Genomic DNA, 56,036 nt, shown 5'->3' with positions numbered 1-56,036 from the left:
TGAGTCTTGCGTCCCACGCGCATGCAGCTCTCATCGAAATGCACCACGGGTTGCTCACGCAGCGCCTGGCTGATCTGTTTGACCGCCGGCGCCAGCAACTGGGCGGCCTGGTCAATGCTGTGCTGCACCGTACCCGTACTCACACGCAGACCGAACAGGTCTTCCAGCGCCTGGGCCGTACGCCCCACGGGCAACTGCTGGTATTGCGTCAGATAGACCGCAGCGGCGCGCACCTGGGGACCATACTGCACCGCCTGGCTCACGTTCCCGGGAAACACCCCCGAATGGTGCTTGCCGCAGCGGCACTGTGCGATCTGCACGCGATGCTCGGTCACCTCAAAGCGCGTGGGCGGCAGATCGATTACCTGACGTCCCTCGGGTAAGACGGCGATGCGGGCGGATTCGATGAGTTCGCCGCATGCATCGCACACCGGCGCTACCGGGTGAATCTCGATGTGATCGGGTTGGGCCACGCGTTTGAGCGTCTTGCCCTTGTGCCCCGGTTGCGCGCCAGGCTTTGCCCCGCTCGTGCCACGCAATGACTTCGGCTTGCGCTGCGGACCATCGCTTGACGGCGGCTTGCTGGAGTTATGACTGTCCTTCTCAAGCTTTGCCTCAAGCTCGTTCAGACGCCTCACCAGATCAACGATGAGTGCGTCCTTCTGCTCCGGTGTCAGGTCCTTGATGTCAGGCATCTTCGTCATGTCCTTCACTATGCACAGCCTGGTAGCAGTTTACAAGCGCTGAATAGTTACGCGGCATGCAAAGAAAAGTAGGTGCCTGCCCCGCACAGGGGCGACGCTAATAAACCAATAAGAATTCAAGGAAAGGCCAACGCCGTAGGCGCACAGCCACAAGCACCGCACAGTCAACAAAAAACGCCCGACCTGACCAGCAAGCCGAGCGTTTTCACAACCCGCATCCTCTTGCCGCTACGCGGCCAACCTTACTTCCCCAATCCCGTCGCGGCGATCTGCTGCTGAACGAACTGCGCGAACAAGGCATGCATGTGCGTGCTCGGGTGCACCAAGTCCGCGAACATATAGGTCTGGTCAGCACCAGCCACCGTGTAAGTCTGCGGCGAGCAGAACAACGACGAGCCGAACTGCGAGCCGTACTGCGCCGGGGTCAGCCCGTTCGTCGCGCTCGGATTAGCGGTAGCGTACGCAGTTGCATTGGCCACCATCGACGTCAGATTACACGCCGTGCCAGTGTTGGACACCGTGAATCCCAGCGCCTGGTAGTTCGGCAACTGCTGATCCAGCCACGTGAACGCATCGGCCACGATGACCTTACCCGTACCCAGCAGGCCGAGGGACGTCAAGCTCTGGACCAGCATACCGTTATACGCCGCCGTAATCCCCGTCAGCAGTGCCGCCGTGCCAGGCGCGGCTGCGTTGGCCTGGACGCCTTGCGGCGTATTGCCGATGTCCGGCACCGTCGACACCACCACATGGGTCGCACCCGAGTTGACCATGGTCTGGACTTGCGCGGCGAGCTCGGCGGCGGCCTGTGCGATCTGAGGAGTGGGCAGTTTCTGCAAGTAGCCGGCGATGAACTCTACCTGGCCTGCCGGCGTGTTCGGGAGCAAGCCTTGTTGCACGAGCACCGGGTATTGCGTCTGTAGCGCGGTACCAAGCGCCGTCAGATTGGCAGCAGTCGCGAACTGGAAGATGTCGTTCGCGCCGCCGTTCACCAGCACGAGCTGGTTCCCATTGAAGCTGGTATGCGCGCTCAGGTAGTTTGCCACCTGGGTCACCACCGGCACTGTCGTAGCCGCCATGCTGTTCGGGGCCCAACCTTCGCCTTGGGGGTTGACGACGTCCGAGCCGCCTTGCGCGTAGCCATACCCGCCCGTTGCGACCAGCGGTTGACCGAAGCCGCCCACATACGCGGCGGTCAACGTGCCGCCGTAGTACTCCGCGACCTTCTGCGTCCACACCTCACCCGGATTGGTCGTGAAGCGGCCACCGCCGAAGCTCGCCTGAATCACCGGTGCGTACGTGCCGACATCCGACAAGCTGTCGCCGAACGACACGACCTGCAATTTCACGCCGCCCGCCGGCGTGCTGCTGCTCGAGCTGTTGTTATCGCTGCCGCCGCCGCAAGCCGCGAGCAGTGCAAACGCGGCACTGGCGATGGCGATCTGTGTGACGCGTACGAAACTGCGCTTCTTCGATGTTATGTGATTCATATTGACTACATCTCCTCGTATGGGTGGCCCTGATGCCATGTGTTGCAGGCAGCGCCCACCGCGTCGGCGGCGTGACGACAGCTTACAGAATCTTCTACGGCCTGCGCGGTGTTTGAAACGTGGCCGTATGGTTTTCTTCAATGCTTGTATCGCCGCCGGATGGCGCGGCACGAGTACTCGCGCCGGCGGCGCGGCGCGCATGGTAATCCGCGGCCCATGCAGGCGGGGCGAACAGCGCGCGCAACTTGTTGCGCCAGCCTCGCACGCTCACGAAATCGGCGGCCATCGACGCCCATTCGTGAAACGTCGCCTTCAGCGGGTTGTAGGTGTGAAGCGGTTCGACGATGCCGTACACCGGCGCGTCGTGCGGATCTTCCTCGACATAGCTGCCGAACAGACGATCCCAGATCACCAGCACGCCGGCATAGTTACGGTCGATATAGCGGTCGTTGCGCGCGTGATGCACGCGATGAATCGACGGCGTGTTGAACACGTATTCGAGCCAGCCGAGCTTGCCGATCGCCTGGGTATGCACGAAGAACTGGAAGCCGAGGTTGATCAGCACGATGGCGACGATCTGCTTCGGCGGAAAGCCGAGCACAGCAAGCGGAATCCAGAACAGCCACATGCCGGCAATCGGATACATCAGGCTTTGGCGGAACGCGGTCGAAAAATTCATCCGCTCCGACGAGTGATGCACGACATGCGCGGCCCACAGCCAGCGCACGCGATGGCTGCAGCGGTGAAACCAGTAATAGAGCAGATCCTGAGCGACGAACAGCACGACGAACGACACCCAGGTCGCCGGCCATGTGGTGACGCGATAGTGATCGTAGAAGAACGCATAGACGGGAATGATCGCGAGCCACGCGAGCTTGTCGGCGGCTTGCTGCATCAGCGCGAGCGCAGCGTTGCAGAACGTGTCGCGCCAGCTATAGAGCTGCGCGCCGGGGCGCGTGCGCCGCAGGTGCCACGCCTCCCAGCCAATGCATGCGAGAAAGACTGGCGCCATGGCGAGCAGCAGCAATTCAGCATCGAATTGCATGGTGTCTTCCTCCGTGGTCCCTGGCCGCTGCGCTTGCCGCAGCGGACGTTGTCGTTATCGTTTGATTGGGCCACGCGACCGTAACGGGTGCGCGGCTCGTGCGCTACGCGTTGTGTTCCACGCGCGCCTCAAACACTGCCCGACAGCGTACACGCTTGGGCGCGTTGCGGCGCGTGGGTTCTATAGAAGGAATCCTCAATGGGCGCCGCGCTTGTGCGGGTTTTTCCTGGGCTTGCTGCTGCGCGGTTCGGCGACGCGTTCGGAGACCTTCGTGAAACCCTGGGACGGTCCCTGATACACCCATTCGAGCAGGGCGTCGTGTGCGGCGCGCGCGGCTTCCGAATGCGGGTCGTTGATCAGGCTCACCACCACGTAGCTGTTGCCATCCGCCGAGGCGACATAACCGGCGATCGCACGCACATCGCGCAAGGTACCGGTCTTGATGTGCGCATTGCCGCCCGCGCCCTGGTTGGTCAAGCGGTTGCGCATCGTGCCGTCGACGCCGGCGATCGGCAGCGATTCCACGAACACTTGGGCGACCGGGCTTGCGTTGGCCCGCTGCAGCAGATCGGCGAGCGAGAGCGCGGTAATGTGCTCGTCGCGCGACAGACCCGAGCCGTTGTCGAGCGCCAGGTATTGCATGTCGACGCTGTCGCGGCGCAGAAACGCCTCGATGGCGCGTGCCGATTTCTCGGGCGTGGCGGGCGGCCTTTCTTCCGTCGCGCCGATTGTCAGGAACAGGTTGCGCGCCATCGTGTTGTTACTGAACTTGTTGATGTCGCGAACAATGTCGGATAGCACCGGCCCCTGGTGCGTGGCGACGAGGCGTGCGCCGACCGGCACCGGGTCTTCGCGGGTTGCGCCGCTGAAGGTGCCGCCGGTCTGCTGCCACAGCGCGAGGAAGCCGCCCGCGAAGAACGCGGTGTGATCGAGCACCGCGACGTTGAGCGTGCGCGGGCCGCAGCGCACCGAGTAGTCGCCGTCGAACGACGCCACCACCGTGCCATTGGGCTGCGGCGTGACGGTGGGCGAGACGAAGGCGGCGTCGCCGCGGCACGGACCATTGACGGCGTGCATCTGATTGTCGATCTGCAACTGCGAGAGCGCGGGCAGCACGTCGATTGCGACGCTGCCATCCGGGGAAGGCGTGAGCGTGAACGACAGCGATTTGAATGCATACAGCAGCGGATCGGGGCCGACGTTGTACGGCGCGGTGGCGTCGTCGTCGAACGGCGGCAGATCGCGCGTGGAGGTGTCGAAGTAGCGCTTGTCGAGCACCAGCGCGCCGTCGATGCCGGTGATGCCCGATTTGTGGATCTTCTGCACGAGGTCGATCAGTTCTTCGGGCACGAGTTTCGGATCGCCCGTGCCCTGAATGTACAGATTGCCGTGCAGCACGCCGTTGGCGTCGACCGTGCCGTCCGCGTAGGCACTCGTGCGCCAGCGATAGTCCGGGCCGAGGATCGACAGGCCGGAGTAAGTGGTGACGAGCTTCATGGTCGAGGCGGGCATCATCGGCTTGCCGGCGTTCAGTGCGACGATCGGCGTGCGGTCGCCGACTTTTTCGACCACTACACTGATCGACGACAAGGGCACGTGCGCGCGCTGCAGGCCGATCATCACCGGCTGCGGCAACACCGTGGTGACGTTGACACTCGGGTGCGCGGCCTTGACGCGCGCCTGCGCCGTGAGCGGCAGCGCTGCGCTGCCGCTGCCGAGTACGGCGCAGGCAAGCAGTAACGCCGCCGAGCGCGGCGCGAACCGGCGAGGCTGGGAATCCGCAGCAGAAGAAGAGCGCGGATGCAGCGCCACACGGCGTGCGATGCAAGATAAAACAGCAGGGAAAAAAGCGTGCGTCATGGACAGGCAAAGAAGCAAGATTTCGGGGCGCGGTGGCGCGCGGCAATCCAGGGTGTGTTGACGCGTCGCGTGACGCGCGGAAAACCGCCGCGCGACGCAAAGCGCTCATTGTAGAGACATGCCGTGAGACTGCGGTGAAAAAGCGTCGCGTGGCGCGCACGTCGGGGCCGGGCGCTAGAATGCGGCATCATCAAATGTTTCAGGACTGGTCCAACCATGCGCATACTGCTAGTCGAAGACGACCGGATGATCGCCGAAGGCGTGCGCAAGGCGCTACGCGGCGAAGGCTTCGCGGTCGATTGGGTGGAAGACGGCGACTCGGCGCTCAGCGCGGCGACCGCCCAACCTTACGATCTGGTGCTGCTCGATCTCGGCCTGCCCAAACGCGACGGCCTCGACGTGTTGCGCACGCTGCGTGCCAAAGGCCACGCGATTCCCGTGCTGATCGTGACCGCGCGCGATGCGGTCGCCGATCGGGTCAAGGGTCTCGACGCCGGCGCCGACGATTACCTTGTCAAACCTTTCGATCTCGATGAACTCGGCGCCCGCATGCGCGCGCTGATTCGCCGCCAGTCGGGCCGCAGCGATTCGACGATTCGCCACGGCAACCTGACGCTCGATCCCGCGTCGCATCAGGTCACGCTCGACGGTTCGCCGGTCGCGTTGTCGGCGCGTGAATTCGCTCTGCTCGAAGCGTTGATTGCACGGCCCGGCGCGGTGCTCTCGAAGAGCCAGCTCGAAGAAAAAATGTACGGCTGGGGCGAGGAAATCGGCAGCAATACCGTCGAGGTCTACATTCACGCCCTGCGCAAGAAGCTCGGCGCGGACCTGATCCGCAACGTTCGCGGTCTTGGCTACATGATCGCCAAGGACGCCTGAGCCGATGCGTTCGATTCGCCGTCAATTGCTGTTCTGGCTGCTGGCGCTGGTGTTGCTCGGCGTCGGCATTGCGGGTTGGCTGATCTACCGGCAAGCACTGGCCGAAGCCAACGAACTGTTCGATTACCAGTTGGAGCAGATCGCCGCGGCGCTGCCGGCGGAACCGTTTTCGCAGGTGCTCGGTTCGCGCGACACCGGCGACGAAGGCATCGTGCTGCAAATCTGGAATCGCAACGGCGTGTTGATGTACTACTCGCGACCGCGTGCGCCGCTCGCGCCGCGCGCCGAACTCGGGTTTTCGACCGAGCATACGGATCGCGGCGATTGGCGCGTGTACGGCGCGATCGTCGGGGATAACGTTGTGCAGCTGGCGCAGCCGGTTTCGGTCCGTAACCGGCTCGCGGCGAATGTCGCGTTGCGAACCCTGTGGCCGTTGATTGTTCTGCTGCCGCTATTGGGCCTGGCGGTGTGGGTGGTCGTCGGGCGCGGACTGCGGCCGTTGCGGCGCGTGACCAGCGCGCTCGACGCACGTCACCCCGAGGCGCTCGATCCCTTGCCCGATCAGCGTTTGCCGCTCGAAGTGCAGCCGCTCGTGCGCGCGTTGAACGCCCTGCTCGAACGGCTCGCCACCGCGCTGGATATTCAAAAAGCATTTGTCGCCGATGCCGCGCACGAATTGCGCACGCCGCTCGCCGCCGTGCAGATCCAATCGCAACTGGTAGCCCGCGCGAAAGACGACGCCGCGCGCAGCGAAGCGCTGGCCGATCTGCAAGCGGGCGTCACGCGTGCCACGCGTCTTGCCGAGCAATTGCTGGCACTCGCACGTTCGGAACCGGACGGTCACACCGCTACAAACGCGATCGATCTGCGTGCGCTGCTGCAGGACTGCGTGGTGGCATACGCGCCGCTTGCGCAGAATCGCGGCGTCGATCTCGGTATCGACGCGAGCGAACCCGCCACAGTGACCGGCGACGCCGATGCGCTGCGTGTCATGTTCAACAACCTGGTTGATAACGCAACCAAATACACGCCGCAAGGCGGCCGCGTCGACGTCAGTCTGCATATCGACGAGGGGCATCCGGTGGTGCGGATTGCCGACAGCGGGCCGGGCATCGAGCCGGCTGAACGCGGCCGCGTGTTCGATCGCTTCTACCGGGCCGGCGCCGGCGCGAACCGCGCGCGCACCGATGTTGCAGGTACCGGTCTTGGCCTCGCGATCGTGCGCCGCATTGCGACGCAGCACCATGCGGCGGTGAGGCTCGACGAATCGCTTGCAGGTGGTTTGCTGGTCGAAGTGCGCTTCTGAATGTGAAGCTTTCTGTTCGTAAAGTGGCTCGAACGCGGCTTAAACACAGCTTAAACGAGGCTTAAAAACAGGCTTGAAGCGATCTGGCGCTGCTTAAGACTCTTTTAAGCGATGCCACGTACGCTTCATCTCATTCCAAAGCCTCTTTCTCCCAGTCAGGAGTACACGATGAACGCGAAAACCTTGTCCCGTAGCGCTGTTGCAGTGGCTGTCGCCGTGGCGCTCTCCGCCGGCTATGTGGCGGGTCATCGCGACGTGCCCGCGCCGCAGGTGATCGCGCCAGCGCAGGCCGCGATGATGCCTGCTGAAGCCGCCGCGAAAACCGGTATCCCTGATTTCTCGGGTCTGGTCGAAACCTACGGCCCGGCTGTCGTCAACATCAGCGCGAAGCATGTGGTCAAGCAGACTGCGTTGCGCGGCAACGGTGGCAATAGCGCCAACGGCGGCAACCAGTTGCCGATCGATCCGAGCGATCCCTTCTATCAGTTCTACAAGCACTTCTTCGGCGGCATGCCGGGCATGCAAGGCGGCGACGGCGGCGATGCGCCCGATCAGCCGAGCGCGAGCCTCGGCTCGGGATTCATCGTCAGCAGTGACGGCTACATCCTGACCAATGCTCACGTGGTGGACGGCGCGAACGTTGTCACCGTGAAGCTCACCGACAAGCGCGAATTCAAGGCAAAAGTGGTTGGCGCCGACAAGCAGTCCGACGTCGCCGTGCTGAAGATCGATGCGAGCAATCTGCCGACTGTGAAGATCGGCGATCCGCGTCAGAGCAAGGTCGGCCAGTGGGTGGTCGCGATCGGCTCGCCTTACGGTTTCGACAACACGGTGACCTCGGGCATCATCAGCGCGAAGTCGCGCTCGCTGCCGAACGAAAACTACACGCCGTTCATCCAGACCGACGTGCCGGTGAACCCGGGTAACTCGGGCGGCCCGTTGTTCAATCTGCAGGGCGAAGTGATCGGCATCAATTCGATGATCTATTCGCAGACGGGCGGCTTCCAGGGCCTTTCGTTCGCGATCCCGATCAATGAGGCGATCAAGGTCAAGGACGACCTCGTCAAGACCGGCCATGTGAGCCGCGGACGTCTCGGCGTCGCGGTGCAGGGCATGAACCAGACGCTGGCCGATTCGTTCGGCATGCAGAAGCCGCAAGGCGCGCTCGTCAGCTCGGTCGATCCGGGCGGCCCGGCCGCCAAGGGCGGTCTGCAACCGGGCGACGTGATTCTGTCGGTGAACGGTGAGCCGGTCGGCGACTCGTCGGATCTGCCGTCGCAAGTCGCCGGTCTGGCGCCGGGCAGCAAGGCCACCGTGCAGGTGTGGCGCGACAAGGCCACCAAGGACCTGACGGTAACGATCGGTGCGTTGTCGGATGCGAAGGTCGCCTCGGACAAGGCCGATCAGCCGACCCAGTTGCAAGGCCGTCTCGGTGTGGCGGTGCGGCCGCTGACGCCGGAAGAGAAGAGCAGCGCGTCGGTGTCGCACGGCCTGCTGGTGCAGCAATCGGGCGGCGCGGCTGAAAACGCCGGCATCGAACCGGGCGACGTGATTCTGGCGGTCAACGGCCGGCCGGTCTCGAGCGTCGATCAGTTGAAGCAGATGATCGCCGGCGCGGGCAACAGCATCGCGTTGCTAATCCAGCGCGATAACGCGCAGATTTTCGTGCCGGTCGATCTCGGCTAAGCGGAAATTGAATGCATTGAAGTAACGCATGCCGGTCCTTGCACTTACTGCCGACGGACCGGCATTTTTTTCACCCGTTTCAAAGCCGTGAGGCAGGGCGCTCTGCGCCGCGTGGCGTGGCGCAGCAGCGGTTTCCAGACGACGCAAACTGGGCTTGGCATGCAGGTTGCGTCTACCTTGATCCGGACCCACTGAGGGATGCCGGACGATAAGGGCCTTAAGAAGGAGCGAACCGATGAAAACCCAACGCAATCAGCGAAGGATCGTAGCCGCTGCGGTATGCGCAGCGCTCACGCTCGGTCTGGCGGGCGGCGCGTATGCGCAGCAGGCGGGCCAGGCGACGGGCGGCACGACCACGGACAGCAGCAGCGCGGGCAATGCCAATGGCGGTGGTATGCCGCAAATCCAGCATAGGGGCGACGTCTCGTTCGTGTCCGGCGGCGTCGGTCTTGACGAATCCACGGCGCTGCGGCAAGCGGAAAGCCAGTGGCCGCTGTCGATGCGCTTCACCGGCCCCGGTTCCGATTTTCTCGCCGACGTCCACGTGCGGATCGTCGACGCGCATGATGGCGATGTGCTGACCGCCACCTCGCGCGGTCCGTATATGCTGGTCAAGCTGCGCCCGGGCCGCTACACGGTGCACGCGCAATACCAGGATCACGACCAGACCAAGTCGGTGACGGTCCCAGCCAAGGGCACGGCCAAGGCGGCGTTCTACTGGAATACGCAATAAGCGTCCCACCTTCTTGAGTAGCGCCGGACGAGACGCCCCGGCGCTATTCAGGAAGGCCGCGCAATCGGCAGAAGTTTGGCCGATAATGAAGCCACGGGCACCCCCCGTGGCTTTACTATTTACACGACCGCACAGCGAGCGACACCCCACCCCGGAGCCGAGACATGAGTGATGCCCCGACACCCCACGTACACCCCGACGCAGGCACGGGCGGGCACACCATCGCGATCAGCGGCAACCACCACCGGGTGCGGGTGATTCATGGCGGCGTGACCATGGCCGACACCCAGGCGGGACTCACCCTCACCGAAACCGGTCTGGCGGACGTGTTCTATTTCCCGCGTGGCGACGTCAACATGGCGCGCCTCGAACGCTCAACACATACTACGCACTGCCCGTTCAAGGGCGAGGCTTCGTACTTTCATCTGCGCACCGAAGACGGCCTGGTCGAAAACGCCGTATGGAGCTATGAGACGCCGCTCGAACCGGTCGTAAGAATAAAAGGGTATCTCGCGTTTTACGCATCGCGCGTCGACCGCATCGATCAGACGTCCTGACCGGCTGTCGCGCGTTCATCGGGGAGGCTGCCATGGAAGTGAACGACGCGTTACGGATTCCGCTTGCGCCGTCCGACGTTTGGGACGCGTTGCAGGACCTCGCCTTGTTGCGTGCCAGCCTCGACAATTGTGAGTCGTTTACGCGGCTTAGCCACGGAGAATATGCGCTCGCCATGACGGTGCCGCTCGGGCCGTTGCGCGCGCGTTACGAAGCGCGCGCCCATGTCGCCGGGCAGGATTCCGGACCGGCGGACGCGCAGCGCCGCACCATCAACTTCAAGGCGCGAGCCGAGGGCATCGGCGCGTTGCGCGGACAGATCGAAGTGAGATTGCGCGCCGACGATGGCTCGCATGGGATCGGCAGGGAGCGGGGCACGCGGATCGATTACACGATCTGGGCGACCTCGTCCGGGCCGCTCGCCGAACTGCCAACGCGCCAGCTCGAAAACGCGCTGCATCAACTGGCCGACGATTTTTTCGACGAGTTCGGCGCGGTCGTTCGCGCCAAGCATGGGCAAGGGCCGAACCGTGTACGCGGTTCGGCGGCGCGGCGGCAGCACGTGTTTCTGCGACCGATCACACTCGGCGGCATGGCCCGACGGATCCGGTCGGATCATGGCAATGCGCTGACCGGGCGGGCGGCAAACGCGTCGCATGGGGTATCCCACGGTGTGTCACATGGGGTCTCGCATCACGAGTCCGGTCCGCATGTGGTTCCGAACTGGGCGTGGGCGGCGATGATTTTTCTCGTGGCGCTGCTGTTGTATGTGGCGCGCTGGATTAGCGAACACTGACGGCCTGGCCTCGCGCACCGCTGTCGTGCCGGCGCGACTACGAAATCCTGGTGGGTGACTACGAAACGCCGTTGGCCACACGGCGGCTTTATCCGCTTTTGCCGGTCTAAGCCGCGCTCAAACGCCGCGAAATTCCCGCCGCCATGCGGACGGCGAGGTGCGGAACGCCTCCGCGAAATGTTGCCGTAGCGAGGCGGTCGAGCCGAAACCCGCAATCCCCGCAATCGCTTCCACCGACTCATCCGAGCTTTCCAGCAGTTGCTGCGCGCGGGTGAGCCGCTGCGTCAGCAGCCATGCGCCGACGGTCGTGCCGGTGGCGAGCCGGAAGCGCCGCGTAAAGGTGCGGCGGCTCATCAATGCGCGCTCGGCGAGCGTATCGAGCGTATGCGGTGCATCCAGATTGCCACTCACCCACTCGAGCAGACAAGACAGGCGGTCGCCGCGGACGTTCGGCGCCACCGGTTGTTGAATGTATTGCGCCTGGCCACCCTGCCGATGCGGCGGGACCACCAGTCGGCGCGCGACATAGTTCGCCGCCTGCGCGCCGCACATCTTGCGCAGCACATGCAGGCAGCAGTCGAGGCCGGCGGCGGTGCCGGCCGAGGTCAGCACGTTGCCGTCGTCGACATAGAGCACGTCGGGATCGAGCCGCACGCGCGGATAGCGGCGCGCGAAGTCGTCCGCCCACGCCCAGTGGGTCGACGCCGGCCGGTTGTCGAGAATGCCGGTGGCAGCCAGCACGAACGCGCCGAGGCACAGCCCGACCAGTTGGGCGCCGCGTGCATGGGCGGCGCACAGTGCGTCGAGCAGGGCGGCGGGTGGCATCTCGTTCGGATCGCGCCAGCTCGGCACGATGATCGTGTTCGCATCGGCGAGTGCTTCGAGTCCATGCGTGACGGCGATCGAGAAGCCGGCGGTGGTGGTCAGAACGCCGCTCTCGGCCGCGCAGACGCGAAAGTCGAAATCGGGCAAGCCGCCGTCGCTGCGGTCCTCGCCGAACACCACGCACGGTACCGAAAGATGGAACGGGTTGATGCGGTCGAACGCGACTACCGCGACGATGTGGCGGGGCGCGTCGCCGCGCGCCGCAGTGGAGGAGCTGGGGGTAGCCATCAGTCGCAGTCGCCCTATGAAATTCAACGAAGATCCAACGATGGCCCGATTCTAGCGAATATTGTCATTCGGGTCGCTATCGGCAAAACGGCGGTGGGCGAACAATGCAGTCATCGCCGCTGCCTATGCAGCGCCCACCCCGGGCCACGCAGCGCGACCCTTATCTGACAGGAGTCTTGCCATGACTACACCGCGCCGTGCGCTGATCGTTATCGACGTGCAGAACGAATACGTGACGGGCGATCTGCCGATCGAATATCCGAATGTGCAAACCTCGCTGGCGAACATCGGCCACGCGATGGACGCGGCGCGCGCCGCCGGCGTGCCGGTGGTGGTGGTGCAACATTTCTCGTCGGCTAGCTCGCCGGTGTTCGCGCGCGGCAGTGAAGGCGCCGAGCTGCATCCGGTGGTGAGCGCGCGGGCACGCGATCACTATATTGAGAAGTCGATGGCGAGCGTCTTTACTGGCACTGATCTCGCCGATTGGCTGGCCGCGCAGCAGATCGACACGCTGACGATCGTCGGCTACATGACGCACAACTGCGACGCGTCGACGATCAACCACGCATGGCATGCGGGGTTTGCCGTCGAATTTCTGCACGACGCAACCGGCTCGCTGCCCTATGAGAACAGCGCGGGCTTTGCAAGCGCTCAGGAGATTCACCGGGTTTTCAGCGTGGTCTTACAGTCGAACTTCGCGGCGGTGGCGAGTACGGAGCAGTGGATAGCGGCGGTGCAGGGTGAGGTAACGCTCGAGCTCGGCGATATCTACTCGTCGAATCAGAAGGCGCGGGCACGCCGGGTTGCCGCGTAAGTATCAAGTTAGTCTGACCGGGTAACCAGGCGGCCGGCGCCGCCCGGTTACCCGGTGCGCAACGCCGGACTCAGCCGCAGCGCATCGAACATCCCTACGACCATCTGCTCCGCATGCTTGCCGAAATCGGTCGCCTCCGGCAGAAACAGCATGTCGCGCAGCGAGCCGCTGACGAACGCATGCACCATTGCCGCCGCGATCCGGGTGTCGAGACCGGTCGGCAGTTGCCCTTTGGCGATCGCATTGCGCAGACCGCCTTCGATCTTCTTGAGCCCTTCACGCATATTAGTCTGATAGCGGACCATCACCGGCCCCATCTCTTCGACCAACTCGCACTTCAGAAAGAGGATGTCGAACACCCGCCGGCGGCGCGGGTCGTTGGCGGTGTCGCGCAGGCAGACCATGCAGACTTCCATCAGGCGCCCGAGTGGGTCGGGCTCATTGGGGTTTTGCGAGGCGGCCTTGAGTTCGTCCAGCGGCAGCAGCACGCGGTCGAACATTTCGGTAAACAGATCGCTTTTGTGCGCGAAATGCCAATAGATTGCGCCGCGCGTGACGCCGGCGGCCTGCGCGATGTCTGCGAGCGACGTGCGCGATACGCCTTTCTCGAAGAAAACCCGCTCGGCCGCGTCGAGAATGCTGTTGCGCGTCTCCTGCGCCTCTTCTTTGGTTCTTCTGACCATATGGGTGTGACCTGCCCTGATTGTGGGGTTTTCCCGGGCGCTTTTAAGTACGCTCGATGACAATCTGTCTGCGGTTAAGCAAATTTTGAACCAATCTTGCAGGCCCCCTGCCTACAAAGAACTAAACGCACTTTTACATGCATTCATGGATGTATATATAATAGCATCCCACGATCGGATAGCCCAAGCTGTGACGACCGGTTAATATCCGTCACTGTTGCCTTTCAAAACGCTCTTGCGCCGTGCCCAGATGGGCGGCGCCGTGCGGCATTTCCCCGGTATGGCGCATTTCGCTCAGGATGCCCCTGCAGGTGCGGTTTGCATCCACGGGCTTCCGGTCAGGCGTCGCAAGACGCATGTGTGCGCTGTCGTCCCCGGGGTAGGGATGCGCGCACTTTTTCATTCTCAGTCTTTGACAGAGGTCGCTCCATGCGCGTCGAACGGGTTCCATTCCGCTTAATCAGTGCCGCGACGGCTGCCGTATTGCTGGCAGCGTGCGGACCAAAACAATCTGCCCCGCCGCAACAAACGCCCGAAGTTGGCGTCGTCACCGTCCAGCCGACGACTGTGCCCGTCGTCACCGAATTGCCGGGCCGCACCAATGCTTTCCTCGTCGCGCAAGTGCGTGCACGGGTCGACGGCATCGTGCTGCGCCGCGAATTCACCGAAGGTGACCAGGTCAAGGCCGGCCAGCGTCTGTACAAGATCGATCCGGCACCCTACATCGCCGCGCTGAACAGCGCGAAGGCCACGCTGGCGAAGGCGCAGGCCAACCTCGCGACGACCACTGCGCAAGCCAACCGCTACAAGGTGCTGGTTGCCGCGAACGCGGTCAGCAAGCAGGACTACGACAACGCGGTGGCCGCTGAAGGCCAGGCCGCGGCTGACGTCGCCGCCGGCAAGGCAGCGGTCGATACGGCGCAGATCAACCTCGGCTACACCGACGTAACCTCGCCGGTGACCGGCCAGATTGGCATCTCGCAAGTCACGCCGGGCGCTTATGTGCAGGCGAGCGCCGCCACGCTGATGTCCACGGTCCAGCAACTCGATCCGGTCTACGTGGACCTGACGCAATCGAGCCTCGACGGTCTGAAACTGCGCCGCGAAGTGCAGGAAGGGCGCCTGAAAACGACCGGCCCGGATGCCGCCAAGGTCTCGCTGATCCTCGAAGACGGCCGCACCTATTCGGAAAAGGGCAAGCTGCAGTTCACCGACGTGACGGTCGACCAGGGCACCGGCTCCGTGACGGTTCGCGCGATCTTCAAGAACGCGGACAAGGTGCTGCTGCCGGGTATGTTCGTGCGTGCCAGGATCGAGGAAGGCGTCAACGACAGTGCGCTCGTCGTGCCGCAAGTCGGCATCACGCATGACCAGAAGGGTCAGCCGACCGCGCTGGTGGTTGGCCAGGACAACAAGGTCGTGTTGCGTCAGCTGGTCACCTCGGGCACCTACGGTTCGAACTGGGTGGTCGAAAGCGGCCTGAACCCAGGTGACCGCGTGATCGTCCAGGGCACCGACAAGGTCCGCCCGGGCGCGCAGGTCAAGGCAGTCGCCGCGCAACTTCCCGCCACACCCGCCTCCGACGCATCCGCTCAGGGTGCGCCGGCCGCCAGCGGTGCTACGCAGATGGCGCAACCCGCTTCTGCTGCATCGGGCGCGTAATAACAGGGAGCCCGCCTCATGGCAAAGTTCTTTATCGATCGCCCGATTTTTGCATGGGTGATCGCCATTATTCTGATGCTCGCGGGTATCGCGTCGGTCTTTACGTTGCCGATCGCGCAATACCCGACCATCGCGCCACCGGCCGTGCAGATCAGCGCAACGTACCCGGGCGCATCGGCGAAGACGGTGGAAAACACCGTCACGCAGGTGATCGAGCAGCAGATGAGTGGTCTCGACCACTTGCTGTATCTGTCGTCCACCTCGGACGACTCGGGTACGGCAACCATCACGCTGACGTTTGCGGCCGGCACCAATCCTGACATTGCGCAGGTGCAGGTGCAGAACAAGCTGCAGCTCGCCACGCCGCTGTTGCCGCAAGCCGTGCAGCAGTTGGGCACCAAGGTCACGAAGTCGAGCAGCAGCTTCTTGCTGGTGATGGCGTTCGTGTCCGAAGACGGCAGCATGAACAAGTACGACCTGGCGAACTACGTCGCGTCGAACGTCGAGGACCCGGTCAGCCGGATCGACGGTGTGGGTACGGTGACGCTGTTCGGCTCGCAGTACGCGATGCGGATCTGGCTCGACGCCAACAAGCTGACCAACTTCGGCCTCACGCCGGTGGATGTGCAGACCGCGTTGACGGCGCAGAACGTGCAGGTCGCGGGCGGCTCGCTCGGCGGCACGCCGTCGGTGCCGGGTCAGGTGTTGCAGGCGACCATCACGGAAGCCACGCTGCTCAATACGCCTGAACAGTTCGGCAACGTGCTGCTCAAGGTGAACCCCGATGGTTCGCAAGTCCGCATCAAGGACGTGGGCCGTATCGAGCTCGGTGGCGAAAACTACAACTTCGACACCAAGTACAACGGCGCGCCGACGGCAGGTTTCGGTATTCAGCTCGCGACCGGCGCCAACGCGCTGGCCACCGCCAAGGCAGTGCGCGCGAAGATCGACGAACTGTCGAAGTACTTCCCGCACGGCCTCGTCGTGAAGTACCCGTACGACACCACGCCGTTCGTGCGCCTGTCGATCGAAGAAGTGGTCAAGACGCTGCTCGAAGGTATCGTGCTGGTGTTCCTGGTCATGTACCTGTTCCTGCAGAACCTGCGCGCCACGCTGATCCCGACGATCGCCGTGCCGGTGGTGCTGCTGGGCACGTTCGCGATCATGGGTGTGGTGGGCTTCTCGATCAACACGCTGTCCATGTTCGGGCTCGTGCTGGCGATCGGCTTGCTGGTGGACGATGCGATTGTGGTGGTGGAAAACGTCGAGCGGGTGATGGCGGAGGAGGGCTTATCGCCTCGAGATGCCACCCGCAAGGCGATGGACCAGATTACCGGCGCGCTGGTCGGCGTGGCGCTCGTGCTGTCGGCGGTGTTCGTGCCGGTGGCGTTCTCGGGCGGTTCGGTCGGCGCTATTTACCGGCAGTTCTCGCTCACGATCGTGGCGGCCATGGTGCTGTCCGTGCTGGTCGCGTTGATTCTGACGCCGGCGCTGTGCGCGACGATCCTCAAGCCGATTCCGAAGGGCCATCACGAAGTCAAGAAGGGCTTCTTCGGCTGGTTCAACCGCACCTTCGAAACGAGCCGCGACAAGTATCACTCGGGCGTTCACCACGTGATCAAGCGCTCAGGCCGCTGGCTGATCATCTATATGGTGGTGATCTTCGCGGTCGGCCTGCTGTTCGTGAAGCTGCCGAAGTCGTTCCTGCCTGACGAAGACCAGGGCACGATGTTCGTGCTGGTGCAAACGCCGTCGGGCTCGACGCAGGAAACCACGGCGCACGCGCTGAAGGACGTCTCCGACTACCTGCTCAACACCGAGAAGAACATCGTCGAATCGACCTTCACGGTGAACGGTTTCAGCTTCGCCGGCCGTGGTCAGAACGCGGGTCTCGTGTTCGTGCGGATGAAGGACTACTCGGTGCGTCAGCACTCGGATCAGAAGGTTCAGGCGCTGGTTGGCCGACTCTTCATGCACTTCTCGAGCTACAAGAACGCGCTGGTGTATCCGGTGAATCCGCCGTCGATTCCTGAACTCGGCACGGCCGCGGGCTTCGACTTCGAACTGCAGGATCGCGCGGGTGTCGGCCACGCAGCGCTGATGGCAGCACGCAATCAGTTGCTGGGCATGGCGGCGAAAGATCCGACGCTGGCTCAGGTGCGTCCGAACGGCCTGAACGATACGCCGCAGTTCACGGTGAACATCGATCACGAGAAGGCTTCCGCGCTTGGCGTTTCACTGGCGGCGATCGACCAGACGTTCTCGATCGCATGGGCGTCGCAGTACGTGAACAACTTCCTCGATACCGATGGCCGGATCAAGAAGGTGTATCTGCAAGGCGACGCACCGTTCCGCATGAACCCGGAAGACCTGAACGCCTGGTACGTGCGCAATACGGCCGGCGGCATGGTGCCGTTCTCGTCGTTCGCCAGCGGTACGTGGTCCTACGGTTCGCCGAAGCTCGAGCGCTACAACGGTATCTCGGCGGTGGAAATCCAGGGCGCGGCTGCACCGGGCAAGTCGACCGGTCAGGCCATGACGGCGATGGAAGCACTCGTGGCGAAGCTGCCGGCGGGTATCGGCTACGAATGGACGGGCTTGTCGTTGCAGGAACGCCAGTCCGGTTCGCAGGCGCCGATTCTGTACGGCATCTCGATCCTCGTCGTGTTCCTCTGTCTCGCGGCGTTGTATGAAAGCTGGTCGATCCCGTTCTCGGTGATCATGGTGGTGCCGCTCGGCGTGATCGGCGCACTGCTGGCCGCGACGTTGCGCGGGCTCGAGAACGACGTGTTCTTCCAGGTGGGTCTGTTGACCACGGTGGGGCTGTCGGCGAAGAACGCGATTCTGATCGTGGAATTCGCCCGCGAGCTGCAGCAGGGTCAGGGGATGGGGCCGGTCGAGGCCGCGCTGGAAGCTGCGCGTCTGCGGTTGCGTCCGATTCTGATGACCTCGCTCGCGTTCATTCTCGGTGTGATGCCGCTCGCGATCAGTAACGGCGCGGGTTCAGCCAGCCAGCACGCAATCGGTACCGGCGTGATCGGCGGGATGTTGACGGCGACCTTCCTCGCGATTTTCATGATCCCGATGTTCTTCGTCGTGATCCGCGCGAAGTTCGGCGGCGAGAAGGAAGACCCGGATGAGGCGCTCGCACACTACAACCAGCACCATCCGCATGATCCGCAAGGTGGCGGGTCGACCGATGAAGGCTCGGGCAAGGACGGACATTGAGATGCAAAAACACTCTTTGATAGCAGTGGCGGTTGCGCTGTTCGCCGCGGGTTGCACGATGGCGCCGAAGTACCACCGCCCGGCAGAACCCGTGACGGCGACCTTCCCGGCCGGCGGCGTGTACGACACGCAACCGGGCGCGGCGGGTACCGCGCGTACGGCGAACGGTCAGGCGGCCGCCGATATCGGCTGGCGTGATTTCTTCGCCGACGCGCGTTTGCAGCGGCTGATCGAAATCGCGCTGAAGAACAACCGCGATCTGCGCGTGTCGGTGCTGAATATTCAGGCATCGCAGGCGCAGTACCGGATCGTTCGCGCGGCGCTGTTCCCGACGCTGAATGCCGCGGCGTCGGAAAGCAAACAGCGCACGCCAAGGGACTTGTCGTCCACGCCGTCGACGGTCACGACCTCGTATTCAGTCGGTCTGAATGCCTCCTGGGAAATCGACTTCTTCGGGCGGATTCAAAGCCTGAAGGATCAGGCGTTGGCTCAGTACCTGGCTACCGCTCAGGCGCGCAAGGCCGCGGAAATCGCGTTGGTCTCGCAGGTGGCGAATCAGTACATGACGGTGCTCGAGCTGGACGATCTGCTGAAGGTTACGCAGGACACGTTGAAGACCGCTCAGGAGTCATACCGGATCACCAAGCTGCAGTTCGACAACGGCACGGGTTCGGAACTGGATCTGCGGCAGTCGGAAACGGTGGTCGACCAGGCGCAGGCTAACCTGCAGTCGCAGGCGCGTTTGCGGGCTCAGGCGGATAACGCGCTCGTGCTGCTGATCGGTGAGCCGTTGCCGGACGATCTGCCGCCGGGCATGTCGTTGGACAGCCAGAGTCTCCTGACGGATATTCCGGCGGGCCTGCCGTCCGATCTGCTGACGCGTCGTCCGGACATCATGGAGGCCGAAGAGAATCTGCTCGCGGCCAACGCGAACATCGGCGCGGCGCGCGCAGCGTTCTTCCCGAAGGTCTCGCTGACTGGCAGTTTCGGCACGCTGAGCCCGTCGCTTGGCGGGCTGTTCAAGCCGGGTTCGGCGGCATGGAGCTTCGCGCCGTCGATCACCTTGCCGATCTTCGAAGGCGGCGCGAACAAGGCTAATCTCGACCTCGCCACGGTGCAGAAGAACATCCAGATCGCCACGTATGAAAAGGCGATCCAGACGGCCTTCCGCGAAGTAGCGGACGGACTGGCGGCACGTGGCACGTACGATCAGCAGATCGAGGCGCTCGAGCGCAATACCTTTGCTGAACAGCGCCGGCTGGATCTGTCGGATCTGCGTTATAAGAACGGTGTCGACAGTTATCTGTCGGTGCTGACCGCGCAGAATGACCTGTATGTGTCGCAGCAGTTGCTGGTGACTGCGCGCATGCAACGTCTGCAGAACCTGGTCACGTTGTACCAGGCACTCGGCGGCGGCTGGATCGAACGGGACGGCGAGCAGCCGCGTCCGGCCGATGCACCGGTCGATTACGGTGCGGCGAGCGCGCCGGTGGCGGCTTCGGCAGCGACCGCGGGTTAAGTCTTGTAGTCTCGTAGCAGCAGGCGCTTGGGGTGGCTTTCGGTTTCATCAGGAAAGCTGTCCTGGGCAGCCGGTAATAAAAAACGCCACGGCATGCCGTGGCGTTTTTTTAATGCCCAACTCGACTTAATTCAGCGTTCAGCGCGATCTCTGTCGCGCCGCGCTGGGTGCAGTCAGATGCTCAGTGCACATCCGCGGAACGCAGCATCTCGTCGCCGCCCTTCGGTTCATTGCCGCCGCGTCCGTCGAAATCATGGCCGGCCTTGCGAATTTCGCACTGCGCTTTCTTCTCGCTCTTCACACCGTTGAAGATCAGGTTCAGCACGACCGCCGACACCGACGCCAGCAAGATCCCGCTATGCAGCAGCGGCGACAGCGCCGGCGGCAGTTTCGAGAAGAATTGCGGCGACACCACCGGCACCAGACCCATACCGATACTCACCGCGACGATGAACAGGTTGTGGTGGTTCTTCACGAAGTCGACCTTGGCCAGAACCTTGATGCCGTTCGCCGCAACCATGCCGAACATCACGATGCCCGCGCCGCCCAGCACGAAGGCCGGCACCGAAGCAACCACTTGCGCCATCTTCGGGAACAGGCCCAGCAGCACCAGGATCACGCCGCCCATCGCGCAGACAAAGCGGCTCTTCACGCCCGTCACGCCGATCAGGCCGACGTTCTGCGAGAACGAGGTATGCGGAAACGAGTTGAAGATGCCGCCGATCAGCGTGCCCAGACCGTCGACGCGCAGACCGCGCACCAGCGTCTTCTGATCCACCGGACGATCGACCATGTCGCCGACCGCGAGGAACATGCCGGTCGATTCGATGAAGGTGACGAACATCACGGTGACCATCGTTGCGATCGCGAGCGGATCGAAATGCGGCAGGCCGAAGTGGAACGGCATCACGATGCCGACCCACGGTGCGTGCGTGACGCCGTCCATGTTCACGCGGCCGAGCGCCAGCGCGATCACGAAACCCGCGACGATGCCGAGCAGCACGGAAATATTGGCGAGGAAGCCCTTGGCGAACTTGTTGATAAGCAGAATCAGCATCAGCACCATCAGCGACAGACCAAGATAGACCGGGTTGCCGTAGTCAGGATTGCCCACGCCGCCGGCCGCCCAGTTGATGCCCACTTCCATCAGCGAGAGGCCGATCACCGAGATCACCACGCCGATCACCACTGGCGGGAAAAAGCGCAGCAGCTTGCCGACCGCCGGCGCGAGCAGGATGCCGATGATACCGGCCGCAATCGTCGAGCCGAAGATATCGAGAATACCGAGCGATGGATTGGTGCCGATCGCGACCATCGGACCGACAGCCGCGAACGTGCAGCCCATGATGACCGGCAGACGGATGCCGAAGATCCACAGACCGAGGGTCTGAATCAGCGTGGCGATGCCGCAGGAAAACAGATCGGCGCTGATCAGGAACGCGATCTGGTCTTTCGGCAATTTGAGCGCCGCACCGATGATCAGCGGCACCGCAACTGCGCCTGCGTACATTACCAAAACGTGCTGAATGCCGAGCGTCAGCAACTGGCCCGCGGGCAGTCGCTCGTCGCACGGGTGAACCGTGTTCGATTGCATTTTGTCTCTCTCCACCATCTCGTTTTGGGATGGCTCCAAGGTATGCGGAACGATAAAGCGCAACAAGACCACTGGGGCCTATTCCGGCATTCCCGGTGACGATATGCGTGAGGCCCGTTTGAAAGCCAAAAGAAATGAACGCGCCGCACAAATCGGCGGCAAGCCCTATGCAGCGGCGATGGGCGCTCACGCGTCGCGCGCGCCCGCCCTGGAGTGATATGTGTGAGAATGAATGGGGTGTATCTCGCTCGACGCATAGTGCTGTTTTGGTGCGGCTCGCGGCGTGGCGGGGTTAACCCGCGATTCCGGGCTTTTAGCGTGTTTTCGGGCGTGCTTCCGAAGGCGCGCAGCGGTGACGGAAAATACACCGTTCCAGGCACCATTCGCGTGCTGATCCCCAAGCTCAAATTGACGTTCTATCGCCCATGAGTTTTCTTGGCATCGACCTCGGCACCGGCTCCCTCAAAGTAGCAATCGTTGACAAAAGCGGCCGCGAGCAGGCCGCGGCGAGTGTCGCGTATGCGCTCGAAACGCCACATTCCGGCTGGGCCGAAATCCCGGTGCAAACCTGGTGGCGTGCGCTTTGCGAAGCGGCGGCGCGTTTGCCCGAAGATTTGCGCCGCGAGGTGCAGGCAATCGGTTTCTCCGGACAGATGCACGGTGTTGTTCTGATCGACGCAGAGGGCGAAGCCGTGCGCCCCGCGATGCTCTGGCCCGACACGCGTGCGTTAGGTCTGCTCGATCAGTGGCCCGAGCCACAGCCGAATCCGGTTGCGCCCGGCATGGCTGGTCCTTTGCTGCGCTGGCTCGTGCAGACCGAACCGCAGTCCGCGCGCAAGACGCGCTGGGCGTTGCAACCGAAAGATTGGCTGCGTGTCGCGCTGGGCGGCGTGATCGCAACCGATCCTTCTGACGCCTGCGCGACCGCGCTCGCCGATCCCGCCGGGGTATGGGATCAGGCGCTGCTTGAGCGGCTCAAGCTGCCGCGTGAATGGTTTGCGCCGCTTGCGCCTGCGTATGCGGCGGGTGGCGTCTTGTCGCCGAAAGCTGCGCAGGCGCTGGGTCTGCGCGCGGGCATCGTGCTTGCGATCGGTGCCGCCGATACGCCATGCGCGGCACTCGGCAGTGGTCTCGCGAGCGACGGAGACGCCTTGCTCACCACCGGCACCGGTGGACAAATCGTCGTGCTTGCCGAGCACGCACCACGAGCGGTAAAAGGACTGCATCGCTATCGGGCGGCGAGCGATCACTGGTATCGGATGGCGGCGATGCAGAACGTCGGCGTCGCGCTCGAACGCGTGCGCGGCTGGCTTTCATATGAATGGGCGGATGCCTATCGTGATGCGTTCGGCGATACAACAGGCGCTACCCCCGTCGCCGCAGCGGGTCTGACTTTTCTGCCCTACCTCACCGGCGAGCGCACCCCGTGGCTCAACCCCGCCGCACGTGGCGGCTGGCTTGGCCTCGCGCTCGACCACACGCGCGCCACGATGATGCGCGCCGCATTCGAAGGTGTCGCGTTCTCGCTGCGCGCCGGGTTCGACGCGATTCGTGCAAGCGGCGCGACGGTGACGACATTGAAACTCGCGGGCGGTGGTTCAGTCGATGCGCGCTGGCGGCAGTTGCTCGCCGATGCGCTGAACGTCGACCTGTATGCCGTGGATTGTCCAAACGCGGCGCCGCGCGGCGCGGCCATCCTGGGTGGACTGGCGAGCGGACATTGGCACGCGGGCGACCTCGCCGCGCTTGCGCCGGGCGCGACGCGTGTTGCCGGGCCGCAAGGCGATGCGGCGCTCGCCGAACGTTATGCGCGTTTTCTCGATCTGTATGGACGCGTCGAATCATGGTTCGGCGAAACGCCGCTTCGGTAACCGAAGCGATGTCAGCTATAGACAATGCTGCGACGTACTTCGCAATACCATTACGGCTTTCGCACGCTAAGGTATAGGCCGGCAAATGATGGCGGACGAGGATCGCGGACGAGCGCAACGCCGTTCGTCCACAACCTGGCACACACATTCATTGCAGTAACCGAACTGCGACATCGGCACGCCGCGCGATATCTCACCGCGACGCGCCAGGCATTCACAGACTCACAGGAGCATTCACGATGAAAACCAAAGCAGCCATCGCATGGAAAGCCGGGGCCCCGTTGATGATCGAAGAAGTCGATCTGGAAGGCCCGCGCGCCGGTGAAGTCCTGATCGAAGTGAAGGCAACGGGCATCTGCCACACCGACTACTACACGCTCTCGGGCGCCGATCCGGAAGGCATCTTCCCGGCGATTCTCGGCCACGAAGGCGCGGGCGTGATCGTCGATGTCGGCCCGGGCGTGGGCACGTTGAAGAAGGGCGACCACGTGATCCCGCTGTACACGCCGGAGTGCCGCCAGTGCAAATTCTGTCTGTCGCGCAAGACCAATCTGTGCCAGGCGATCCGTTCGACGCAAGGCAAGGGCTTGATGCCCGACGCGACGTCGCGTTTCTCTCTGGACGGCAAGCCGCTGTTTCATTACATGGGCACGTCCACGTTTTCGAACTACATCGTCGTGCCGGAAATCGCCGTCGCGAAGGTGCGTGAAGACGCGCCGTTCGACAAGATCTGCTACATCGGTTGCGGCGTGACGACGGGCGTCGGCGCTGTCGTGTATTCGGCGAAGGTCGAAGCGGGTGCGAATGTGGTCGTGTTCGGTCTCGGCGGCATCGGTCTGAACGTGATCCAGGGCGCAAAGATGGTGGGTGCGGACAAGATCATCGGCGTCGATATCAATCCAGGCCGTATTGAACTGGCGAAGAAATTCGGCATGACCCACTTCATCAACCCGAACGAAGTCGAGAACGTGGTCGACCATATCGTGCAACTCACCGACGGCGGCGCGGACTACTCGTTCGAGTGCATCGGCAACACGAAGGTGATGCGTCAGGCGCTGGAGTGCACGCACAAGGGCTGGGGTCAGTCGTTCATCATCGGCGTGGCGGCAGCGGGCGAGGAGATCAGCACGCGTCCGTTCCAACTGGTGACGGGCCGCGAGTGGAAGGGCTCGGCATTCGGCGGCGCACGCGGCCGCACGGACGTGCCGAAGATCGTCGACTGGTACATGGAAGGCAAGATCAACATCGACGATCTGATCACGCACCGTCTGCCGCTCGAGCGCATCAACGAAGGCTTCGATCTGATGAAGAAGGGCGAGTCGATCCGCTCCGTCGTGCTGTACTAATGCGGCACTGAGCCAGCACAGAAAGGAGCATCGCGATGCTTGAACTCTTGTCGTCGCATGCCTGTCATGGCGGCGAGCAGCGGATCTACCGGCACGACTCGCAGACCATCGGTCTGCCAATGCGCTTCTCGGTGTATCTGCCGCCGCAGGCCTTGCAGACCAATGCGAATGTGCCCGCGCTGTTCTATCTCGCGGGTCTGACCTGTACGGAAGAAACCTTTCCGGTCAAGGCCGGCGCGCAGCGCTTCGCGGCACAGCATGGCATCGCGCTGGTCGCGCCGGACACCAGTCCGCGCGGGGCGGGCGTGCCGGGCGAAAGCGCGGCGTGGGACTTCGGCGTGGGCGCGGGCTTTTACGTCAACGCGACGCAGCAGCCGTGGGCGAAGCACTATCGGATGTACTCGTATGTGCGCGATGAACTGCGCGAAACGGTGCTCGCGAATCTGCCGGTGGACGGTGCGCGTCTGGGCATCTTCGGGCATTCGATGGGGGGACATGGCGCGTTGATGCTGGCGCTGCGCAATCCGGAGATCTATCGGTCGGTGTCGGCGTTCGCGCCGATTGCCGCGCCTTCACAGTGTCCGTGGGGCGTGAAGGCGTTCAGCGGGTATCTGGGCGAAGACCGCGAAACGTGGAGGCAGTATGACTCGAGCGAGCTGGTCGCCCACGCATCGCGCAAGTTTGCGCAAGGGATTCTGATCGATCAGGGGCTGGCGGATCAGTTCCTCGCCGAGCAGCTGAACCCGGATGTGTTCGAAGCGGCCTGCAAGGCCGCGGGGCAGCCGCTGACGTTGCGTCGTCACGCAGGCTATGACCACGGGTATTACTTCATCTCGACGTTTATCGAGGATCATCTCGCGCATCACGCGAAGGTGCTGCTCGGTTAACATTCGCCGGGGCGATAGCGGCGGCACGCAGTGTGCCGCCGCTATCGCCAGATCTTCGCCAATGCGAAATGCGCCACCGCAACGAATGTGGCTTGGACTACGCAACCGGCACGCTCAGTCAGCCACTCAACGCACCTGCGCCACTTCAACGCGTGCTAAGCGCAGCTTAACGCCGCCCCAACAAACTCCCGCCATACACGACAGCCGACAGCACGGTGATCCAGAAGCTCGTCGGCCAGTCGGTGTAGAACGCGAGCGTCAACCCGAGCCACGCCTGTACCAGCGCGAACACAGCGGCGAGCACGAGACCGGTCGAGAGTCGCGTCGTCACGTTTTGCGCGGCGGCAGCCGGCCCGACCATCAGCGTGAACACCAGCAGCACGCCGACGATCTGCGTACACGCTGCCACAGCCAGTGCGGCAATCGCCAGAAACAGCACCGACACCCGACGCAACGACACGCCCTTGGCTTCGGCCAATTCGGGCTGCAACGACGCAAATAGCAAGGGCCGCATGATCGCCGCGAGCGCCAGCAAGCTGACGACGCCCAACGCGGCCAGCACACCGAGTGTCGAGGCATTCACGCCGAGCACGTTGCCGAACAGCAGCGCGGTGACCTGCGTCGCGTAGGCGGTGAAGAAGTGCAGGAACAACAGGCCGAAGCCGAGCGACAGCGACAGGATCACGCCGATCGCGACATCGCGGCCGGCCAGCTTCTCCCCGAGCGCGCCCATGCCGACGCCCGCCGCCAGCGTGAATCCGATCATCCCCCAGATCGGCGAGATGCCGATCAGGACAGCCCCCGTCGCGCCGGTGAAGCCGACGTGCGAGAGCGCGTGGCCTGCGAAGGTCTGCCCGCGCATCACCAGAAAATAGCCCACCACGCCTGCCAGCACCGCGACGATTCCCGACGCCGCGAACGCGTTCACCATGAAATCGTATTCAAACATCGTGCGTGTGTCCGTCGCGTGAGTCGTGCTTGTGAGAGTGGCCGTGCGCGCCACCGTGGTCGTGCGAATGCGAGTGTGAGTGGCTATGGCCACCGTTCTCGTCGAGTTCGTGCTCGTGATCGTGTTTCTCGACTTCGACGTCGCCCGACATCACGAAGATGCGGCCGTTCACGCGCATCACGTCGATCGGCGAGCCGTAGAGACGCGACAGCACCGGCTTCGTAATGACTTCATCGACCGTGCCGAGCGCGGCGACGCCGCTGCCGAGATACAGCACGCGATCGAGCGCGTGCAGAAGCGGATTCAGTTCGTGCGCCGAGAACAGCACGGCAATGCCGAGTTCCTGCTGCACGCGCCGCACCAGTTCGACTACGCTTTTCTGATGATGCGGATCGAGACTGATCAGCGGTTCGTCGAGCAGCAGCAGCTTGGGGTTGCCGAGCAGGCACTGCGCGAGCAGCAGACGCTGACGCTCGCCACCCGACAGTTCCGATAACGGCCGCTCGGCCAGCTGGCGGCCGCCTACCAGATCCAGCACCCGCTCGACATCGGCGCGGGTCTTGCTGTCCGCATGGGGCAGGCCCCAGCGGTGTCCATCGGCGGCCATCGCGATGAAATCGCGGCCGCGCACGCGGCGCCCGGCCAGCGCACTGCGCGTCTGCGGCATATAGCCGATCGACGCATTGCCGCGCTCCACCGGCTGGCCCAGCACGCGGATTGCGCCGCTCGCCGCCGGCACGAGGCCGAGCACGGCGCGCATGAGCGTGGTTTTGCCCGCGCCGTTCGGCCCGAGCACGCCGATGAATTCGCCCTGGTTCACCACGAAGCCGGTGTCGCGCAAAATCGTGCGGCCGCCGAGTTCGAGCGTCACGTGCTCGAGTTCAAGCACGGGCGCGGTGGTGCGTCCTGATGCACTGGTTGATGCATTAGCTGGCGTGCTGCGGCCAGTCTCGTTCATTGAGTTTTTCCTTTGGGCGGAGTGGCCGCCGCATTCGCTGCGCTTGCATCGCCCGCGGCCAGCGCCGTGGAGAGCGCGTCAAGCTGCGTCAGCATCCAGGTCTGATAGGTCTTGCCGGCCGGTTCGGTTTCGGTGACGCTCATGGTCGGCACCTTCGATTGCTGCGCGAGCTTCAACATGCGTTTGGTCAGGGCCTCGGTTGCCTGGCTGTTATAGATCAGAACGCGCACGCGCTTTTCGCGCAGATCGCGTTCGAACGCGGCGATGTCGCCCGCGCTTGCTTCAGTGTCGTTCATCGTTGCCAACTGGAAGTGCAGATTGCGCATCGAGAGGCCGATCGCGTCCGACATATAACCGAACACCGGCTCGGTCGCCGTCACCGGCACGCCGGCGTAGCGGCCATGCAGATCGGCAACTTTGGCGTCGATGGGTTTCAGCGAATCGAGAAACTTCGCGAGGTTCGCATCGTACGCCGACTTGTGCGCCGGGTCAGCCGCGACGAGCGCCTCGCTCACCGCGCGCGCCACCTTCGGCATGGTTTGCGGGTCGTACCAGAGGTGGGGATTATCGCCGCCTTCCTTGCCGACGAGATCCGCGGCGACGATCGTGGTGCGCTTCGTGCTCTTCGAGGCGGCCAGCAGTTTCGCCATCCACGGATCGTAGTCGGCGCCGTTGTAGACCACAAGGCTCGCATGCTGCAAGGCGCGCGCCGTCTTCGGGCTGGCTTCGAACAGGTGCGGATCCTGATCCGGATTGCTCAGGATGCTCGTCACGTCGACCCGGTCGCCGCCCAGTTGCTGCACGACGTCACCGTAAAAGTTTTCCGCTGCCACCACCGGGATTTTCGCATCCGCGGCAAACGCGCTGTGGCTGAGCGTGACAGCAGCAGCGACCGCCGCGCCCATGGCCACGGTCTTCGAGCGCTTTAGCGCATGGCGCGCGCCGTTCAACATCGAACCGAATGTCTTCATCGTTGTTCCTTGCTGCGTGAGCGTTGAATGAACTACAAAACTTAAGAGCGGCGCGCTTTGGCGGTCATCGGGCGCATGCATGCCGCCGTTCAACCCTGCGCATTGGCGGTACTGCGCGCAGGCAGCTGGCCCAAAGCCGAGCGAGTTCGGAATGATATAACGTATCTCTAATTCTTGTCAGCGACTTATGCAGAGTGCGGCTGGGCTGCCTTCGATTTCTCGTATTAGTGTCGATCGAGACAGTAAGAGGGTGCGCGGCGGTCCTGCCGCGCTGCACCATCGAAATCTGGTCGAGCGCCTTGACATGACCCGGTCCGTATCCGATCATTCGATCACTAACAGAGCAATTGTTCGCGCAACGAGCGTTCGCTCACCGCGCCTCAAGAAGCGAAACGAACCGGAGACAGGCAGTGGCGGCACGATTGCAAGACAAGGTGGCCATTCTGACGGGCGCGGCAAGCGGAATCGGTGAAGCCGTGGCCCGGCGCTATCTGGACGAAGGCGCGCATTGCGTGCTGGTCGATGTGAAGTCCGCGGACAGTTTCGGCGATGCGTTGCGCGCCGCTTACGGCGACCGCGTGCTGACTGTCAGTGCCGATGTGACGCGCCGCGAGGATATAGAACGCATCCTCGCGAGGACTCTGGAGCGTTTCGGCCAGGTCGATATCCTGTTCAACAACGCGGCGCTCTTCGATATGCGCCCGATCCTCGATGAATCCTGGGACGTGTTCGACCGCCTCTTCGCGGTCAACGTGAAGGGCATGTTCTTCCTGATGCAAACCGTTGCCCGGAAAATGGTCGAACAGGGCCACGGCGGCAAGATCATCAATATGTCGTCGCAAGCCGGGCGGCGCGGCGAGGCGCTGGTGTCGCACTACTGCGCAACCAAAGCCGCCGTGCTCAGCTATACGCAATCCGCGGCCCTCGCTCTCGCGCCGCACAAGATCAATGTGAACGGCATCGCGCCGGGCGTCGTCGATACGCCGATGTGGAAAGAAGTCGACGCGCTCTTCGCCCGCTATGAAAACCGGCCGCTCGGCGAGAAGAAGCGCCTGGTCGGTGAAGCGGTGCCGCTCGGCCGTATGGGTGTGCCGGACGATCTGACCGGCGCCGCCCTGTTTCTCGCGTCGGCGGATGCCGACTACATCACCGCGCAAACCCTGAACGTCGACGGCGGGAACTGGATGAGCTGAGCGGATCACAGTATGGATGAGCCGTTCCCGCTTCACCCTTTGTCATTTTCGTAGAACAAACGCAGCACTACATAACGTACGAGAAAGGAGACAACACATGAAACCAGCTACCAAAACCGCGCTGAAGGCGGTCAGTGCCGGCGCGCTTGCATGCTTTGCGTTGAATGCTCAGGCGGCGACGGTGACCATCGCCACGTTGAACAACCCGGACATGATCGAGCTGAAGAAGCTCTCGCCCGCTTTCGAGCAGGCGAATCCGGACATCAAGCTCAACTGGGTGATTCTCGAAGAAAACGTGCTGCGTCAGCGCGCCACCACCGACATCACGACCGGCAGCGGCCAGTTCGACGTGATGACGATCGGCGCGTACGAAACGCCGCAGTGGGGCAAGCGCGGCTGGCTCACGCCGCTCACCGGTCTGCCCGCTGATTACGATCTGAACGACGTCGTGAAGACGGCCCGCGACGGCCTCTCGAGCGGCGGCCAGTTGTACGCGCTGCCGTTCTACGTCGAAAGTTCGATGACGTATTACCGCAAGGATCTGTTCGCGGCCAAGGGCCTGAAGATGCCCGATCAACCGACCTACGACCAGATCGCGCAATTCGCCGACAAGCTCACGGACAAAGCCAATGGCATGTACGGCATTTGCCTGCGCGGCAAGGCTGGCTGGGGCGAAAACATGGCGTACGCGACGACGGTGGTGAACACCTTCGGTGGCCGCTGGTTCGACGAAAAGTGGCAAGCGCAACTGACCTCGCCGGAATGGAAGAAGGCCATCACGTTCTACGTCGATCTATTGAAGAAAGACGGCCCTCCGGGAGCGAGTTCGAACGGCTTCAACGAAAACCTCACGCTGATGTCCTCGGGCAAGTGTGGGATGTGGATCGACGCCACGGTGGCCGCCGGCATGCTTTACAACAAACAGCAGTCGCAGATCGCCGACAAGGTGGGTTTTGCGGCGGCGCCGATCGCCGTTACACCGAAGGGCTCGCACTGGCTGTGGGCTTGGGCGCTGGCCATTCCGAAGTCGTCGAAGCAGCCTGACGCGGCGAAGAAGTTCATCGCGTGGGCCACGTCGAAGCAGTACATCGAAATGGTCGCGAAGGATGAAGGCTGGGCCTCGGTGCCGCCGGGAACGCGTCATTCGACCTACGCGCGCCCTGAATACAAACAGGCGGCACCGTTCGGCGACTTCGTGCTGAAGGCGATCGAAACGGCGGATCCGGATCACCCGACGCTCAAGCCAGTGCCGTACACCGGTGTGCAGTTCGTCGGCATCCCTGAGTTCCAGTCGTTCGGCACGGTGGTCGGTCAGAGCATCTCCGGCGCGGTTGCCGGTCAGATGACGATCGATCAGGCGCTGGCAGCCGGGCAGGCAACGGCGAACCGTGCCGTGCAACAGGCCGGTTATCAGAAGTAAGCCGCAGTGTTAAGCCGCAACGCAAGCACTGCAACGTAACGTGAAACGCGCCGGCTGACGCCCGTCAGCCGGCTCACGCAGCACAGCGGGCCGTCCTCGCCACTTATTGGCACTCACGCGTCGCAACATCGCCTGGCGTCGCGGCGAGTGATGCTGCCAAGGTGGCGTCTTTACCGGACAGCCCGCGCATTACCGAACAGGTGGTCAATCATGCGTCCTCTGCGCCTACCTCTCATGCATGCCCATCCCCAGACAGAAAAAGAACGCGAAGTCCGCAAAGCTAATTCCGCCCGCTGGCTGGTGTCGCCCTCGGTCGCGGTACTCGTACTGTGGATGGCCATTCCGCTGGCGATGACGATCTGGTTTTCGTTCTCGCACTACAACCTGCTGAATCCGGATCTCAAAGGTTTCGCCGGATTCGACAACTATAAGTATCTCGCCACCGATCCGTCGTTCGGACCGTCGATCGGGCACACGCTCGAACTGATCATCTCGGTGCTGGTGATCACCGTGGTCGGCGGCGTGCTGATGGCGATCCTGTTCGACCGTAAGTTCTACGGTCAGGGCATCGCGCGGCTGTTGGCCATTGCGCCGTTCTTCGTAATGCCGACGGTCAGCGCGCTGATCTGGAAGAACATGATCCTGCACCCGGTGTATGGCCTGATCGCTCAGGGCATGCGCGCGATCGGCATGCAGCCGATCGACTGGTTCGCCGACTATCCATTGACGGCGGTGATCATGATCGTCGCGTGGCAGTGGCTGCCGTTCGCGTTCCTGATTCTGTTCACCGCGATCCAGTCGCTCGATCAGGAGCAGAAGGAAGCGGCGCGCATCGACGGTGCGGGTCCGTTTTCGATGTTCTTCTACATCACGCTGCCCCACCTGAAACGGGCGATCGCGGTGGTGGTGATGATGGAGACGATTTTCCTGCTGTCGATTTTCGCCGAAATCTATACGACCACGGGCGGCGGTCCGGGCACCGCGACCACCAATCTGTCGTACCTGATCTATTCGCTGGGCCTGCAACAGTTCGACGTCGGTCTCGCTTCGGCAGGCGGCATTCTGGCTGTTGTGCTGGCTAACATCGTGTCGTTCTTCCTTGTGCGGATGCTCGCGAAGAACCTGAAAGGGGAGTACGAAAAATGAGCCACGTTGCCTCTACACCGGCGTCCACCACGACGTCCATGAGCGTGCCGGCCAAGTCGCCGTTCGACGCGATTCGCCGCGGTATTCCCGGCGTGATCGCATGGCTGGTCGCGCTGCTGCTGTTCTTCCCGATCTTCTGGATGACGATCACCGCGTTCAAGACGGAGCAGCAGGCGTATTCGTCGTCGCTGTTTTTCATCCCGACGCTCGATAGTTTTCGCGAGGTATTCGCGCGCAGCAATTACTTTTCGTTCGCGTTGAATTCGGTGCTGATTTCGGTCGGCGTCACGGTTCTGTGCCTGATTCTCGCCGTGCCCGCCGCCTACGCGATGGCCTTCTTTCCGACGCGCCGCACGCAGAAAGTCCTGCTGTGGATGCTGTCGACCAAGATGATGCCGTCGGTCGGCGTGCTCGTGCCGATCTATCTGTTGTGGAAAAACAGCGGCTTGCTCGATACGGTGTCGGGTCTGGTGATCGTCTACACGCTGATCAATTTGCCGATTGCCGTGTGGATGTCGTTCACGTACTTCGCAGAAATTCCGCGCGACATTCTCGAAGCAGGACGGATCGACGGCGCGGCGACGTGGCAGGAAATCGTCTACCTGCTGATGCCGATGTCGTTGCCGGGGCTCGCCTCCACCTCGCTGCTGCTCGTGATCCTGTCGTGGAACGAAGCGTTCTGGAGCATCAACCTGTCGAGTTCGAACGCCGCGCCGCTGACTGTATTTATCGCGTCGTATTCGAGTCCTGAAGGGTTGTTCTGGGCCAAGCTCTCCGCTGCTTCGCTGCTCGCGGTCGCACCGATCCTGATCGTCGGCTGGCTGTCGCAGAAGCAACTGGTGCGCGGCCTTACGTTCGGGGCGGTCAAATGACGGCAGGCACGAGTGCAGGTGCGAGCGTAGGCAATTTCGCGCTGATCTGCGATTGCGACGGCGTGCTGATCGACAGCGAAGCCGTGGCGGCGCGCATGCTGGTGCACGAACTCGAAGCGCGCTGGCCCGATGCCAATGTCGAACCGGTGGTGCTGCCGCTGCTCGGTTTGCGCATCGAAAAAGTGTTGCAAGGCACGGCGGCGCAACTTGGCAAGCGCCTCAGCGCCGAGGATATCGAGGCGATCCGTCGAGCGGTGGAGGCGGTGGCGATGCAGGCCCCCGCAGTCGATGGCATCGAGGCCGCGCTCGCGCAGGTGCCGCTCACCAAAGCCTGCGCGAGCAACAGTTTCCGGCCGTATGTGGAGACCGTACTGGCGCGCACGGGCCTCGTGAGGTTCTTCGGCGATCGGGTCTTTTGCGCCGATGCGGTGCCGAATCCGAAGCCCGCGCCCGACGTCTATCTTGCTGCAGCGCAAGGTCTCGGCCTCGCGCCGTCCGCCTGCCTCGTGGTGGAAGACAGCGTGACGGGCGTGACGGCGGCGACCGCGGCCGGCATGACGGTGCTGGGCTTTATCGGCGGCGGTCATGCGAGCGATGCGCAGATCGACGCGTTGCATGCAGCGGGTGCGCGTTCCGTATTCGACGACATGATGCAGCTGCCCGAACTGGTGGCGCAATGGACGCTGAGCGCGACGGCGGCGACGCCATAAGCGCGACCGCGTTGGCACAGCACCTGGATAAACGAATCAACGCAGTAAGAGCTATACACGGAGACACATCATGGCAAGCGTAACTCTGCGCAACATCAGAAAAGCCTACGACGACAACGAAGTGATGCGCGACATCAACCTCGACATCCTTGACGGCGAATTCGTTGTGTTTGTGGGGCCGAGCGGTTGCGGTAAATCGACGCTGATGCGGATGATCGCCGGCCTCGAGGACATCACCAGCGGCGATCTGACCATCGACAACGCGCGCGTGAACGACGTGCCGCCCGCCAAGCGCGGCATCGCGATGGTGTTCCAGTCGTACGCGCTGTATCCGCACATGACGCTGTACGACAACATGGCGTTCGGTCTGAAGCTCGCCGGCACCAAGAAGCCCGAAATCGACGCCGCCGTGCGCAATGCGGCGAAGATTCTGCACATCGACCATCTGCTCGATCGCAAGCCGAAGCAGCTTTCGGGCGGTCAGCGCCAGCGGGTGGCAATCGGCCGCGCGATTACGCGCAAGCCGAAAGTGTTCCTGTTCGACGAACCGTTGTCGAATCTCGACGCCGCGCTGCGCGTGAAGATGCGCCTCGAATTCGCGCGTCTGCACGACGAATTGAAAACCACGATGATCTACGTGACGCACGATCAGGTCGAAGCCATGACGCTGGCCGACAAGATTGTCGTGCTGTCGGCGGGCAATGTGGAGCAGGTCGGCAGCCCGACCATGCTGTATCACGCACCGGCCAATCGCTTCGTCGCCGGCTTTATCGGCTCGCCGAAGATGAATTTCATGGAAGGGGTCGTGCAGTCGGTGACGCACGACGGTGTCACGGTGCGCTACGAAACCGGCGAGACGCAACGTGTCGCGGTGGAGCCGGGCACGGTGAAGCAGGGCGACAAGGTCACCGTCGGTATTCGCCCGGAGCATCTGCACTTCGGCATGGCCGAGGACGGCGTGTCGGCAACAACCATGGCGGTCGAATCGCTCGGCGATGCGGCGTATCTGTACGCGGAATCGAGTGTCGCGCCGGATGGTTTGATCGCGCGGATTCCGCCGCTCGAACGCCACAGCAAGGGCGACACGCAAAGGGTCGGCGCCACGCCTGAGCACTGCCACTTGTTCGACAGCGAAGGGAAAGCCTTCCAGCGGAAGATCGTCGAAGTGCTGGCTGCGTGAGAAAGTGAATGGGAAAGCGGCGGGCGCGCCGCTTTCCTTCAATTAGGCTTGGGATAAGCTAGCCGTGGCTAGTGTTGCAGCCGGGTTTTGAGCGGCGTCCGTGTGGGTAACGCGGCCCGACATGTCCTGGCGGGCAAGCTGTCTTTGCGCGCCGCGCTCAGGCTTCGAGTGCCGCTCGTGCACACAACTCGTCGGTCACCAGTCCCGACAGCCAGCCGCCTTTGAGCACGGCAATCAGCGCCTCGCGCTTGCGCTCGCCGCCGGCAAACCCGATCGTGGGCCGCCGCGGCGGAGAGTCGAGCGCGATGCTGGTGACGCGCCGGCCGGTCGGCGATTCGACGTGCGCGCCGGCTGAATCGATCGGCAGGCCAAGCATTTCGGCCACCGCACCGTTCTGCATCAACTCCTTCACTTCCGCGGTCGTGATAAAGCCGTCTTCGTGCAGCGGGCATTTCGGCCCAATATTGCCGATGCCGACAAACGCGACATCCGCCTGAGCCGACAGCGATTCAACGATCCGGTACAGGCGGTGATTGCACCACTGCGCGCGTTCGGCCTCGCTGTCGGCGAGCAACGGCGCGGGCAGCAGAAAATGCTTGCCGCCGGTCTTCTCCGAAATGTGCAGCGCGACGTCGTAGCGGTTCGAGGAGCCGTCCGAGGCGATCGCCCCGACCATCGATACCAACCGGTGCTGCGGACGCTCCAGTTGCGCGATCTGATCGACCGCGGCCTTCAGCGTACGGCCGCTGCTCACGGCGACCACCATCGGCTTTTCTTCGCCGAGATAGCGTTCCATGACCTGCGCGCCGGCCACGGCCAGCTTGCGGTCGACTTCCTCCGACGTGTCGCTGTCGATCGGGACGACTTCGCACATGCTCAGGCCGTAGCGCTTCGAGAGTTGATCGGCGAGCGCAAGACAATCGGCCAGTTTGTGATCGACGCGCACGCGAATCAGATTCTTCTCGACAGCGAAGGCGACCAGCCGCTGCGCGACCGGACGTGACACCTGCAGTTTCTCGGCGATTTCGTTTTGCGTATTGCCGGCGACGTAGTAAAGCCACGCGGCGCGGGTTGCAAGATCTAATTTTTCTGTGGACTTGGGCACGGTGACGGTTCGCTTGAAGTGCGCCGATGATAGCAGCCGGTCCCCGCCGCTCAACGGGAACCGGCTGTGGTTTGCCGGTTAGGCGAGCGGTTGCCGCGCGGGGTCGAACAGCGGCCGCACGTGGCGGTAGAGCGCGCGATACGCTTCGAGCCGGTTGCGCAGCTCGGCGTGCCGCCGCGGGTTCGGTGTGAACTCCTTTTCGATCGGCGGTTTGGTCAGCACCTTGGCCGGGTCGCCGCCTGCGGCCAGCCAGCCGAGGCGGGCTGCGCCGAGCGCCGCACCGGTCTCGCCGCCACCGTGCTTACGGGTGGCGGTGTCGAGCGCATCGGCGAGCAGTTGCGCCCAGTAATCGCTGCGCGCGCCGCCGCCGAGCAGGGACAGCGCCTTCGCTTCGGTGCCGGCCGCGCGCAATGCGTCGAGGCCGTCGGTGAGCGCAAGCGTCACGCCTTCGAGCACCGCATAGCCGAGCAACGCGCGATCGGTCGCGTGAGTCATGCCGAAGAACACGCCTTGCGCGTACGGGTCGTTATGCGGCGTACGTTCACCCGACAGATAGGGCAGAAAGAGCGGGGCGGTGTTCAACGCCTCCGCTGGCAGCGCCTCGATTTCGGCGAGCAGGGTCGGCTCATCAGTGGAGGTGAGCTTGCAGACCCAGCGCAAACAACTTGCCGCCGACAGCACCACGCTCATCTGATGCCAGCGATCCGGAATCGCGTGACAGAACGCGTGTACCGCGGAAGCGGGGTTTGGCCGGAAACTGTCGCCGACCACGCACAACACGCCCGAGGTGCCGAGTGAGACGAAGCCGTCGCCCGGTTGCGTTGCGCCGATACCGATCGCACTCGTGGCGTTGTCGCCGCCGCCGGCCGCGACGATCACGCCGTCGCTCAAACCGAACTCGCGCGCCACTTCCGGCAGCAGCGTTCCGGACGGCGCGCTGCCTTCGCATAGGCCCGGCATCTGCGCGCGCGTCATGTTGCAGGCGGCGAGCAGCGAATCGGACCAGTCGCGTTTCGCGACGTCGAGCCACAGGGTGCCGGCGGCATCTGATGGGTCGGACACTTTGCCGCCGGTCAGTTGCAGACGCAGGTAATCCTTCGGCAGTAGCACGCAGGCGGTTTGCGCGAAGATTTCCGGTTCGTGGCGCGCAACCCACAGCAGCTTCGGCGCGGTGAAGCCGGGCATCGCGAGATTGCCGGCCACGGTGTGCAACTCCGGCGCGCGCTCCGTCAACTCCGCGCATTCCTTGTCGCTGCGCATGTCGTTCCACAGGATCGCGGGCCGCAAAACGCGGTTCTCTGCATCCAGTAGCACGGCGCCGTGCATCTGCCCTGAGAGGCCGATGCCGCGAATCTGTGCGAACTCGTCGGGATGTTTGGCGCGCAACGTGGCCAGCGCCGTGCGCGTGCCGGTCCACCAGTCTTCGGGATTCTGTTCGGCCCAGCGCTGATGGGGACGCGAAACGGTAAAGGGTGAGCCTGCGGTGCCGATTACGCGTCCATCGGAGGCGAGCAACAGGACTTTCACTTCGGACGTGCCGAGGTCGATGCCGAGATACATGGGCGCGAAACCTTCGTCGATAGGGATGCGCTACTTTAGCCGCATAGGGCAAGCGGTGCCATGCGCATTAAGCCTGGCACCGCTTGGTTCGATGGCGCACGGTGCGCGGCGCTGAGTGACGATGCTAGTTGCTGCCGCTGGACATGCGCCACATTGCGACTACGCTGGCCCCCGGTGTGCGGGTCAAGCCGCGCCGCGTTTGGCCAGCCACACGTCGACACGCGCCAACGCGCCCGCCAACGCCGATTCCAATTCCGGCGTCTGCGCCATGCTGCCCCAGAGCAGGCGGTCAGCAGCGAACGCCTGCAACGGATCGGGCGCGCTAAAGAAGCCGCGGGCGGCGCGCTCGTCCATCACGCCATCCTGATACGCATACGGCAATGTGCCGGCGTTCCAGCGGTCGAGGAAGCGGAAGAACAGCGCCGGCAACATCGCCGTCGCCGCCGGTGTGACGCCACGTTCGAAGCATTCGGCGAGCGTCGGCGCGATAAAGCCTGGTAGCTTCGAAAAGCCATCGGCCGCGACGCGCTGGTTAGTGTCCTGGATATAAGGATTGCCGAAGCGTTCGAGCACCACGTCGCGATAGCGTTCGAGATCGAGCGGGCTCGGTGTAAGGCACGGGATCACGTCTTCGGTCACGTAGTCGAAGGCGAATTTGTTGATGTCCGGATCAAGTGTGCCTTCGTGAATGTAGTTCAGTCCGACCAGCGTACCCGCCCACGCAATGCAGCTATGCGTCGCGTTGAGAATGCGGATCTTCGCTTCCTCGTACGGCAGCACCGAGTCGACCAGTTCCGCGCCGACCTTTTCCCACGCCGGGCGTCCTGCGACGAAGCGGTCTTCGATCACCCACTGGATAAAGGATTCACCCATCACCGGGCAGGCATCGTCGACGCCGGTAGCGGCTTTGACGCGCTCGCGCACGTCGGGTGTCGGGCGCGGCGTGATGCGGTCGACCATTGAACTCGGGCACGTGGTGTTGTCGTCGAACCATTGCGCCAGTTCTTCTGCGCCGCGCCGTTCGAGAAACGCGCTCATGCCCGCATGAAAACGCTCGCCGTTGCTGCGCAGGTTATCGCAGGTTTGCAGCGTGACCGGGCCGGCGCCACGCTTCATGCGTGCGTCGAGAATCGCCGCGAGCGCGCCGTAAATCGTGGTGTGGCCGCCCTTCAGGTCAGCCGCGAGATCGGCATTGGCCGTGTCGAGCTCGTCCTGTTCGTCGAGGTAGTAACCGCCTTCGGTGACGGTAAACGCAATGATCTTGCAGGCCGGATCGGCGCCCGCTTCGATGAGCGCGTCGAGACTTTCGGTCCACGGCACCACGCGTTCGATCGACCGAATCGTCTCGTACGCGCGCTCGCCTTGCGGCGTGACGGTCTCGAGCGTATAGACGCCGTTTTGTGCGGCGAGCGCTTCGAGTACCGCGTTCATGTCGCTGCGGATATTGCCCACGGTCAGCGACCAATGCGGTTCGCCCGGCACGTTCGCCTCGTTCAACCGATGGAGATACCACGCCTGATGCGCGCGATGAAACGATCCCGCGCCGATGTGCAGGATCACGTGTGCGGCCGCGCCGCTGCCTTGCCCGCTGTTCATGTGCGTCTCCTGAATGTCTTTGATCGCACGGCTCGGCGCGTGCGTTTTTTCTTGAGGTGGAGCATTTGCTCTGTCTGTGAGCGAATGATCGTACCCGGCGAAACGAATGTCAAGGTGACGTCAGCGGCTTTTCGTGGCGCGGCGCGGCGTGGCGGGACTTTCGGCGCGATTCGCGAGGCGGCTGGTGCGCTATGGGACGCATCGGGACGCGTCTCGCGGTTTATGTTGCATTGCATCAAATTTGGCTTTCGCCGGGAGAGGACTAAGCCGAATGCTGAAAAGTATCGGTTTGCGGTTTCGTTTTTAGTGGGGGTTCCCGTCGACGGCGAGATGCGGTCGCACTGTACGGGTCCGGCATTGGATTGAACTTCAATCAGATTTTTCGGAATTGTCGGATTTCAAAGCGGTTCAAATTGATTGAAAGTTGTTTCGCCTTCCTTGATAGAACGAATGATTTAAGGGGCGAAATGACGGAAGCCGAAGCACTTTGCGAACTGAAGGAGTCGAAAAGATGATCGAAGATAAGGACGTGGCCGCGCAAGTAGCTGCATTGCTGTACGTCGCAGACAGGTCCGTGATTGACGCTATCCGAGTAGTTCAGGACAAGTGCCCGCCCGAAGTGCTTTTCCCCTTCAGGCGCGGCATGGGCGACGTGATCTACGCCCTCTACGAAAAGGGAATCGTCCCGATTTGCAGACAACATCCACACTTAATACCCGAAGGAGAGACGCTTGATGGCATCAAGGGTTGCTGACGCTAGGACGTCAACGGACGCTAGGGAGCAACGTCATGATTGAGGAAAAGAATCTTGCGGCAGAGATCAACGAGAAATTGCTGTTGGCGCACCTCTCGATTGTTGACGCCTTGAAACTTGTTGAGGAGCACGGCTCAGAGAGGGAGCTTCAAGCATTCCGTGCTGGAGCCGCGAGTGTGGCGGGACATCTGTTTGGTCTTCTCCTGAGGCCGCTGTGGCAGACGCACCCCGAACTAGCTCCGGAAGGGCTAGATATGAGCCCTCCGTCGAAGAAGAAGGGCAAACGATAAAAAGGCGAGAGCAACGAACCGGAATCTAGGAGCATGGACAAATGTCCGACTTGGAGGCTAGTTCGCAACCGCGCCTCTTTCTTTGCAGCGGCGTGGTGGCCGCTGCTTCACTCTAGTGCTTGACTGCTGCCTGCTGCGCATCAGCTCGCGCACGCGCGGCAGTCTTTACGCGCTCCTGCTTACGCGTCACAGCTGTGTCCGGCGCAGCTTCGGCTGCAGCTTCCCCTGCTTCTCGTCCCGCCTGCGCAGCATCTGCAAGAAGTTGTGCCGCAAGTTTGGCGGTGATGCGGCTGTGAGGAACTCCCTTCGCATCGAGCGCGATCACCTGGTACAGGTCGCGGTCGCATTCAATTTCTTGCTGGTATTGCTCGACGGTATAGAGCAGGTGTTCCAGCAAGTTACGCTCACGGCGTCTTTCCTCAACCGTCGTAGCCGGGCATCGGGTGATGCTCGCCGCGAGATTAATCAGTGTTTCAAGCTGCCGGATTTGTCGGTCGCATGCGCCAAAAGCCGACAGTGCGAGTTTTTCGTACTGGAGCGCATCAACGGGTGGCCGTGATTCCGTTTGAGTCTTTTTGGTGGATTTGGTCATGGTGCGATTTCCGATGTGTTCCTGAAACGCCCGACACCGCTAACAAGTAGGGTGAGCGGGCACGTAGCGAGTTTGAGAGACCGGCGGTAGTTCAAACCGGCGGGCCTTTCGGCCCCCTCACTACGACCCGCCCATTGAATGGACGTGTGGAAGCAAGCGCACGGCCCACGAATGTAGGTTGTGCGAACTACCGTTCGGGCTCTCACACCCGGCCGTTTTGTCTGACGGCACATAGAAATCTAACCCAACCGTTTTTTAAGACGATCAACCACACAGGCTAAACGCGCGAACTATGACTAATCTTTACATTTGGGCCGGCGCGTCTATGTGTCACCATGCGTTGTGAGAATGGAGTCGATGCGTCACGCATTGGCAACGAAACGAAGACGCTTAAAGCATCGTCCTCACATGCCAAAGTTCAGGAAACAAGACAACGTCGAGCATCTTCCGCAGATAAGGCGCGCCACTCGTACCACCGGTCCCCTGCTTAAAGCCGATGATTCTCTCAACCGTAGTCACATGCCTAAACCGCCACTGTCGAAACGCATCCTCGAGATCGACAAGCTCCTCCGCCATCTCGTACAGATCCCAATGCTGCGAAGGATTCCGATAGACCTCTAACCACGCAGCCTCAACAGAAGCATCATGCGTAGTAGGCTGCGTCCAATCCCGCTCCAACCTTGACGGTGAAATCGCAAACCCACGCCGCGACAGCAAGCGCACGACTTCGTCATAGAAAGAAGGCGCCTCCAGCGAAGCCGTCACCTCGGCAAGCACATCCGCCCGATGCGCATGCGGCTTCAGCATCTGCTCATTCTTATTACCGAGCAGAAACTCGATCTGTCGATACTGATAAGACTGGAACCCGGAAGAGCTACCCAGATAAGGCCGCATCGCCGTGTACTCGGACGGCGTCATCGTCGCGAGAACGCTCCATGCCTGCACGAGCTGTTCCATGATCCGCGACACCCGCGCAAGCATCTTGAACGCCGGCGGCAACTCATCGCGATGAACCGCCTTCAACGCGGCACGCAGTTCATACAGCGCGAGCTTCATCCACAACTCACTCGTCTGATGCTGAATGATGAACAGCATCTCGTTGTGATCCGGCGACAACGGATGCTGCGCATCCAGCACCGTCCCCAGCGACAGATAGTCGCCGTAACTCATCGACTCCGAAAAATCGAGCTGCGCGTCATGCCAGCCATCGCCGGAATCCGCGGCGGCAGAGGCCGTAACCGAGGCCGAAGGGGCGGCCACACTGCCATGCCCAAACGGACACCCTTGCGCCGGTTTCTCTTCCGGCAATCCCGGCGTTTGCATGTGATCGGTCATCGCGCGCTCCTCAGGTCACTGCGCCGCGAGCGGCAAATTCGGGTGCTCGCCAGGTTTCTTGCGCAAGCACATCGCGCAGCGTCTCCACCGAATCCCACACATCGACGAAGCGCGTGTACAGCGGCGTGAAACCAAACCGCAACACATGAGGTTCGCGATAGTCGCCGATCACGCCCCGCGCGATCAACGCCTGCATCACTTCATAACCGTGCGGATGCTCGAAGCTCGCATGCGAACCGCGCTGCGCGTGGTCACGCGGCGTCACGAGCTTCAAAGGAAACTCGCCGCAACGCGCTTCGACCAGTTCGATAAACAAATCGGTCAACGCGAGCGACTTCGTGCGGATCGTCTGCATATCCGTTTGAAGGAATACATCGAGCCCGCATTCGACCAGCGACATCGACACCATCGGCTGCGTGCCGCACAGGAAGCGGCCGATACCGTCATCGGGCTGATAGGCCGGGTCCATTTTGAACGGCGAGCGATGACCCCACCAACCGGACAGCGGCTGCGCGAAATCGTTTTGATGCCGCTTTGGCACCCACACGAAAGCCGGCGAACCCGGACCGCCATTCAGATACTTATACGTGCAGCCCACCGCGTAGTCGGCGCCGACACCATTCAGGTCGACCGGCACCGCGCCTGCCGAGTGCGCAAGATCCCACAGCGCGAGGGCGCCTTTGTCGTGGATGAGTTGGGTCAGCGCGGCCATGTCGTGCATGTAGCCGGTGCGGTAGTTCACGTGCGTGATCATCGCGATCGCTGTGTCGTCGCCGATCGCGGCGGGTAACTCGGAAGGGTCGTCGACAAGGCGCAATTCATAACCGCGATCGAGCTGTTCAATCAGCCCTTGTGCGATGTACAGATCGGTCGGGAAATTCGAACGCTCAGAAACGATCACGCGACGCTTCGGGTCGCGCGCATTCGCCAACCGCACGGCAGCCGACAAAAGCTTGAACAGGTTGATCGAAATCGTATCGGTGACGACCACCTCGTTGTCGGCCGCACCGATCAACGGCGCGAGCTTGTTGCCGAGGCGGCGCGGCAATTCGAACCAGCCGGCGGTGTTCCAGCTGCGGATCAGGCCTTCGCCCCATTCGGCGCCGATCACGGTTTGCGCGCGTTGTGCGGCGGCGGCCGGCGGCACGCCAAGCGAGTTGCCGTCGAGATAGATAGTGGTCGGCGAGAGCGCGAACTGGTCGCGCAGCGGCGCGAGTGGGTCGGTGCTATCCAGCGCCAATGCTTCTTCACGAGTGTTCATGATGGTCCAGTCAGAGAGATCAGGGAGTTCGGTGAATGCGGTGATTCGGTTTTGCAGGGTGCCGGTGATCAGCGAGATTCGGGCAGCGCGCGCAACACGGCGCGCACGGGGCTCGCATCGAGCGTGGTCAGCTTGAGCGGCAGCGCGATCAATTCATAGTCGCCCGGCGCGACGGCATCCAGCACGATGCCTTCGAGGATCGCCATGCGGTGCGCGCGAATCCGATGGTGCGCGTCCATCGTCTTCGATTCCTGCGGATCGAGCGATGGCGTATCGATGCCGATCAGCTTGACGCCGCGAGCAGCGAGGAGATCGATGGTCTCAGGCGCAACTGCACAGAACGCGCTGTCCCAGACCGCAATCGGCGCGTTTTTGTAAGTGCGTAGTAAGACTCGCGGTGGCAGGTGGTCGAGCGAGCCAGTCAGGTGTTGTGGCGTGACAACAGGCGAAGCGCCGATGCAATGAATCACGCGGCAGCGGCCAAGGTACGCATCGAGCGGCACCTGGCCGATCGCCGCACCTTCGGCGTCGTAGTGAAGCGGGGCGTCGGTGTGGGCGCCGGTGTGCGGCGACAGCGTCAGGCGCGCGACGTTGACGGGCGAGCCCGCTGCCATGCGCCATACGCGTTCGATGCCGACCGGCGTGTCACCAGGCCAGACGGGCGTCGCGGTATCGACGGCGGGGGTGATGTCCCAGAGTGTTTGCATGTCTCCATCGGCGGATTGTGTCTATCCACGAATGATAGGTGGCTTGTCGCGAAATGTGATTGCGAAAAAATCTCCTTCTGAGCCGTGTCTTGGAACATAATTTGAGTCAAATGGGAAAGGGAGACCGAATATGAACGCGATCTCGCTCGACGCCACCGATTGCCGTATCTTGACGGTGCTTCAGCAAGAAGGACGGATCAGCAATCTCGATTTGGCGGAGCGCATTTCGCTCTCGCCGTCGGCCTGTCTACGACGCCTGCGCTTGCTGGAAGAGCAGGGCGTCATCGAACATTACCGCGCGTGTCTGAACCGCGAAGTGCTGGGTTTCGAACTGGAGGCGTTCGTGCAGGTGTCAATGCGCAACGACCAGGAGAACTGGCACGAGCGTTTTGCAGAGGCGGTGCGGGATTGGCCGGAAGTAGTCGGCGCGTTTGTCGTGACCGGCGAAACCCATTATCTGCTGAGGGTTCTCGCTCACAATCTCAAACACTATTCGGATTTCGTGCTGCAACGCCTCTATAAGGCGCCGGGCGTGATGGATATTCGTTCGAATATTGTGCTGCAAACGCTGAAGGAAGATTCGGGCGTGCCGGTATCGCTCGTGAAGAAAACCAGCAGCCACAGCGCGTCGCACAGCTGAATGCGCACGGCGGGTCCGCTCGCATCGGCGTGTATGTGCTCGCAGCCGCCGTTAGTCTAAAGGCGGCGCCGCGTTCAAAGCGGCTTGAGTCCGTGAAATTGACCGTTCTGGAAGACTAGCGGCGCAATCTCCGCGGCATTCTCATGGACGCCACAGCGCTCCACTTCGCCGACGAAAATCACGTGGTCGCCTTCTTCGTAGCGGCTGCGGTTATGGCATTCGAACCAGGCGAGCGCGCCGTCGAGCACCGGCATGCCGGTGTCGCCTTCGGCGTGCGATACACCTTCGAAACGGTCGCCCTTCACCGTGGCAAAGCGTTTGCACAACTCGAGTTGTGATGCGGCCAGCACGTTGACCACGTAGTGACTGTTCGCCCGGAACACCGGCATCGACGCCGAGCGCGTGGCCAGGCTCCATAGCACCAGTGGCGGATTGAGCGAAACCGAATTGAACGAGCTGGCCGTGATGCCGATCAACTGGCCGGACGCGGCGCGCGTGGTAATGACAGTGACGCCGGTGGCGAATTGGCCGAGCGCCTGCTTAAAGGCGGGCTGGTCGAAGTTGGGCGGGCTGGCGCGCTTCATCGGACGGAAGCCTTTGCGCCAAGCCGGATGAACACCGGGCTGAACCCATCACGCGTGCGGCCGGAAATAAATGATTCAAAAGTCATAGTGAAAATCGTCGATTTGTCCCAATTTTAACTGCAATCACGGTGGACTGGCCGCGAGGCCTGCCAGTTAGTGGAAAAACCGCTAAGCTGGAAAGTCTCGGTGGTGGCATGAGCGTTGCGGTTAACTGGGACCGGCGTCGGCCGGCTATGCGTATCAAGGAGCAAGCAGCATGAGTCAGACAGGCGAAGTCGCCACCCTCGGTGGCGGGTGTTTCTGGTGTCTCGAAGCGGTGTATCTGGGCGTCGAAGGCGTGAACTCCGTGGAATCGGGCTATGCGGGCGGCCAGACCCAACGGCCGACCTATGAACAGGTGTGCGACGGCGTGACGGGCCACGCAGAAGTCGTGAACGTCGACTTCGATCCGGCGAAGATCAGCTATCGCGAGGTTCTCGATATTTTCTTCGCGATCCACGATCCGACCCAGTTGAACCGGCAGGGCAACGACGTCGGCACACAATATCGCTCGGTGATTTTTACCCACTCCGAAGCGCAGCGGGAAACGGCACTGCAGGCGATCCACGAGATCGGCGAACAGGGTATCTACGACGGCCGGATCGTCACCCAGGTCCTGCCGCTCGACGGCAACTACTGGCCGGCCGAGGCGTATCACCAGAACTATTTCGCGCAGCATCCGAATCAGGGGTACTGCTCGTTCGTGGTGGCGCCGAAGGTCGCGAAGTTTCGGCAGAAGTTCGCGCACCGGATCAGGGCGAGCTGAGTCGGCGCGGCGGTGGAGGTTTGATGGCGGGCTGATTGGCGGGACTGGCGGCGGCTTAGGTTTCAACCTGGGCCGCGGCCGAAGTCGCGGCTCGATAAGCCAGGTGACGTCGGGCAGATCGCAATGCGCTGGCGCAGCGCCGCTCAGCCTTGCTCACCGCCTTCACGCTGCCCATCTTCGTTCGGCTCTGACTCTGACTCTGACTCCGACTCCGACTCCGACTCTGACTCCGACTCCGACTCCGACTCCGACTCCGGATTCGAATCCGAAGGCCGCACCGACTCGAGTTGCGATTGCGGCTCTGACTCCGGGCGCGTTTGCTCATGTTCGTGCTCGTACTCATGAGCAAGGTGCGCATACGCTTCAATAATTGCCCGCGCCAGTTCCACGCAGCTTAACGGCGCCGAACCTTCCGCCTTGTTGTTGATCGCGATCACCACCGGCTGGCCGGCCAGCGCGTAGCGCGCGGCCAGCTCTGCGAGCGCGGCGCGAGTCACCGGGTCCTCGTCGACCAGCTGGTTGAATGGTTCGTACTTGGCCTTCGCCTGCTCGTATTTGAAGCCGCCGTGCAAACTCCAGCGTACGATCAGCGGGCCGGCCGGCTCGCCGTCCAGCAGCGCGAGCGCCGCCGCTTGGCGCAATGGGTCCGGCATCCGCGCATGAATCCCGACGCAATACCGCACGCCTGCCGCTTTCAGCGTGCGGATGAAGCGCGGCGTGAGCAAACTCGCGTCGCGGATTTCGATCGCGTAGCACGTGCCTTCAGGCAGCTTGGGCAACGCTGTCAGGAACTCGGCGAGGCGCTCGATGAACACCGCCGGTTGCGCGAGCATCTGGTCGGGCAGTGGCGAGAGCTGGAACACCAGCGCACCGGCTTTCGCGCCGAGGCCTTCAAGGCATGGCGTGACGAATTCGTCGATCGCCATTTGCGCGTTCAGAAAGCACGGGTTCAGGGAGACCGGCTCGCCGCGTTCGGCGCGCACGGTAGCGTCGGTGATCGTCATCGGCGCTTTGACGATGAAGCGGAAGTGCTCCGGCACCTGCTGTGCGTAGCGCAAGTATTCGGTGACGGTGAGCGCCTGGTAAAACGACCGGTCGATGCTGACGGTCTTTAAGAGTGGATGCGCGCCATAGGCTGTCAGACCTTCGCGTGAGAGTTTGCTATTGCTGTAATCGTCGCCGTAGACGATGCCGTTCCAGCCCGGAAACGACCAGGTCGACGTACCGAGGTGGATCTGCGTCGGCAGTTCGGCGGCGAGCCCCAGGAGTTCAGAAGAGGGTGGCGCGGCCAGAACGTCGCGCGATCGGCGTTTCCTGGGCGTATCGGCGATTGCCGGCGCTGCATTGGCTTCGGCCGCGGTCCCGCTTTCGGGTGGCACCGGTGTGTCGTCTTCCTGCCAAAGCAGGGCGGCGCCGCTTGCCTTTGCGCGCGGTTGGCGCTGCCGTTCAACCTGCGCCGTAGCCGCGGGCATTGGCGCTGCAGCCGAGCTTGCTAGCGTGACTTCGGCTTCGGCACTCGCGCACTTTGCTCCCGCGCCCGCATCAGGCTTTGGCGCCGCCGTCTGCTCCACCGGCATCCCGAACAGATCGAACTGCACGGCGTCGGCCTGTGCGTCATGCTCGCCGTTCACCGGCTGTTCAACTTCGCTTGTCCCGCTCTGGTCCATCGATGTTCGACCTGCTGTTTAAGGTTAGCGCCGCGTCGGCCCGCCCGGTAATGCAAGCAGCCCCGGCACGCAGCGACGGCACATCATCGCCACGGCGCAACCGTATCACAACGTTTTGTCGTACATATAGTGGCGCGACCACGGCAAGGTCTTTGCGCTGCGGCCGGCTTTACGGCAGACCACCTGGAAGATCGAGACGTCGTCGTTTTCGAACGCGTACGCGCAACCGGCGAGGTACACGCGCCAGATGCGGAATTTTTCGTCGTCGACCAGCTTGCGGGCTTCGTCCGCATGCGCCTCGAAGTTTTCCGCCCAGATGTCCAGTGTTTGTGCGTAGTGACGGCGCAGGCTTTCGACGTCAACCGCTTCAAGCCCGCCGCGCTGCATGGCTTCGAGCGCGAGGCTGATGTGCGGCAGCTCGCCATCCGGAAAGACATAGCGGTCGATGAATTCGCCGCCGCCGAGCGCGGTTTCGCCGCTGTCCGAATCGCTCGACGTGATGCCGTGATTCATGGCGACACCGTCGTCGGCGAGCAGATCGTGAATCTTCTGGAAGTAGCCCGGCAGATTCTTGCGGCCGACGTGCTCGAACATGCCGACGCTGGTAATACGGTCGAACTGCCCGTTGATGTCGCGATAGTCCTGCAGACGAATCTCGATCTGGTTTTCCAGTCCCGCGGCTTTCACGCGTGCGGTAGCGAGATCGAACTGGTTCTGCGACAGCGTCACGCCGACGCACTTTGCGCCGAACTTTTGCGCTGCGCGCAAGACGAGCGCGCCCCAGCCGCAGCCGATATCGAGCAGATGCTGCCCGGGTTGCACCTGGATCTTGGTGAGAATGTGGTCGATCTTCTTGATCTGCGCGGTGGCGAGGTCCTCATCGCCATTCTCGAAGTACGCACACGAGTACACCATGTTCTCGTCGAGCCACAGCTTGTAAAACTCGTTCGAGACGTCGTAGTGATACTGAATGGCCTTCTTGTCCGACGACTTCGAGTGCTGGAAGTAGCGCCGTACGCGCGCCAGCTTGCTCGCGCTGGTGACGGTGTTGCGCGCCAGCTGATAGCTGATGTTGATGATGTCCGACAGCTTGCCTTCGATGTCGATCTTGCCCTTTACGTACGCCTCGCCGAGATTGTCCAGGCTCGGTTCGAGCAGATAAGGCAGCGCCGTAGCGCTTTTGACATGTAGCGTGACCCGAGGCGCGGCGAACTGCCCGAAGTCATGTTGCTGACCGTCCCACAGCACAAGGCGTGCTGGCAGGTTAGCCTTGGTTTTTACCTCTTCCACCCACTGCGCCAGCTTTTTCTCCCAGAACATGTGATCTCTCCGTGTTCGTTGAATTAAAGCAAAGCCTGTGTGGATTGCGGCTCCCTGCGGCGCAACTCCCATGCCGCGAGACGCAGTCCGACCGGCGCGCGCTACTGCGTTGGCAACGCGCGTACGATGTTGTTTTCCGGTTCAAGGCGATAGGCGGGAGATTAGCCAGTCGCTGTTTTCGCTTGAACGCGTGTAGAGCAAGCGGTCGTGCAGACGCGACGGCCGGCCCTGCCAGAATTCGATTGCGTCGGGTACCAAACGATAGCCGCCCCAGTGCGGTGGGCGCGGCGGTTGGTCACCGTATTGCAGGATGATCTCCCGTTCGCGTGTTTCGAGCTGCGAACGGCTTTCAATTACCTGACTTTGATTGGATGCCCACGCGCCGATGCGTGAACCGAGCGGGCGCGACGCGAAATACGTATCGCTTTCTTCGGCGCTGGTTTTGACGATGCGGCCTTCGACGCGCACCTGGCGTTCGAGTTCGATCCAGTAGAACAGCAGGCTCGCGTAGGGATTGGCGGCCAGTTCGCGGCCCTTGCGGCTTTCGTAATTGGTGAAGAACACAAAGCCCCGCTCATCGACGCCTTTGATCAGCACGATGCGCGCCGACGGCCGGCCGCGCGAGTCGACCGTGGCCAGCGTCATGGTATTCGGTTCGGGCAGTTGGGCGTCGACCGCTTGCTTAAACCACGTGTCGAATTGACGAAACGGGTTGCGGTTGATATCGGCAACGTCCAAAGAACCCAGCGAATAGTTTTTTCGAAGTTCGGCGAGTGAGGTCATGTTCTTATGCGAACGCTTCAGTTCTAATCAGTATAGCCAACGCGTGATTATTTTGCCCGCGACCAGATCAAGGCCCGCCGCGCTGTGTGGATATGCACGCCATCACTTTAGCGGCGGTTTGTGCCGTTTGTGCCGTTCATGCCATTCGTGCCTCCAGGTCGGTGTGGTCATGTGGATTGACGCGATCAGGCAAAATACGGGCTGCGAACGCCTGAGCGTGCCCGAGCGTTTTCATCACTTTGTGTTTTGCCTGCTTTGAACGAGCCTTCCACCATGTCCAGCACTACTGCGCCTTCCGATCTTACTACCAGCCTCGACGGGAGTGAAACCGCCGACCGCGCGCGGCGCTTCGGCGGCGTTGCCCGTCTGTACGGGGCGCCGGCGCTTGCTGCGTTCGAAGGCGCACACGTCGCCGTGATCGGCATCGGCGGGGTCGGCTCGTGGGTGGCGGAGGCGTTGGCGCGCAGCGCGGTCGGCACGCTGACCTTGATTGATCTCGACAATGTTGCCGAGAGCAACACTAACCGCCAGATCCACGCGCTGGACGGTAACTACGGAAAACCGAAGGTCGAGGCGATGGCGGAACGCATCGCGGCAATCAATCCGTTCTGCGACGTGCGGCTGGTTGAAGACTTCGTCGAGCCGGACAATTTCGCGGCGACGCTCGGCGGTGGGTTCGATTATGTGATCGATGCGATCGACAGCGTGCGCACCAAGACCGCGTTGATCGCGTGGTGCGTCGAGAAGAAGCAACCGTTGATTACGGTAGGTGGTGCGGGTGGCCAGTTGGACCCGACGCGCATTCGGATCGACGATCTCGCGTTGACCATCCAGGACCCGTTGCTGTCGAAAGTTCGCGGGCAGTTGCGCAAACAGCATGGTTTTCCGCGTGGTCCGAAGGCGAAGTTCAAGGTGAGCGCGGTGTATTCCGACGAGCCGTTGATCTATCCGGAAGCTGCCGTCTGCGATATCGACGAGGAAGCGGAGCACGTCACGACGTCACCGGGTCATACGGGACCGGTCGGTTTGAACTGTGCGGGGTTTGGTTCGAGTGTGTGCGTGACCGCGAGCTTCGGCTTTGCCGCTGCCGCGCATGTGTTGCGGGCGTTAGCGAAGCAGGCGGCGGGTTGAAGCGATAGGGCGTTTAAAGCCGGGAGCCGGGCAGGTGTGCGGTGAGGCTGTGAGGCGGTAAAGCAGGAAGGCAATAAAGACACGAGCGTGTCGCAGGGCATTATGCCGCAGTGCATTCAGGCGCGGCTGCCACGCCGCACCTGAACACAGTACCGATTAGAACAACAACGCGCTCAGCTTGCGCCGCCATTGCGACACCAGCTCCGGCTGATGCGCGGCAAGATCGAACACCGACAGCATCGTTTTTCGGCCGATGTCGTCGCGGAACGTGCGGTCGCGTTGCACGATGGCTAGCAGATGCTCGAGCGCGCCTTCGTATTTGCGGCGGGCGATGAGCGCGCTAGCCAGATCGAAGCGTGCTTCGAGATCGTCCGGATTCGCGGCGACTTTAGCTTCGAGTGCATCCGTGGGCGGCAGATCAGCCGCCGCGTCCACCGCGTCGAGCCGGGTCTTGATCGCGTTGAAGCGCGCGTCGATGCCTTGCGTGGTTTTCGGCGACAGCAAGTCGACTTCATTGCGCGCTTCGTCGATGCGGTGATCTTCGAGCAGCATTTCGATGAGGTCCATGCGCGCTTCGTCGAAGCCCGGGTCGTAGGCGAGCGCGGCTTGCAGCGCATTGTAGGCATCGTCACGACGGCCTTCGGCCCGCGCGGCTTGCGCGTCAATACGTGCCGCGTCCGCGCCTTGCGGGACGAGGCGCTCGATAAACTCGCGCAACTGGCCTTCCGGCAGCACGCCGACGAATTGATCGACCGGCTGGCCGTCGGCAAACGCCATGACGTGCGGAATGCTGCGCACCTGGAAGTGTCCGGCCAATTCCTGGTTCTCGTCGACGTTCACCTTCACCAGCTTCCATTTGCCGGCGGCTTCGGCTTCGAGTTTTTCCAGCATCGGGCCGAGCGTCTTGCAGGGGCCGCACCATGGCGCCCAGAAATCGACCAGCACAGGGGCCAGTGTCGACGCCGCGATGACGTCCTGTTCGAAAGTGGCCAGCGTGGTGTCCATTGCGTCCTCGTCGATAAAAGGGTTGGTTGGCTAGGTGGGGCCGGGCGCGGCGAATTCAATGCGCCGCGCGCTCACTTTTACTTGCTCTGATTCGCGCTTATTTTTTTGTCGGCAGCGGAATCCATTCGGTTTCACCCGGCACCTTGCCCATCTCCTGATTGGTCCACGCCAGCTTCGCGGCTTCGATCTTCTCGCGCGAGCTGGCGACGAAGTTCCATTCGATAAAGCGCTCGCCATCCAGCTTCTCGCCACCGAGCAGCATCACGCGCGCGCCGTGGGTGCTGGCAAGCGTGACGGTTTCGTCGAGCGCGAGCACGGCCATCTGACCTACTTCGAGCGGTGTGCCGTCGATTTCCAGATCGCCGTCCACCAGATAGACCCCGCGTTCCTCATGTTCCGGTTCGAGTGCGAACGCGCCGCCCGGGGCGAACTCCGCAGCCACGTAGAGCGTGCCGGAAAAGGTTGCGACCGGCGAGGTTTCGCCGAACGCCGTGCCCGCGATCACGCGCAGCGTGACGCCGTTGCGCTCGACCACCGGCAGCGTGTCGGCCGCGTGATGCGAGAAGGACGGTTCGATGTCTTCGTCGTCGAGCGGCAGCGCGACCCAGGTCTGGATGCCGTGTATGGTCTGGCCGCTCGCGCGGTCTTCGGCCGGCGAGCGCTCGGAATGGACGATGCCGCGGCCCGCCGTCATCCAGTTGACGTCGCCCGGGACGATCTTCTGCTCGGAGCCGAGGCTGTCGCGATGCGTGATCGAGCCTTCGAACAGATACGTGACGGTTGCGAGGCCGATATGTGGGTGCGGACGCACGTCGAGCCCGACGCCGGGTTCGAGCGTGGCGGGGCCCATGTGGTCGAAGAAGATGAACGGGCCGATCAGGCGCGCCGCCATGGCCGGCAGCACGCGCCGCACGGTGAGACTGCCGACATCGCGCAGATGCGGCTTGAGGACTGCTTTGATCGAGGAAGACATGGGCAGGCTCGGCTGAAAGGGTGGGTTGGATTTTGCTTGATGGATGATTCTACTGCGGTTGAGGCTACGCCCGCATTCTGCGCGCTATGTACACACATGTATTTACATTGACAGTGTGGATGGCTATAGTATTAACTCGTACATACAGCGTACATCCGCAACAGGAGTTCAGCATGCTCACCAAAGTCTTTCGCAACGGCAATTCGCAAGCGGTGCGTATTCCAGCCGAATTGGCATTCGACCGCGCCGACGTCGAGGTTGAAATCGAACGAGTTGGCGAAGAATTGCGGATCCGTCCAACCCGGCGTCCACTGACTGGCGTGCTCAAGAAATTCGGCAAATTCGGGCCAGACTTCATGTCCGAAGGACGTGGAGATCACGAGCAGGCCGAGCGCGAGGATTTGTAATGCCGCGCTACATGCTCGACACGAATATCTGCCTCTACCTGATGAAGAATCAACCGGAACAGGTTGCGAAACGCTTTGCGGAATGTTTCGTCGGCGATGTGGTGATGTCTGCCATTACCTTTGCGGAACTGGAATACGGCGTGGCGGTATCGGCGAACCGTGCGCGCGAGCGCCGTAACCTGGCGGCACTCGCCGAAGACATTCTGGTCATGCCGTTCGACAGTGCGGCAGCCAGCGCGTATGGTCCGATTCGCGAGGCGACGCGTGAGCGTAAGAAGGATCAACTCGACAAGCTGATCGCAGCGCATGCCGTGGCGCTCGGCGTGGTGCTGGTGACCAACAACGAACGTGACTTCGCCGCGTATCCGGGGCTGCGCGTGGAAAACTGGCTGAACGGCTAACTACGTTTTAATGCACTGTCGAGTGACGCGGCGTCCGCTAAACTGCCGGTTCGAACAAACAAATGGAGACCGGGATGTCACCCAGGGATCTGCTGCTCGCGCTGGTGGTCGTGGTTGCGTGGGGCGTCAATTTCGTCGTGATCAAGGTGGGTCTGCATGGCGTGCCGCCGATGCTGCTCGGCGCGCTGCGTTTCGCGCTCGCCGCGGTGCCGGCGGTGTTTTTCGTCAAGCGGCCGCAGATGCCGTGGCGCTGGTTGTTCGCGTACGGGGCGACGATCTCGTTCGGGCAGTTCGCTTTCCTGTTCTCGGCAATGTACGTCGGTATGCCGGCGGGGCTCGCTTCGCTCGTATTGCAGGCGCAGGCATTCTTCACGCTGATTTTCGCGGCGCTGTTTCTGCGTGAGCGTTTTCGCGTGCCGAACATCGTCGGTCTGTTGATCGCGGCGGGCGGTCTCGCGGTAATCGGCGTGCAAGGCGGCCACGCAATGACGCTCGCCGGTTTCGTCCTCACGCTGTGCGCCGCGTGTTCGTGGGCGCTCGGCAACATCGTGACGAAGAAGGTCGGCAAGGTCGATCTGGTTGGGCTGGTGGTGTGGGGCAGCCTGATTCCGCCGCTGCCGTTTTTCGCGCTGTCGTACGCGTTCGAGGGACCGCAGCGCATCGTCGCGGCGCTTTCCGGGATCAGCGCGATGTCGATTTTCGCCATCGTGTACCTCGCGTTTATCGCGACGCTGATCGGCTACGGCCTGTGGAGCCGGCTCCTGTCGCGCTATCCGGCGAGCCAGGTGGCGCCGTTCTCGCTGCTAGTGCCGATTGTCGGACTGGCGTCGGCGTCCCTGTTTCTCGACGAGCAGTTGTCGGCGGCGCAGATCGTGGGTGCCTTGCTGGTGATGGCGGGGTTGGCGGTGAATGTGTTCGGTGGTTGGGTCGTGCAGCGGCTCTCACTGGCGCGTTGAGCGCCTCTTAAGTGTGAAGCAGAAAAAACGGCCGCATCGAGCGGCCGTTTTGTTTATTGCCGGCATGATCCGGCATGGCGCAAGTGTCACGCCGGGCGGCGTCAGGTCATGCGATTCTTCGCCAACGGCGGATTCGCCGCGAAATAGCGCTTGATGCCGGTCATGATCGCATCGGCCATCTTCTCCCGATACGCGTCGTCGTTTAGGCGGCGCTCCTCATCCGGGTTGCTGATGAAGGCTGTCTCCACGAGGATCGACGGAATGTCCGGCGCTTTCAGCACGGCAAACCCGGCCTGTTCGACCGAACCCTTGTGCAGCTTGTTGATGCCGCCGATCTCGTTCAGCACGAAATTGCCGTAGCGCATCGAATCGCGGATCTGCGCGGTGGTCGACATATCGAACAGCGCGCGGTTGACGGCGGCGTCGGCGGACTTGATATTGATCCCGCCGATCTGATCCGACGAGTTCTCCTTGTTCGCCATCCAGCGCGCCGCGGCGCTCGATGCACCATGCTCCGACAAGGCGAACACAGACGAACCCTTCGCATCCGGTGTGGTGAACGCGTCCGCATGGATCGACACGAACAGGTCCGCACCCACGCGCCGCGCCTTCTGCACCCGCACGTTCAGCGGCACGAAGAAGTCGGCGTCGCGCGTCATCATGGCGCGCATGTTTGGCTGCGCATCGATCTTCGCGCGCAGCTTCTTCGCGATGTCGAGTGCGACGTGCTTCTCGTACGTGCCCGAGCTGCCTATCGCGCCTGGGTCTTCGCCGCCATGGCCCGGATCGATGGCGACGGTCAACAGACGCACCGTGTTGCTCTTGCCGGATTTCGGGTTGGTGAAAGCGTAGCTATCGTCGCTGTCGCTGTCATCGCCGAGGTTGCTGGCGCTGCTGCCACTGCTATTGCTGCCTCTGTTGCGGGCGATGGCGGTCTGCGGCGCGATGGGCGCCGTCGGCGTCGAAGGCTTGCCCAGGATGGGCGGCGCAGGTG

Annotated in this window: 52 protein-coding genes (1 of these 52 running past the window's edge); 28 read left to right on the top strand and 24 right to left on the bottom strand. The window is 62.6% G+C overall.

Annotated elements, in window-relative coordinates; translation table 11 throughout:
- From tnpC to dacB, 4 genes are all read right to left on the bottom strand, one after another.
- Positions 1-704, bottom strand: partial view of an IS66 family transposase gene (gene tnpC / locus GNZ12_RS05650; RefSeq protein WP_172309433.1) — the 5' portion only. It extends 715 nt beyond the left edge of the window; the window shows 704 of its 1,419 coding nt (coding positions 1-704); its start codon is at positions 702-704; the stop codon falls past the left edge of the window.
- Between the two features lie 242 nt (positions 705-946).
- Entirely contained in the window at positions 947-2,194 is a 1,248-nt protein-coding gene (locus tag GNZ12_RS05645) for an SGNH/GDSL hydrolase family protein (RefSeq protein WP_172309432.1), read from the bottom strand.
- 94 nt (positions 2,195-2,288) lie between these two features.
- Positions 2,289-3,239 carry a sterol desaturase family protein gene (locus tag GNZ12_RS05640; RefSeq protein WP_172309431.1) on the bottom strand — a complete coding sequence of 317 codons (951 nt, stop codon included), beginning with the start codon at positions 3,237-3,239 and terminating at the stop codon, positions 2,289-2,291.
- Positions 3,240-3,434: 195 nt separating this feature from the next.
- Entirely contained in the window at positions 3,435-5,099 is a 1,665-nt protein-coding gene (gene dacB, locus GNZ12_RS05635; RefSeq protein ID WP_172309430.1) for a D-alanyl-D-alanine carboxypeptidase/D-alanyl-D-alanine endopeptidase, read from the bottom strand.
- Positions 5,100-5,315: 216 nt separating this feature from the next.
- Here dacB and GNZ12_RS05630 point away from each other — a divergent pair, with 216 nt between their 5' ends.
- From GNZ12_RS05630 to GNZ12_RS05605, 6 genes are all read left to right on the top strand, one after another.
- Entirely contained in the window at positions 5,316-5,978 is a 663-nt protein-coding gene (locus GNZ12_RS05630) for a response regulator (protein WP_172309429.1), read from the top strand.
- A 4-nt stretch (positions 5,979-5,982) separates the two neighbouring features.
- Entirely contained in the window at positions 5,983-7,284 is a 1,302-nt protein-coding gene (locus GNZ12_RS05625; protein ID WP_172309428.1) for an ATP-binding protein, read from the top strand.
- A 168-nt stretch (positions 7,285-7,452) separates the two neighbouring features.
- Positions 7,453-8,970 carry a DegQ family serine endoprotease gene (locus tag GNZ12_RS05620; RefSeq protein WP_172309427.1) on the top strand — a complete coding sequence of 506 codons (1,518 nt, stop codon included), beginning with the start codon at positions 7,453-7,455 and terminating at the stop codon, positions 8,968-8,970.
- Between the two features lie 235 nt (positions 8,971-9,205).
- Entirely contained in the window at positions 9,206-9,703 is a 498-nt protein-coding gene (locus tag GNZ12_RS05615; RefSeq protein WP_172309426.1) for a carboxypeptidase regulatory-like domain-containing protein, read from the top strand.
- Between the two features lie 164 nt (positions 9,704-9,867).
- Positions 9,868-10,260 carry a DUF427 domain-containing protein gene (locus tag GNZ12_RS05610; RefSeq protein ID WP_172309425.1) on the top strand — a complete coding sequence of 131 codons (393 nt, stop codon included), beginning with the start codon at positions 9,868-9,870 and terminating at the stop codon, positions 10,258-10,260.
- 32 nt (positions 10,261-10,292) lie between these two features.
- Complete coding sequence (locus GNZ12_RS05605) at positions 10,293-11,054, top strand: CoxG family protein (protein ID WP_172309424.1); 762 nt, start codon at positions 10,293-10,295, stop codon at positions 11,052-11,054.
- A 117-nt stretch (positions 11,055-11,171) separates the two neighbouring features.
- On the opposite strand, the gene GNZ12_RS05600 is transcribed toward GNZ12_RS05605, so the two are convergent.
- Positions 11,172-12,167, bottom strand: coding sequence for a helix-turn-helix domain-containing protein (locus GNZ12_RS05600; RefSeq protein ID WP_172309423.1), 996 nt, complete (start codon positions 12,165-12,167; stop codon positions 11,172-11,174).
- Positions 12,168-12,348: 181 nt separating this feature from the next.
- On the opposite strand from GNZ12_RS05600, the gene GNZ12_RS05595 reads away from it, so the two are divergent.
- A complete protein-coding gene (locus tag GNZ12_RS05595) occupies positions 12,349-12,981 on the top strand; it encodes a cysteine hydrolase family protein (protein WP_172309422.1) in 633 nt (210 codons plus the stop codon).
- 47 nt (positions 12,982-13,028) lie between these two features.
- Here the strand turns inward: GNZ12_RS05595 and GNZ12_RS05590 are convergent, their stop codons facing one another.
- A complete protein-coding gene (locus GNZ12_RS05590; protein WP_172309421.1) occupies positions 13,029-13,664 on the bottom strand; it encodes a TetR family transcriptional regulator in 636 nt (211 codons plus the stop codon).
- A 429-nt stretch (positions 13,665-14,093) separates the two neighbouring features.
- Here GNZ12_RS05590 and GNZ12_RS05585 point away from each other — a divergent pair, with 429 nt between their 5' ends.
- Genes GNZ12_RS05585 through GNZ12_RS05575 form a run of 3 tightly spaced genes read left to right on the top strand, consistent with a single transcriptional unit; the run spans position 14,094 to position 20,073 of the window.
- Positions 14,094-15,326 (top strand): efflux RND transporter periplasmic adaptor subunit, encoded by a 1,233-nt coding sequence (locus tag GNZ12_RS05585; protein WP_172309420.1) that lies wholly within the window; start codon positions 14,094-14,096, stop codon positions 15,324-15,326.
- Between the two features lie 18 nt (positions 15,327-15,344).
- A complete protein-coding gene (locus GNZ12_RS05580) occupies positions 15,345-18,554 on the top strand; it encodes an efflux RND transporter permease subunit (protein ID WP_172309419.1) in 3,210 nt (1,069 codons plus the stop codon).
- Between the two features lies 1 nt (position 18,555).
- Positions 18,556-20,073 (top strand): efflux transporter outer membrane subunit, encoded by a 1,518-nt coding sequence (locus GNZ12_RS05575; protein WP_172309418.1) that lies wholly within the window; start codon positions 18,556-18,558, stop codon positions 20,071-20,073.
- A 181-nt stretch (positions 20,074-20,254) separates the two neighbouring features.
- Here GNZ12_RS05575 and GNZ12_RS05570 read toward each other — a convergent pair whose 3' ends face one another.
- A complete protein-coding gene (locus tag GNZ12_RS05570; protein ID WP_172309417.1) occupies positions 20,255-21,667 on the bottom strand; it encodes a nucleobase:cation symporter-2 family protein in 1,413 nt (470 codons plus the stop codon).
- 1 nt (position 21,668) lies between these two features.
- Between GNZ12_RS05570 and GNZ12_RS05565 the strand changes: the two genes are divergently transcribed.
- The 4 genes from GNZ12_RS05565 (at position 21,669) to fghA (ending at position 25,771) form a co-directional block, all read left to right on the top strand.
- Positions 21,669-21,884: a prephenate dehydrogenase gene (locus GNZ12_RS05565; RefSeq protein ID WP_216673101.1), complete on the top strand. Its 216-nt coding sequence runs from the start codon at positions 21,669-21,671 to the stop codon at positions 21,882-21,884.
- Positions 21,885-22,092: 208 nt separating this feature from the next.
- On the top strand, positions 22,093-23,538 hold the full coding sequence (locus tag GNZ12_RS05560) for a xylulokinase (RefSeq protein WP_172309416.1): 1,446 nt from the start codon (positions 22,093-22,095) through the stop codon (positions 23,536-23,538).
- A 239-nt stretch (positions 23,539-23,777) separates the two neighbouring features.
- The gene (locus GNZ12_RS05555; protein WP_172309415.1) at positions 23,778-24,884 is read left to right on the top strand and encodes an S-(hydroxymethyl)glutathione dehydrogenase/class III alcohol dehydrogenase; all 1,107 of its coding nucleotides are present in this window, start codon (positions 23,778-23,780) and stop codon (positions 24,882-24,884) included.
- Positions 24,885-24,919: 35 nt separating this feature from the next.
- Positions 24,920-25,771, top strand: coding sequence for an S-formylglutathione hydrolase (gene fghA, locus GNZ12_RS05550; RefSeq protein WP_172309414.1), 852 nt, complete (start codon positions 24,920-24,922; stop codon positions 25,769-25,771).
- Positions 25,772-25,937: 166 nt separating this feature from the next.
- On the opposite strand, the gene GNZ12_RS05545 is transcribed toward fghA, so the two are convergent.
- The 3 genes from GNZ12_RS05545 to GNZ12_RS05535 are packed head-to-tail and all read right to left on the bottom strand — an operon-like array spanning position 25,938 to position 28,649.
- Positions 25,938-26,720, bottom strand: a complete 783-nt coding sequence (locus tag GNZ12_RS05545) for a metal ABC transporter permease (RefSeq protein ID WP_120303060.1) — start codon at positions 26,718-26,720, stop codon at positions 25,938-25,940.
- Complete coding sequence (locus GNZ12_RS05540; protein ID WP_172309413.1) at positions 26,713-27,678, bottom strand: ABC transporter ATP-binding protein; 966 nt, start codon at positions 27,676-27,678, stop codon at positions 26,713-26,715. The genes GNZ12_RS05545 and GNZ12_RS05540 overlap by 8 nt, the downstream gene beginning before the upstream one ends.
- On the bottom strand, positions 27,675-28,649 hold the full coding sequence (locus GNZ12_RS05535; protein WP_172309412.1) for a metal ABC transporter solute-binding protein: 975 nt from the start codon (positions 28,647-28,649) through the stop codon (positions 27,675-27,677). Before GNZ12_RS05535 ends, GNZ12_RS05540 begins: the two co-directional genes overlap by 4 nt.
- A gap of 410 nt (positions 28,650-29,059) precedes the next feature.
- Here GNZ12_RS05535 and GNZ12_RS05530 point away from each other — a divergent pair, with 410 nt between their 5' ends.
- The 6 genes from GNZ12_RS05530 to GNZ12_RS05505 all read left to right on the top strand — a co-directional run bounded on the left by GNZ12_RS05530 (position 29,060) and on the right by GNZ12_RS05505 (position 35,170).
- Entirely contained in the window at positions 29,060-29,842 is a 783-nt protein-coding gene (locus GNZ12_RS05530) for an L-iditol 2-dehydrogenase (RefSeq protein ID WP_172309411.1), read from the top strand.
- A gap of 97 nt (positions 29,843-29,939) precedes the next feature.
- A complete protein-coding gene (locus GNZ12_RS05525) occupies positions 29,940-31,262 on the top strand; it encodes an ABC transporter substrate-binding protein (protein WP_172309410.1) in 1,323 nt (440 codons plus the stop codon).
- Positions 31,263-31,472: 210 nt separating this feature from the next.
- A complete protein-coding gene (locus GNZ12_RS05520) occupies positions 31,473-32,408 on the top strand; it encodes a carbohydrate ABC transporter permease (protein ID WP_172309409.1) in 936 nt (311 codons plus the stop codon).
- Between the two features lie 38 nt (positions 32,409-32,446).
- On the top strand, positions 32,447-33,280 hold the full coding sequence (locus GNZ12_RS05515) for a carbohydrate ABC transporter permease (protein ID WP_120303066.1): 834 nt from the start codon (positions 32,447-32,449) through the stop codon (positions 33,278-33,280).
- Positions 33,277-33,990 (top strand): HAD family hydrolase, encoded by a 714-nt coding sequence (locus GNZ12_RS05510; RefSeq protein WP_172309408.1) that lies wholly within the window; start codon positions 33,277-33,279, stop codon positions 33,988-33,990. Before GNZ12_RS05515 ends, GNZ12_RS05510 begins: the two co-directional genes overlap by 4 nt.
- A gap of 70 nt (positions 33,991-34,060) precedes the next feature.
- Positions 34,061-35,170 carry an ABC transporter ATP-binding protein gene (locus GNZ12_RS05505; protein WP_172309407.1) on the top strand — a complete coding sequence of 370 codons (1,110 nt, stop codon included), beginning with the start codon at positions 34,061-34,063 and terminating at the stop codon, positions 35,168-35,170.
- Positions 35,171-35,327: 157 nt separating this feature from the next.
- On the opposite strand, the gene GNZ12_RS05500 is transcribed toward GNZ12_RS05505, so the two are convergent.
- From GNZ12_RS05500 to dalD, 3 genes are all read right to left on the bottom strand, one after another.
- Positions 35,328-36,275 (bottom strand): sugar-binding transcriptional regulator, encoded by a 948-nt coding sequence (locus GNZ12_RS05500; RefSeq protein ID WP_172309406.1) that lies wholly within the window; start codon positions 36,273-36,275, stop codon positions 35,328-35,330.
- 78 nt (positions 36,276-36,353) lie between these two features.
- Complete coding sequence (gene xylB, locus GNZ12_RS05495; protein ID WP_172309405.1) at positions 36,354-37,835, bottom strand: xylulokinase; 1,482 nt, start codon at positions 37,833-37,835, stop codon at positions 36,354-36,356.
- A 183-nt stretch (positions 37,836-38,018) separates the two neighbouring features.
- Positions 38,019-39,431, bottom strand: a complete 1,413-nt coding sequence (dalD, locus tag GNZ12_RS05490) for a D-arabinitol 4-dehydrogenase (protein ID WP_172309404.1) — start codon at positions 39,429-39,431, stop codon at positions 38,019-38,021.
- A gap of 511 nt (positions 39,432-39,942) precedes the next feature.
- Between dalD and GNZ12_RS05485 the strand changes: the two genes are divergently transcribed.
- Positions 39,943-40,185, top strand: a complete 243-nt coding sequence (locus GNZ12_RS05485) for a nitroreductase family protein (protein WP_172309403.1) — start codon at positions 39,943-39,945, stop codon at positions 40,183-40,185.
- A 35-nt stretch (positions 40,186-40,220) separates the two neighbouring features.
- Positions 40,221-40,475, top strand: a complete 255-nt coding sequence (locus GNZ12_RS05480) for a hypothetical protein (protein WP_172309402.1) — start codon at positions 40,221-40,223, stop codon at positions 40,473-40,475.
- A gap of 112 nt (positions 40,476-40,587) precedes the next feature.
- Here GNZ12_RS05480 and GNZ12_RS05475 read toward each other — a convergent pair whose 3' ends face one another.
- The 4 genes from GNZ12_RS05475 to kynB form a co-directional block, all read right to left on the bottom strand.
- Positions 40,588-41,067, bottom strand: a complete 480-nt coding sequence (locus GNZ12_RS05475; protein WP_172309401.1) for a hypothetical protein — start codon at positions 41,065-41,067, stop codon at positions 40,588-40,590.
- Positions 41,068-41,457: 390 nt separating this feature from the next.
- Positions 41,458-42,402, bottom strand: coding sequence for a tryptophan 2,3-dioxygenase (gene kynA, locus GNZ12_RS05470; RefSeq protein ID WP_172309400.1), 945 nt, complete (start codon positions 42,400-42,402; stop codon positions 41,458-41,460).
- A 10-nt stretch (positions 42,403-42,412) separates the two neighbouring features.
- A complete protein-coding gene (gene kynU, locus GNZ12_RS05465) occupies positions 42,413-43,663 on the bottom strand; it encodes a kynureninase (protein ID WP_172309399.1) in 1,251 nt (416 codons plus the stop codon).
- A gap of 68 nt (positions 43,664-43,731) precedes the next feature.
- Positions 43,732-44,370: an arylformamidase gene (gene kynB, locus GNZ12_RS05460; protein WP_172309398.1), complete on the bottom strand. Its 639-nt coding sequence runs from the start codon at positions 44,368-44,370 to the stop codon at positions 43,732-43,734.
- Positions 44,371-44,500: 130 nt separating this feature from the next.
- Between kynB and GNZ12_RS05455 the strand changes: the two genes are divergently transcribed.
- Complete coding sequence (locus tag GNZ12_RS05455) at positions 44,501-45,010, top strand: Lrp/AsnC family transcriptional regulator (RefSeq protein WP_172309397.1); 510 nt, start codon at positions 44,501-44,503, stop codon at positions 45,008-45,010.
- A 74-nt stretch (positions 45,011-45,084) separates the two neighbouring features.
- Here GNZ12_RS05455 and GNZ12_RS05450 read toward each other — a convergent pair whose 3' ends face one another.
- Positions 45,085-45,594, bottom strand: a complete 510-nt coding sequence (locus GNZ12_RS05450; protein WP_172309396.1) for a flavin reductase family protein — start codon at positions 45,592-45,594, stop codon at positions 45,085-45,087.
- A 256-nt stretch (positions 45,595-45,850) separates the two neighbouring features.
- On the opposite strand from GNZ12_RS05450, the gene msrA reads away from it, so the two are divergent.
- On the top strand, positions 45,851-46,399 hold the full coding sequence (gene msrA / locus GNZ12_RS05445; RefSeq protein ID WP_172309395.1) for a peptide-methionine (S)-S-oxide reductase MsrA: 549 nt from the start codon (positions 45,851-45,853) through the stop codon (positions 46,397-46,399).
- Positions 46,400-46,542: 143 nt separating this feature from the next.
- Here msrA and GNZ12_RS05440 read toward each other — a convergent pair whose 3' ends face one another.
- The 3 genes from GNZ12_RS05440 to pdxH form a co-directional block, all read right to left on the bottom strand.
- On the bottom strand, positions 46,543-48,066 hold the full coding sequence (locus tag GNZ12_RS05440) for a DUF72 domain-containing protein (RefSeq protein WP_235993614.1): 1,524 nt from the start codon (positions 48,064-48,066) through the stop codon (positions 46,543-46,545).
- 105 nt (positions 48,067-48,171) lie between these two features.
- On the bottom strand, positions 48,172-49,386 hold the full coding sequence (locus GNZ12_RS05435; protein WP_172309394.1) for an SAM-dependent methyltransferase: 1,215 nt from the start codon (positions 49,384-49,386) through the stop codon (positions 48,172-48,174).
- Positions 49,387-49,527: 141 nt separating this feature from the next.
- Entirely contained in the window at positions 49,528-50,169 is a 642-nt protein-coding gene (gene pdxH / locus GNZ12_RS05430; RefSeq protein ID WP_172309393.1) for a pyridoxamine 5'-phosphate oxidase, read from the bottom strand.
- A gap of 273 nt (positions 50,170-50,442) precedes the next feature.
- Here pdxH and tcdA point away from each other — a divergent pair, with 273 nt between their 5' ends.
- Positions 50,443-51,300 (top strand): tRNA cyclic N6-threonylcarbamoyladenosine(37) synthase TcdA, encoded by an 858-nt coding sequence (tcdA, locus tag GNZ12_RS05425; protein WP_172309392.1) that lies wholly within the window; start codon positions 50,443-50,445, stop codon positions 51,298-51,300.
- A 156-nt stretch (positions 51,301-51,456) separates the two neighbouring features.
- On the opposite strand, the gene trxA is transcribed toward tcdA, so the two are convergent.
- On the bottom strand, positions 51,457-52,305 hold the full coding sequence (trxA, locus tag GNZ12_RS05420; RefSeq protein ID WP_172309391.1) for a thioredoxin: 849 nt from the start codon (positions 52,303-52,305) through the stop codon (positions 51,457-51,459).
- Positions 52,306-52,402: 97 nt separating this feature from the next.
- Positions 52,403-53,278, bottom strand: a complete 876-nt coding sequence (locus GNZ12_RS05415) for a pirin family protein (RefSeq protein ID WP_172309390.1) — start codon at positions 53,276-53,278, stop codon at positions 52,403-52,405.
- 173 nt (positions 53,279-53,451) lie between these two features.
- Between GNZ12_RS05415 and vapB the strand changes: the two genes are divergently transcribed.
- The 3 genes from vapB (at position 53,452) to GNZ12_RS05400 (ending at position 55,042) form a co-directional block, all read left to right on the top strand.
- Positions 53,452-53,685: a type II toxin-antitoxin system VapB family antitoxin gene (vapB, locus tag GNZ12_RS05410; RefSeq protein WP_172309389.1), complete on the top strand. Its 234-nt coding sequence runs from the start codon at positions 53,452-53,454 to the stop codon at positions 53,683-53,685.
- Positions 53,685-54,086 carry a type II toxin-antitoxin system VapC family toxin gene (locus GNZ12_RS05405; RefSeq protein WP_172309388.1) on the top strand — a complete coding sequence of 134 codons (402 nt, stop codon included), beginning with the start codon at positions 53,685-53,687 and terminating at the stop codon, positions 54,084-54,086. Before vapB ends, GNZ12_RS05405 begins: the two co-directional genes overlap by 1 nt.
- Before the next feature lie 74 nt (positions 54,087-54,160).
- The gene (locus GNZ12_RS05400; protein ID WP_172309387.1) at positions 54,161-55,042 is read left to right on the top strand and encodes an EamA family transporter; all 882 of its coding nucleotides are present in this window, start codon (positions 54,161-54,163) and stop codon (positions 55,040-55,042) included.
- Between the two features lie 101 nt (positions 55,043-55,143).
- Here the strand turns inward: GNZ12_RS05400 and GNZ12_RS05395 are convergent.
- The coding region (locus tag GNZ12_RS05395) for an N-acetylmuramoyl-L-alanine amidase (RefSeq protein WP_172309386.1) at positions 55,144-56,036 on the bottom strand (893 nt) is incomplete at its 5' end.

The sequence above is a fragment of the Paraburkholderia solitsugae genome (genome assembly GCF_013177695.1).
GTDB classification, from domain to species: Bacteria; Pseudomonadota; Gammaproteobacteria; order Burkholderiales; family Burkholderiaceae; genus Paraburkholderia; species Paraburkholderia solitsugae.
Note: the sequence above shows the minus strand (reverse complement) of the source record. Positions and strands in the feature narration are given on the sequence as shown.

Excerpts from the sequence above, each read along its gene's own strand:
- GNZ12_RS05645 (WP_172309432.1), bottom strand. The coding sequence starts at position 2,194 with ATGAATCACATAACATCGAAGAAGCGCAGTTTCGTACGCGTCACACAG.
- GNZ12_RS05640 (WP_172309431.1), bottom strand. The coding sequence starts at position 3,239 with ATGCAATTCGATGCTGAATTGCTGCTGCTCGCCATGGCGCCAGTCTTT.
- dacB (WP_172309430.1), bottom strand. The coding sequence starts at position 5,099 with ATGACGCACGCTTTTTTCCCTGCTGTTTTATCTTGCATCGCACGCCGT.
- GNZ12_RS05630 (WP_172309429.1), top strand. The coding sequence starts at position 5,316 with ATGCGCATACTGCTAGTCGAAGACGACCGGATGATCGCCGAAGGCGTG.
- GNZ12_RS05625 (WP_172309428.1), top strand. The coding sequence starts at position 5,983 with ATGCGTTCGATTCGCCGTCAATTGCTGTTCTGGCTGCTGGCGCTGGTG.
- GNZ12_RS05620 (WP_172309427.1), top strand. The coding sequence starts at position 7,453 with ATGAACGCGAAAACCTTGTCCCGTAGCGCTGTTGCAGTGGCTGTCGCC.
- GNZ12_RS05615 (WP_172309426.1), top strand. The coding sequence starts at position 9,206 with ATGAAAACCCAACGCAATCAGCGAAGGATCGTAGCCGCTGCGGTATGC.
- GNZ12_RS05610 (WP_172309425.1), top strand. The coding sequence starts at position 9,868 with ATGAGTGATGCCCCGACACCCCACGTACACCCCGACGCAGGCACGGGC.
- GNZ12_RS05605 (WP_172309424.1), top strand. The coding sequence starts at position 10,293 with ATGGAAGTGAACGACGCGTTACGGATTCCGCTTGCGCCGTCCGACGTT.
- GNZ12_RS05600 (WP_172309423.1), bottom strand. The coding sequence starts at position 12,167 with ATGGCTACCCCCAGCTCCTCCACTGCGGCGCGCGGCGACGCGCCCCGC.
- GNZ12_RS05595 (WP_172309422.1), top strand. The coding sequence starts at position 12,349 with ATGACTACACCGCGCCGTGCGCTGATCGTTATCGACGTGCAGAACGAA.
- GNZ12_RS05590 (WP_172309421.1), bottom strand. The coding sequence starts at position 13,664 with ATGGTCAGAAGAACCAAAGAAGAGGCGCAGGAGACGCGCAACAGCATT.
- GNZ12_RS05585 (WP_172309420.1), top strand. The coding sequence starts at position 14,094 with ATGCGCGTCGAACGGGTTCCATTCCGCTTAATCAGTGCCGCGACGGCT.
- GNZ12_RS05580 (WP_172309419.1), top strand. The coding sequence starts at position 15,345 with ATGGCAAAGTTCTTTATCGATCGCCCGATTTTTGCATGGGTGATCGCC.
- GNZ12_RS05575 (WP_172309418.1), top strand. The coding sequence starts at position 18,556 with ATGCAAAAACACTCTTTGATAGCAGTGGCGGTTGCGCTGTTCGCCGCG.
- GNZ12_RS05570 (WP_172309417.1), bottom strand. The coding sequence starts at position 21,667 with ATGCAATCGAACACGGTTCACCCGTGCGACGAGCGACTGCCCGCGGGC.
- GNZ12_RS05560 (WP_172309416.1), top strand. The coding sequence starts at position 22,093 with ATGAGTTTTCTTGGCATCGACCTCGGCACCGGCTCCCTCAAAGTAGCA.
- GNZ12_RS05555 (WP_172309415.1), top strand. The coding sequence starts at position 23,778 with ATGAAAACCAAAGCAGCCATCGCATGGAAAGCCGGGGCCCCGTTGATG.
- fghA (WP_172309414.1), top strand. The coding sequence starts at position 24,920 with ATGCTTGAACTCTTGTCGTCGCATGCCTGTCATGGCGGCGAGCAGCGG.
- GNZ12_RS05545 (WP_120303060.1), bottom strand. The coding sequence starts at position 26,720 with ATGTTTGAATACGATTTCATGGTGAACGCGTTCGCGGCGTCGGGAATC.
- GNZ12_RS05540 (WP_172309413.1), bottom strand. The coding sequence starts at position 27,678 with ATGAACGAGACTGGCCGCAGCACGCCAGCTAATGCATCAACCAGTGCA.
- GNZ12_RS05535 (WP_172309412.1), bottom strand. The coding sequence starts at position 28,649 with ATGAAGACATTCGGTTCGATGTTGAACGGCGCGCGCCATGCGCTAAAG.
- GNZ12_RS05525 (WP_172309410.1), top strand. The coding sequence starts at position 29,940 with ATGAAACCAGCTACCAAAACCGCGCTGAAGGCGGTCAGTGCCGGCGCG.
- GNZ12_RS05520 (WP_172309409.1), top strand. The coding sequence starts at position 31,473 with ATGCGTCCTCTGCGCCTACCTCTCATGCATGCCCATCCCCAGACAGAA.
- GNZ12_RS05515 (WP_120303066.1), top strand. The coding sequence starts at position 32,447 with ATGAGCGTGCCGGCCAAGTCGCCGTTCGACGCGATTCGCCGCGGTATT.
- GNZ12_RS05510 (WP_172309408.1), top strand. The coding sequence starts at position 33,277 with ATGACGGCAGGCACGAGTGCAGGTGCGAGCGTAGGCAATTTCGCGCTG.
- GNZ12_RS05505 (WP_172309407.1), top strand. The coding sequence starts at position 34,061 with ATGGCAAGCGTAACTCTGCGCAACATCAGAAAAGCCTACGACGACAAC.
- xylB (WP_172309405.1), bottom strand. The coding sequence starts at position 37,835 with ATGTATCTCGGCATCGACCTCGGCACGTCCGAAGTGAAAGTCCTGTTG.
- dalD (WP_172309404.1), bottom strand. The coding sequence starts at position 39,431 with ATGAACAGCGGGCAAGGCAGCGGCGCGGCCGCACACGTGATCCTGCAC.
- GNZ12_RS05485 (WP_172309403.1), top strand. The coding sequence starts at position 39,943 with ATGATCGAAGATAAGGACGTGGCCGCGCAAGTAGCTGCATTGCTGTAC.
- GNZ12_RS05480 (WP_172309402.1), top strand. The coding sequence starts at position 40,221 with ATGATTGAGGAAAAGAATCTTGCGGCAGAGATCAACGAGAAATTGCTG.
- GNZ12_RS05475 (WP_172309401.1), bottom strand. The coding sequence starts at position 41,067 with ATGACCAAATCCACCAAAAAGACTCAAACGGAATCACGGCCACCCGTT.
- kynA (WP_172309400.1), bottom strand. The coding sequence starts at position 42,402 with ATGACCGATCACATGCAAACGCCGGGATTGCCGGAAGAGAAACCGGCG.
- kynU (WP_172309399.1), bottom strand. The coding sequence starts at position 43,663 with ATGAACACTCGTGAAGAAGCATTGGCGCTGGATAGCACCGACCCACTC.
- kynB (WP_172309398.1), bottom strand. The coding sequence starts at position 44,370 with ATGCAAACACTCTGGGACATCACCCCCGCCGTCGATACCGCGACGCCC.
- GNZ12_RS05455 (WP_172309397.1), top strand. The coding sequence starts at position 44,501 with ATGAACGCGATCTCGCTCGACGCCACCGATTGCCGTATCTTGACGGTG.
- GNZ12_RS05450 (WP_172309396.1), bottom strand. The coding sequence starts at position 45,594 with ATGAAGCGCGCCAGCCCGCCCAACTTCGACCAGCCCGCCTTTAAGCAG.
- msrA (WP_172309395.1), top strand. The coding sequence starts at position 45,851 with ATGAGTCAGACAGGCGAAGTCGCCACCCTCGGTGGCGGGTGTTTCTGG.
- GNZ12_RS05440 (WP_235993614.1), bottom strand. The coding sequence starts at position 48,066 with ATGGACCAGAGCGGGACAAGCGAAGTTGAACAGCCGGTGAACGGCGAG.
- GNZ12_RS05435 (WP_172309394.1), bottom strand. The coding sequence starts at position 49,386 with ATGTTCTGGGAGAAAAAGCTGGCGCAGTGGGTGGAAGAGGTAAAAACC.
- pdxH (WP_172309393.1), bottom strand. The coding sequence starts at position 50,169 with ATGACCTCACTCGCCGAACTTCGAAAAAACTATTCGCTGGGTTCTTTG.
- tcdA (WP_172309392.1), top strand. The coding sequence starts at position 50,443 with ATGTCCAGCACTACTGCGCCTTCCGATCTTACTACCAGCCTCGACGGG.
- trxA (WP_172309391.1), bottom strand. The coding sequence starts at position 52,305 with ATGGACACCACGCTGGCCACTTTCGAACAGGACGTCATCGCGGCGTCG.
- GNZ12_RS05415 (WP_172309390.1), bottom strand. The coding sequence starts at position 53,278 with ATGTCTTCCTCGATCAAAGCAGTCCTCAAGCCGCATCTGCGCGATGTC.
- vapB (WP_172309389.1), top strand. The coding sequence starts at position 53,452 with ATGCTCACCAAAGTCTTTCGCAACGGCAATTCGCAAGCGGTGCGTATT.
- GNZ12_RS05405 (WP_172309388.1), top strand. The coding sequence starts at position 53,685 with ATGCCGCGCTACATGCTCGACACGAATATCTGCCTCTACCTGATGAAG.
- GNZ12_RS05400 (WP_172309387.1), top strand. The coding sequence starts at position 54,161 with ATGTCACCCAGGGATCTGCTGCTCGCGCTGGTGGTCGTGGTTGCGTGG.